Annotated in this window: 51 protein-coding genes, 2 tRNA genes, 3 pseudogenes and 1 riboswitch (1 of these 57 running past the window's edge); of the genes and pseudogenes, 34 read left to right on the top strand and 22 right to left on the bottom strand. The window is 71.7% G+C overall.

The features are described 5' to 3' along the window. Positions 1–493 carry the final stretch of a ComEC/Rec2 family competence protein gene (locus tag Q2K20_RS10815; RefSeq protein ID WP_269529108.1) on the top strand. It extends 953 nt beyond the left edge of the window, so only the last 493 of its 1446 coding nucleotides appear in the window; the start codon falls outside the window, past its left edge; its stop codon occupies positions 491–493. Here Q2K20_RS10815 and Q2K20_RS10810 read toward each other — a convergent pair. Further along, positions 480–2135, bottom strand: a complete 1656-nt coding sequence (locus Q2K20_RS10810; protein ID WP_159148809.1) for a RecQ family ATP-dependent DNA helicase — start codon at positions 2133–2135, stop codon at positions 480–482. The two genes, Q2K20_RS10815 and Q2K20_RS10810, sit on opposite strands and share 14 nt — an antisense overlap. A 145-nt stretch (positions 2136–2280) precedes the next feature. Between Q2K20_RS10810 and Q2K20_RS10805 the strand changes: the two genes are divergently transcribed. From Q2K20_RS10805 to Q2K20_RS10795, 3 genes are read left to right on the top strand one after another with little or no spacing between them, the layout of a single operon-like run. After that, positions 2281–2814: a (2Fe-2S)-binding protein gene (locus tag Q2K20_RS10805; protein ID WP_069389686.1), complete on the top strand. Its 534-nt coding sequence runs from the start codon at positions 2281–2283 to the stop codon at positions 2812–2814. Next, positions 2811–3839 (top strand): FAD binding domain-containing protein, encoded by a 1029-nt coding sequence (locus tag Q2K20_RS10800; RefSeq protein WP_069389687.1) that lies wholly within the window; start codon positions 2811–2813, stop codon positions 3837–3839. Before Q2K20_RS10805 ends, Q2K20_RS10800 begins: the two co-directional genes overlap by 4 nt. Beyond that, positions 3836–5938, top strand: coding sequence for a xanthine dehydrogenase family protein molybdopterin-binding subunit (locus Q2K20_RS10795; RefSeq protein ID WP_069389688.1), 2103 nt, complete (start codon positions 3836–3838; stop codon positions 5936–5938). The genes Q2K20_RS10800 and Q2K20_RS10795 overlap by 4 nt, the downstream gene beginning before the upstream one ends. Here Q2K20_RS10795 and Q2K20_RS10790 read toward each other — a convergent pair. After that, positions 5932–6489, bottom strand: a complete 558-nt coding sequence (locus tag Q2K20_RS10790) for an NTP transferase domain-containing protein (RefSeq protein WP_069389689.1) — start codon at positions 6487–6489, stop codon at positions 5932–5934. The genes Q2K20_RS10795 and Q2K20_RS10790 overlap by 7 nt on opposite strands. After that, positions 6486–7574, bottom strand: coding sequence for an XdhC family protein (locus Q2K20_RS10785; RefSeq protein WP_253695805.1), 1089 nt, complete (start codon positions 7572–7574; stop codon positions 6486–6488). The genes Q2K20_RS10790 and Q2K20_RS10785 overlap by 4 nt, the downstream gene beginning before the upstream one ends. A 133-nt stretch (positions 7575–7707) precedes the next feature. On the opposite strand from Q2K20_RS10785, the gene Q2K20_RS10780 reads away from it, so the two are divergent. After that, the gene (locus tag Q2K20_RS10780; RefSeq protein ID WP_069389690.1) at positions 7708–8637 is read left to right on the top strand and encodes an SDR family NAD(P)-dependent oxidoreductase; all 930 of its coding nucleotides are present in this window, start codon (positions 7708–7710) and stop codon (positions 8635–8637) included. An 18-nt stretch (positions 8638–8655) separates the two neighbouring features. On the opposite strand, the gene Q2K20_RS10775 is transcribed toward Q2K20_RS10780, so the two are convergent. Next, positions 8656–9579, bottom strand: a complete 924-nt coding sequence (locus Q2K20_RS10775) for an SDR family oxidoreductase (RefSeq protein ID WP_119192821.1) — start codon at positions 9577–9579, stop codon at positions 8656–8658. 226 nt (positions 9580–9805) lie between these two features. Here Q2K20_RS10775 and holA point away from each other — a divergent pair, with 226 nt between their 5' ends. Continuing rightward, positions 9806–10783: a DNA polymerase III subunit delta gene (gene holA, locus Q2K20_RS10770; protein ID WP_119192822.1), complete on the top strand. Its 978-nt coding sequence runs from the start codon at positions 9806–9808 to the stop codon at positions 10781–10783. A gap of 203 nt (positions 10784–10986) precedes the next feature. On the opposite strand, the gene rpsT is transcribed toward holA, so the two are convergent. The 3 genes from rpsT to Q2K20_RS10755 form a co-directional block, all read right to left on the bottom strand. Next, positions 10987–11247, bottom strand: coding sequence for a 30S ribosomal protein S20 (rpsT, locus tag Q2K20_RS10765; protein ID WP_067719663.1), 261 nt, complete (start codon positions 11245–11247; stop codon positions 10987–10989). Between the two features lie 199 nt (positions 11248–11446). After that, complete coding sequence (locus Q2K20_RS10760) at positions 11447–11995, bottom strand: type II toxin-antitoxin system PemK/MazF family toxin (RefSeq protein WP_069389692.1); 549 nt, start codon at positions 11993–11995, stop codon at positions 11447–11449. Between the two features lie 19 nt (positions 11996–12014). Next, positions 12015–12332, bottom strand: a complete 318-nt coding sequence (locus Q2K20_RS10755; RefSeq protein WP_253695806.1) for a hypothetical protein — start codon at positions 12330–12332, stop codon at positions 12015–12017. Positions 12333–12386: 54 nt separating this feature from the next. On the opposite strand from Q2K20_RS10755, the gene Q2K20_RS10750 reads away from it, so the two are divergent. Both Q2K20_RS10750 and lepA read left to right on the top strand, forming a co-directional pair. After that, positions 12387–12752, top strand: coding sequence for an EthD domain-containing protein (locus Q2K20_RS10750; protein ID WP_253695807.1), 366 nt, complete (start codon positions 12387–12389; stop codon positions 12750–12752). Between the two features lie 57 nt (positions 12753–12809). After that, complete coding sequence (lepA, locus tag Q2K20_RS10745) at positions 12810–14669, top strand: translation elongation factor 4 (RefSeq protein ID WP_069389693.1); 1860 nt, start codon at positions 12810–12812, stop codon at positions 14667–14669. Between the two features lie 22 nt (positions 14670–14691). Here lepA and Q2K20_RS10740 read toward each other — a convergent pair whose 3' ends face one another. Beyond that, positions 14692–15204, bottom strand: a complete 513-nt coding sequence (locus tag Q2K20_RS10740; RefSeq protein WP_069389694.1) for a CGNR zinc finger domain-containing protein — start codon at positions 15202–15204, stop codon at positions 14692–14694. Between the two features lie 26 nt (positions 15205–15230). Between Q2K20_RS10740 and Q2K20_RS10735 the strand changes: the two genes are divergently transcribed. From Q2K20_RS10735 to Q2K20_RS10670, 14 genes and pseudogenes are all read left to right on the top strand, one after another. Beyond that, complete coding sequence (locus tag Q2K20_RS10735) at positions 15231–16052, top strand: TSUP family transporter (protein WP_119192836.1); 822 nt, start codon at positions 15231–15233, stop codon at positions 16050–16052. Positions 16053–16111: 59 nt separating this feature from the next. Next, positions 16112–18220, top strand: a complete 2109-nt coding sequence (locus Q2K20_RS10730; protein ID WP_269503206.1) for a M3 family metallopeptidase — start codon at positions 16112–16114, stop codon at positions 18218–18220. 9 nt (positions 18221–18229) lie between these two features. Continuing rightward, complete coding sequence (locus Q2K20_RS10725) at positions 18230–18439, top strand: hypothetical protein (RefSeq protein ID WP_119192825.1); 210 nt, start codon at positions 18230–18232, stop codon at positions 18437–18439. 168 nt (positions 18440–18607) lie between these two features. Then, a pseudogene (locus Q2K20_RS10720) lies at positions 18608–19996 on the top strand (WS/DGAT/MGAT family O-acyltransferase); the annotation flags it as partial. A gap of 809 nt (positions 19997–20805) precedes the next feature. Beyond that, positions 20806–21993: a radical SAM family heme chaperone HemW gene (gene hemW, locus Q2K20_RS10715; RefSeq protein WP_240341501.1), complete on the top strand. Its 1188-nt coding sequence runs from the start codon at positions 20806–20808 to the stop codon at positions 21991–21993. Positions 21994–22050: 57 nt separating this feature from the next. Then, the gene (hrcA, locus tag Q2K20_RS10710; protein ID WP_132061978.1) at positions 22051–23091 is read left to right on the top strand and encodes a heat-inducible transcriptional repressor HrcA; all 1041 of its coding nucleotides are present in this window, start codon (positions 22051–22053) and stop codon (positions 23089–23091) included. 53 nt (positions 23092–23144) lie between these two features. Beyond that, positions 23145–24308, top strand: coding sequence for a molecular chaperone DnaJ (dnaJ, locus tag Q2K20_RS10705; protein WP_119192828.1), 1164 nt, complete (start codon positions 23145–23147; stop codon positions 24306–24308). A gap of 7 nt (positions 24309–24315) precedes the next feature. Further along, positions 24316–25101, top strand: a complete 786-nt coding sequence (locus Q2K20_RS10700) for a 16S rRNA (uracil(1498)-N(3))-methyltransferase (protein WP_269503212.1) — start codon at positions 24316–24318, stop codon at positions 25099–25101. After that, positions 25098–26252 (top strand): PhoH family protein, encoded by a 1155-nt coding sequence (locus Q2K20_RS10695; protein WP_269503214.1) that lies wholly within the window; start codon positions 25098–25100, stop codon positions 26250–26252. Before Q2K20_RS10700 ends, Q2K20_RS10695 begins: the two co-directional genes overlap by 4 nt. After that, a complete protein-coding gene (ybeY, locus tag Q2K20_RS10690; protein WP_007626431.1) occupies positions 26249–26731 on the top strand; it encodes an rRNA maturation RNase YbeY in 483 nt (160 codons plus the stop codon). Before Q2K20_RS10695 ends, ybeY begins: the two co-directional genes overlap by 4 nt. A 3-nt stretch (positions 26732–26734) precedes the next feature. Continuing rightward, positions 26735–28054: a hemolysin family protein gene (locus Q2K20_RS10685; protein ID WP_269503219.1), complete on the top strand. Its 1320-nt coding sequence runs from the start codon at positions 26735–26737 to the stop codon at positions 28052–28054. Next, positions 28051–28959, top strand: a complete 909-nt coding sequence (gene era / locus Q2K20_RS10680; RefSeq protein ID WP_317176791.1) for a GTPase Era — start codon at positions 28051–28053, stop codon at positions 28957–28959. The genes Q2K20_RS10685 and era overlap by 4 nt, the downstream gene beginning before the upstream one ends. 109 nt (positions 28960–29068) lie before the next feature. Then, positions 29069–29866 (top strand): DNA repair protein RecO, encoded by a 798-nt coding sequence (gene recO / locus Q2K20_RS10675; RefSeq protein ID WP_096905746.1) that lies wholly within the window; start codon positions 29069–29071, stop codon positions 29864–29866. After that, on the top strand, positions 29841–30653 hold the full coding sequence (locus Q2K20_RS10670; protein WP_119192831.1) for an isoprenyl transferase: 813 nt from the start codon (positions 29841–29843) through the stop codon (positions 30651–30653). The genes recO and Q2K20_RS10670 overlap by 26 nt, the downstream gene beginning before the upstream one ends. 15 nt (positions 30654–30668) lie before the next feature. On the opposite strand, the gene Q2K20_RS10665 is transcribed toward Q2K20_RS10670, so the two are convergent. Then, complete coding sequence (locus tag Q2K20_RS10665; RefSeq protein WP_119192832.1) at positions 30669–31103, bottom strand: Fur family transcriptional regulator; 435 nt, start codon at positions 31101–31103, stop codon at positions 30669–30671. A gap of 4 nt (positions 31104–31107) precedes the next feature. Continuing rightward, positions 31108–31476 carry an ArsR/SmtB family transcription factor gene (locus tag Q2K20_RS10660; protein ID WP_067719606.1) on the bottom strand — a complete coding sequence of 123 codons (369 nt, stop codon included), beginning with the start codon at positions 31474–31476 and terminating at the stop codon, positions 31108–31110. A gap of 187 nt (positions 31477–31663) precedes the next feature. Between Q2K20_RS10660 and Q2K20_RS10655 the strand changes: the two genes are divergently transcribed. From Q2K20_RS10655 to Q2K20_RS10645, 3 genes are all read left to right on the top strand, one after another. Then, on the top strand, positions 31664–33058 hold the full coding sequence (locus Q2K20_RS10655; protein ID WP_317176790.1) for a glycine--tRNA ligase: 1395 nt from the start codon (positions 31664–31666) through the stop codon (positions 33056–33058). A gap of 58 nt (positions 33059–33116) precedes the next feature. After that, positions 33117–33734, top strand: coding sequence for a YdcF family protein (locus Q2K20_RS10650; RefSeq protein WP_269503250.1), 618 nt, complete (start codon positions 33117–33119; stop codon positions 33732–33734). A 77-nt stretch (positions 33735–33811) separates the two neighbouring features. After that, on the top strand, positions 33812–35074 hold the full coding sequence (locus tag Q2K20_RS10645; protein WP_159148235.1) for a deoxyguanosinetriphosphate triphosphohydrolase: 1263 nt from the start codon (positions 33812–33814) through the stop codon (positions 35072–35074). A 21-nt stretch (positions 35075–35095) separates the two neighbouring features. Here the strand turns inward: Q2K20_RS10645 and Q2K20_RS10640 are convergent, their stop codons facing one another. Next, a complete protein-coding gene (locus Q2K20_RS10640; RefSeq protein WP_269503230.1) occupies positions 35096–36436 on the bottom strand; it encodes a serine hydrolase domain-containing protein in 1341 nt (446 codons plus the stop codon). A 4-nt stretch (positions 36437–36440) separates the two neighbouring features. Next, the gene (locus Q2K20_RS10635; RefSeq protein ID WP_269503232.1) at positions 36441–38549 is read right to left on the bottom strand and encodes a TPM domain-containing protein; all 2109 of its coding nucleotides are present in this window, start codon (positions 38547–38549) and stop codon (positions 36441–36443) included. Positions 38550–38617: 68 nt separating this feature from the next. Between Q2K20_RS10635 and dnaG the strand changes: the two genes are divergently transcribed. Continuing rightward, positions 38618–40648, top strand: coding sequence for a DNA primase (gene dnaG / locus Q2K20_RS10630; RefSeq protein WP_269503234.1), 2031 nt, complete (start codon positions 38618–38620; stop codon positions 40646–40648). A gap of 81 nt (positions 40649–40729) precedes the next feature. Beyond that, positions 40730–40802 (top strand) — tRNA-Asn (locus Q2K20_RS10625). 56 nt (positions 40803–40858) lie between these two features. Here Q2K20_RS10625 and Q2K20_RS18205 read toward each other — a convergent pair. Next, positions 40859–40954, bottom strand: a pseudogene (locus Q2K20_RS18205) (deaminase); the annotation flags it as partial. Positions 40955–41000: 46 nt separating this feature from the next. Between Q2K20_RS18205 and Q2K20_RS10620 the strand changes: the two are divergent. Beyond that, entirely contained in the window at positions 41001–41219 is a 219-nt protein-coding gene (locus Q2K20_RS10620; protein WP_235027812.1) for a molybdenum cofactor biosynthesis protein MoaE, read from the top strand. A gap of 5 nt (positions 41220–41224) precedes the next feature. On the opposite strand, the gene Q2K20_RS10615 is transcribed toward Q2K20_RS10620, so the two are convergent. The 3 genes and pseudogenes from Q2K20_RS10615 to Q2K20_RS10605 all read right to left on the bottom strand — a co-directional run bounded on the left by Q2K20_RS10615 (position 41225) and on the right by Q2K20_RS10605 (position 43612). Beyond that, positions 41225–42763 carry an HNH endonuclease signature motif containing protein gene (locus Q2K20_RS10615; RefSeq protein WP_301162347.1) on the bottom strand — a complete coding sequence of 513 codons (1539 nt, stop codon included), beginning with the start codon at positions 42761–42763 and terminating at the stop codon, positions 41225–41227. Between the two features lie 97 nt (positions 42764–42860). Beyond that, a pseudogene (locus Q2K20_RS10610) lies at positions 42861–43118 on the bottom strand (dihydrofolate reductase family protein); the annotation flags it as partial. Between the two features lie 71 nt (positions 43119–43189). Further along, positions 43190–43612 carry a nuclear transport factor 2 family protein gene (locus tag Q2K20_RS10605; protein WP_163377204.1) on the bottom strand — a complete coding sequence of 141 codons (423 nt, stop codon included), beginning with the start codon at positions 43610–43612 and terminating at the stop codon, positions 43190–43192. Between the two features lie 59 nt (positions 43613–43671). Here Q2K20_RS10605 and Q2K20_RS10600 point away from each other — a divergent pair, with 59 nt between their 5' ends. The 4 genes from Q2K20_RS10600 (at position 43672) to Q2K20_RS10585 (ending at position 47601) form a co-directional block, all read left to right on the top strand. Continuing rightward, on the top strand, positions 43672–45060 hold the full coding sequence (locus Q2K20_RS10600; protein ID WP_163377203.1) for a carboxylesterase/lipase family protein: 1389 nt from the start codon (positions 43672–43674) through the stop codon (positions 45058–45060). A gap of 52 nt (positions 45061–45112) precedes the next feature. Beyond that, positions 45113–45189, top strand: a tRNA-Ile gene (locus Q2K20_RS10595). A 109-nt stretch (positions 45190–45298) separates the two neighbouring features. After that, positions 45299–46864 carry a cobyric acid synthase gene (locus Q2K20_RS10590; RefSeq protein WP_269505567.1) on the top strand — a complete coding sequence of 522 codons (1566 nt, stop codon included), beginning with the start codon at positions 45299–45301 and terminating at the stop codon, positions 46862–46864. Then, the gene (locus Q2K20_RS10585; RefSeq protein WP_163377201.1) at positions 46861–47601 is read left to right on the top strand and encodes a cobalt-precorrin-6A reductase; all 741 of its coding nucleotides are present in this window, start codon (positions 46861–46863) and stop codon (positions 47599–47601) included. The genes Q2K20_RS10590 and Q2K20_RS10585 overlap by 4 nt, the downstream gene beginning before the upstream one ends. A gap of 26 nt (positions 47602–47627) precedes the next feature. On the opposite strand, the gene Q2K20_RS10580 is transcribed toward Q2K20_RS10585, so the two are convergent. From Q2K20_RS10580 to Q2K20_RS10565, 4 genes are all read right to left on the bottom strand, one after another. Continuing rightward, positions 47628–47999, bottom strand: coding sequence for a nuclear transport factor 2 family protein (locus tag Q2K20_RS10580; protein WP_163377200.1), 372 nt, complete (start codon positions 47997–47999; stop codon positions 47628–47630). A 101-nt stretch (positions 48000–48100) separates the two neighbouring features. Beyond that, complete coding sequence (locus Q2K20_RS10575; RefSeq protein ID WP_269505563.1) at positions 48101–49588, bottom strand: cobyrinate a,c-diamide synthase; 1488 nt, start codon at positions 49586–49588, stop codon at positions 48101–48103. Then, positions 49582–50196 (bottom strand): cob(I)yrinic acid a,c-diamide adenosyltransferase, encoded by a 615-nt coding sequence (gene cobO, locus Q2K20_RS10570; RefSeq protein WP_268091908.1) that lies wholly within the window; start codon positions 50194–50196, stop codon positions 49582–49584. The genes Q2K20_RS10575 and cobO overlap by 7 nt, the downstream gene beginning before the upstream one ends. Then, entirely contained in the window at positions 50196–52475 is a 2280-nt protein-coding gene (locus tag Q2K20_RS10565; protein ID WP_269505559.1) for a magnesium chelatase subunit D family protein, read from the bottom strand. Before Q2K20_RS10565 ends, cobO begins: the two co-directional genes overlap by 1 nt. Before the next feature lie 21 nt (positions 52476–52496). Beyond that, positions 52497–52684: riboswitch (cobalamin riboswitch) on the bottom strand. A gap of 75 nt (positions 52685–52759) precedes the next feature. On the opposite strand from Q2K20_RS10565, the gene cbiT reads away from it, so the two are divergent. Next, the gene (gene cbiT, locus Q2K20_RS10560) at positions 52760–54004 is read left to right on the top strand and encodes a precorrin-6Y C5,15-methyltransferase (decarboxylating) subunit CbiT (RefSeq protein WP_269505557.1); all 1245 of its coding nucleotides are present in this window, start codon (positions 52760–52762) and stop codon (positions 54002–54004) included. Then, entirely contained in the window at positions 54001–54759 is a 759-nt protein-coding gene (locus Q2K20_RS10555) for a cobalt-precorrin-4/precorrin-4 C(11)-methyltransferase (RefSeq protein WP_269505555.1), read from the top strand. Before cbiT ends, Q2K20_RS10555 begins: the two co-directional genes overlap by 4 nt. A 356-nt stretch (positions 54760–55115) precedes the next feature. Here Q2K20_RS10555 and Q2K20_RS10550 read toward each other — a convergent pair whose 3' ends face one another. Both Q2K20_RS10550 and Q2K20_RS10545 read right to left on the bottom strand, forming a co-directional pair. Next, positions 55116–55715: a cadmium resistance transporter gene (locus Q2K20_RS10550; protein ID WP_120283016.1), complete on the bottom strand. Its 600-nt coding sequence runs from the start codon at positions 55713–55715 to the stop codon at positions 55116–55118. Beyond that, the coding region (locus Q2K20_RS10545; protein WP_317176789.1) for an ArsR/SmtB family transcription factor at positions 55712–56020 on the bottom strand (309 nt) is incomplete at its 5' end. The genes Q2K20_RS10545 and Q2K20_RS10550, both read right to left, overlap by 4 nt.

The raw sequence follows: 56020 nt of genomic DNA, 5'->3' as shown, positions 1-56020 counted from the left end.
GGCCATCGGTCTGGCGGCACTCGGCGCCCACCGCACCGGCCGCCCGCTGGCCGCGCTGGCGGCGGTGGTGCTCGTCGTCGCCCTGCTCGATCCCGCCACGGCCACCGGCACCGGCTTCGTCCTGTCCGTCACCGCGACCGCCGCCCTGGTCCTGGCGGCGAGGCCGGTGGCCCAGCGGATCCGTCGACCGTGGATGCCCGGGCCGGCCGCCGACATCCTGGCGGTGTGCGTCGTCGCCCACCTGGCGACGTTGCCGGTGCTCGTGGCCTCGGGCCTGGGTCAGGGGCCGTGGGCCCTGCCCGCGAACATCGCCGTCGCCCCGGCCGTCCCGCTGGTCACCGTGCTCGGCACCGCGGCGGCCGCGCTCGGCCCGGTGTGGGAGAGCGGTGCGGTCCTGCTGGCCGCGGCCTGCGCCCCCGCATTGTGGTGGCTCGAGACCGTCGCCGGCATCGCTGCCGGGCTGCCGGGCTCGCCACCCGTCATGCCCGGGTGAGCAGTTCCTGGTCGCGCACCAGGTCGAGTGACAGCGTCCGATAGCCCTGTTCCTCGAAGAACACGGTGAGCCGGTCGTCGTCGACGCTCATGACGATCCCCGAGCCCCACTCACGGTGCACGACCGCGGACTGCAGGGGGAAATCCGCCGCGTCGTGGGTGAGGTCGACCGCGGTGCCGGCGTCGCAGGTGTCGCAGTTCCCGCACGGGTCCGCGAGCTCCTCACCGAAATACCCCAGCAGGAACTGGCGACGGCACCCGTCGGTCTCGGCGTATCCGCGCATCATCTCGATCCGCGAGCGATCGATCCGCTCGAACGTCTCCGACGTCTCCTCGGCCCGCCGGACCGCCTCCTTGGGCCGCACGTCCTCCACGAGTCGCAGGCCCTCCCGCCCGGACTCGACGACCGCCGCCGCCTCGAGGAGATTGACCGCCCCCGTGACGCGCTTTCCGCCGAAGTCCAGCGACTTCCTCAACCGGGTCAGCCGCACCGGGCCGTCGGCCCGGCGGAGGTGCTTGATGACCGCCCGGATGACCTCCTCGTCGGCGCTGTGCGACGAGAAGAAACTCCGCAGGCCGAGGTCCTCGCTGCGGTAGTGGAGTTCGATCGTCGCCGGCTCGCGGTCGCGGCCGGCCCGTCCCGCCTCCTGGTAGTACGTGTCGAGTGAGTCGGGGATGTCGGCGTGCAGGACGAACCGCACGTCCTCCTTGTCGATCCCCATCCCGAACGCACTCGTCGCCACCACCACGTCGAGGTCACCATCGAGGAAGGCGCCCAGCGTCTCCTCGCGGTCGGCCGACTTCTGGCCGGCGTGGTAGGCACGCACCCTCATCGGCCGATCCGAGTCGGCCGCTCGTGCGGCGATCCGCTCGGCGTACTCCTCGGTGGACCGGCGGGTGGCGGTGTAGACCAGTCCGGGGCCGCCGAGTTCGACGGCCCGCTCCACGACCGCGTCCTGTTTGCCGTCGTCCTCGACGTGCCGTCTCACCGCGAAGTGCAGTTCCGACCGGTCGAATCCTCCGGCCAGCACCAGGGCGTCGGACATGGCGAGCCTGTCGACGATCTCCTCGCGGACCGGGGTCGAGGCGGTGGCGGTGAGCGCGATGACGGTCGGCGACCCCATCCGGTGGCGGGCGGCGTCCAACCGCAGGTAGTCGGGGCGGAAGTCGTGGCCCCAGGCGGAGACGCAGTGCGCCTCGTCGACCACGAGGAAGCTCGGCTCGGCGGCACGGAGCCGGTCGAGCACCTCTCGTTTGGCCAGTTGCTCAGGGGTGAGGAACACGAAGTGGACGCGCCCCGCGACGACCTCGTCCCAGGCCTCCGCCTGCTGTCGCACGCCCATCGAGGAGTTGATCGCCAGCGACCGGGTGGGCGCGGAATCCGCGAGCGAGTTCAGACCCTCGCACTGGTCGCTCTGCAACGCGATGAGCGGTGAGACCACCACACACGGGCCGTCCGCCATGATCCCGGCGAGCTGGTAGATCGCCGATTTGCCGTAGCCGGTGGGCAGCACCGCCAGCACGTCGCGGCCTCCCACCGCCGCCTCGATCGCCTCGGCCTGCATCGGGCGCAGGTCGTCCCAGCCGAACACGCGGCGCGCCACCTCGTGGGGATCGGTGGCCTCGGCCTGGGTCGTCGTCACGAGTGCGTCCTCTCTATCCGCGGTCGGGCTGCCCGCGGTGGGATGGTCCCGGACCGTCGAGCGTATGCGCACTGGGCGGTGTGCTCCCACCGCACGCGCCCCCGACCGGTCGCGGGGCACCTGCCGCCGCGCCTACAGTCGGAATATGGAGATGGACATCACTCTCAGGGTTGATGGCGAGCAGCATGTCGTCACCGTGGACACACGCACGACCCTCCTCGACGCTCTGCGCGACCGGCTCGGTAACTACTCGGCCAAGAAGGGCTGCGACCACGGACAGTGTGGGTCCTGCACCGTGTTGGTTGACGACCGCAGGGTCACCTCGTGCCTGTCGCTGGCGGTGGCGCAGGAGGGGAAGGACGTGGTCACCGCGGCGGGCCTGTCCGAGAACGGCCTCCATCCGCTCCAACAGGCGTTCATCGACACCGACGCGTTCCAGTGCGGCTACTGCACACCCGGTCAGGTGTGCAGCGCCGTCGGGATGATCGACGAGGCCCGGGCCGGCGCGCCGAGCCTCGTCACCGAGGATCCGGGTGCGGAGATCGCCCTGACCGACGAGGAGATCCGGGAACGGATGAGCGGCAACCTGTGCAGATGCGCCGCCTACCCCAACATCGTCGCCGCCATCCGACAGGTCGTCGATTCCGCGGGCGACGAGGCGGAAGGGGCCGAGCGATGAGACCGTTCCGGTACGAACGTCCCACGGACACCGACTCGGCCGTCGCCTTCCTGCAGGAGCACGCCGGTGCCAGACCACTGGCGGGCGGTACCAATCTCATCGATCTGATGAAGCTGGGAGTGGCCACCCCGGACGTCGTCGTGGACGTGTCCCGGCTCCCGCTGGACTCCGTCGACCGGTCGGGCGACGGCGGCGTGCGGATCGGCACCAACGTACGCAACGCCGACCTGGCGGCCCACCCTCTCATCCGGGCCGACTACCCGGTGCTGAGCCGCGCACTGCTGTCCGCCGCGTCACCGCAACTGCGCAACCTCGCCACGACGGGGGGCAATCTGCTCCAACGGACCCGCTGTGTGTACTTCCAGGACGTCACCACCCCGTGCAACAAGCGCGAGCCCGGAACCGGCTGCTCCGCCATAGGTGGTTACACGCGCTATCACGCGGTCTTCGGCCACTCTTCCGACTGCATCGCCACCCATCCCTCCGACATGGCGGTCGCCCTGGCGGTACTCGACGCGACTGTGATCGTCGTGGGTCCCGGCGGGGAACGTCGGATCCCGGTCACACGGTTCCACCGTCTCCCGGGTGACCAACCCCAGCGGGACACTGTCCTGGAGAGTGACGAGCTGGTGGTGGCGGTCGAGTTGCCCCCTCCCGTGCGCGGCGCCGTCGCCACCTACCGCAAGGTCCGTGACCGGGCGTCCTTCGCATTCGCGATCGTCTCCGTGGCCGCGCATCTGAGCGTCGACGACGGAGTCGTCACCGACGCCCGGATCGCCTGCGGTGGAGTCGCCCACGCGCCGTGGCGCGCCACCCGGGCCGAGGAGACGCTCACGGGTCGGGCCGCCACCGCCGCGTCGTTCGCCGAGGCGGCCGACGCCGAGCTGGCCGCGGCCGAGCCCGTCGACGGCACCGAGTTCAAGGTGCCGTTGCTGCGGCGGACGATGATCGCCGTCTTGCGCGACCTGACGGCCGGGTCTACGAGCGGTCGCGCCGGTGCGGCCGGACAGGAGGATGCTCGATGAGCGCCATGGGCACGTCCGTCCCCCGTCTCGACGGCCCCGCCAAGGTGACCGGGACGGCACCGTACGCCTTCGAGCACACCGGGCCGGGCGAGACGGTGCATCTTCATCCGATCACCGCCACCGTCGCGCGGGGCACCGTCACCGCGATGGACACCGCGGCGGCCGAGGCCGAGCCGGGGGTTCTCGCCGTGCTCACCCCGTGGAACGCGCCGCGGCTGGCCGACACCTCGGAGCGCGAGTACGCCATCTGTCAGGACGCGGAGGTGCTCTATCGCGGTCAGCCGATCGGACTGGTGTTGGCCGAGACCGCCGAGGTGGCGCGGTGGGCCCAGTCGCTGGTGCGGGTGGCGTACGACCAGGCGCCCCACGACGTCGCCTTTCGCCCCGACCATGCCGACGCCTACGAGCCCGAGGTCGTCAACGGCGGCTACGGGCCCACGTCCGCGACCGGTGAGATGGGCCCCGCCCTCGCACAGGCGGGCGTCGACGGCCACGTCGTGGACCAGAGCTACTCCACTCCCGAGGAACACAACAATCCCATGGAGCCGCACGCCGTCTCCGCCCACTGGGACCCCGACGAGCCCCTGCTGACGATGTATGACTCCACCCAGTCCCCGCACGGCGTGGCCACGACGCTGGCACCGGTGTTGGGCCTGGAGGCCGGGCAGATCCGGGTCATCGCGCCACACGTCGGCGGCGGCTTCGGCTCCAAGGGCGCACCGCACGCCCACGACGTGCTGGCCGCCCTGGGCGCGATGCACCTGCCGCGCAGGCTGATCAAGTACGCGGTCACCCGGCAGCAGATGTTCGTCTTCGTCGGGTACCGCCCGCGGACGGTGTCCCGGATCCGGCTGGCCGCCGACGCTGACGGGCACCTGACCGCGATCGGCCACGAGGCCTGGTCGCAGAGTTCGCGGGTCAAGGAGTTCGTGGAGCAGTCCGCGGTCCCGTCCCGGTCGATGTACGCCGCGCCCAACCGCAGGACGACTCACCGTGCCGTGCCTCTGGATGTGCCCGCGCCGTACTGGATGCGTGCGCCGGGGGAGGCCCCGGGAGCGTTCGCGGCGGAGGTCGCGATGGACGAGCTGGCCGAGACGTGCGGGCTCGACCCCATCGACCTACGGGTGCGCAACGACCCGGAGACCGACCCGGAGTCGGGCAAACCCTGGACGTCGCGGCGCCTGGTCGACTGCCTGCGCGAGGGTGCGCAGCGATTCGGGTGGTCCCGGCGCCCGACCACTCCGGCCTCCCGTCGGGACGGCTGCTGGCTGGTCGGCTACGGCGTGGCGGGTGCGGCGTACCCGCACATGGTGCAACCCGGGTCGCGCGCTACGATCCGTGCCGAGGGCGACGGCCGATACCGCGTCCGGGCGGGGGCCGTGGACATCGGCACCGGCACGTGGACCGCGCTCACCGCGGTCGCCGCCGACGCGCTCGGCCGACCCGCCGAGTCGATCACCCTGGAGATCGGCGACTCGGCCCTGCCCTACGCCACGGTCGCCGGCGGTTCGTCCGGCATCTCATCCTGGGGTTCGGCCATCTTCGCCGCGGCCGGACGGTTCCGGACCAGGTACGGCGACGATCCGCCCCGCGGCGCGGAGACCACCGCCGCGGCCGGCGACTATCCCGAGCTCGAGCGCTACCGTGCGATCTCCTTCGGCGCCCACTTCGTCGAGGTCCGCGTGGACGCCGACACCGGGGAGATCCGGGTGCCCCGGATGTTGGGCGTGTTCTCCATCGGCCGGGTCGTCAATCCCCGCACCGTGCGGTCGCAGTTCATCGGCGGCATGACGTTCGGGCTGTCCATGGCGCTGCACGAACAGAGCGTGCGGGACACCCGGTTCGGCCACGTCGTCACGCAGAACCTCGCGGACTACCACGTCCCGACCCACGCCGACGCCACGGATATCGACGCGGTGTGGCTGGACGAGGTCGACGAGCACGCGACCCCGATGGGCACGCGCGGTGCGGGCGAGATCGGCAACGTCGGCAGCGCGGCGGCCGTCGTCAACGCCGTCTACAACGCGACCGGTGCCCGCATCCGCGACCTACCGGTCCACGCCGACGCGCTCCTGGAACACCTGCCCGTCGATCAGTGACCGCCGGTCGGACCGCCGTCGTCCCCGAGATCGGCGGGATGGTCGATGTCGCGCGGGGACCCCGTGCCGTCGCACGGCACTTCCCGCACCTCGTGCGAGTGCTCCCGTAGATGGTGGCGAGCTCCGGCGTCACCGACCGCCGAGGCGATGATCGCGGCATGGTGCGATGCGCCGAGGAGGACGGGGTGTGCACGGACCCCGCCGTAGGTCGCGACCGCCAGTGGCGCATCGGCGGCCATGACCCGGCGGACCGATTCCGCGCCCAGCCACGGCATGTCGACGGGGACGACCACCGCGTCCTCGGCCCCGACGGCCGTGAGCCCGGCGCGCAGCGAGGACCCCATCCCCGTCTGCCAGAGCGGATTGTGCACCACCTCGGCGCCGGGCACGTCCAGCTCGACCGCGCCACTGACCACCACGACCCGCTCACATCCGCCCGCGTGGAGCAGCGCCACGGCGTGGTCGACCAGCCGTGCTCCGCGGAAGTCGACCACGGCCTTGGGCCGGCCGAACCGGCGACCCGCGCCCGCGGCCAGCACCAGGCCGGTCATCGGTGGATGGCCACGTCGAGGCCCGTGAGCGGCGCGCCGGTGCCGCCGCGGCGATGGGCGACCAGTTCGGCGGCGACGGACACGGCGGTCTCCTCCGCTGTGCGCGCACCGAGGTCCAGTCCGAGGGGGGAACGCAGGCGGGCGAGTTCGGAGTCGGTGAGTCCCTCCGCTCTGAGCAGATCGAGTCGTTCGGCGTGGACGCGGCGGCTACCCATCGCGCCGACGTACCCCGCCGGACTGCGCAGGGCCGACCGCAGGAGCGGTATGTCGAACTTGTGGTCGTGGGTGAGCACGCAGATCGCGGTGGATTCGGCGACCGTCACGGAGTCCAGGTAGTCGTGCGGCCAGCAGGTGATCACCTCGTGTGCCTCCGGGAAGCGCTCTCGTCGGTTGAGGGCGGGGCGGGCGTCGCAGACCACCACCCGGTAGCCGAGCAGGGCGCCGGCCCGGCTGAGCGCCTCGCCGAACGCGCTCGCGCCGAAGATGAGAAGGGAGGGGGGAGCGAAGGAGTGCACCAGCACGCGGGTGGCCGGCTCGTCGACGCCCGTGGGGCCGGGGATGTCGACCGTCACCGCACCGGGGCGACCGACGTGTTCGGCCGCGACGCGGGTCGCGTGACGGTCCAGGTGCGTGTCACCGAGGGAACCCTCGGTGCCGTCGGTTGCCACCACCAGGTGGGCGCCGGGGCATCGGCCTGTCACGGTGGTCGCGAGGACCGCCGACCGACCTCCGCGCAGCGTCTGGCGCACCCGTTCCAGCGCATCGTGACCGGCGTCGTCGAGCGGGTGGACGAGGACCTCCGAGGTCCCGCCGCAGGTCGGCCCTTCGGCGAACGCGGTGAGCTCATCCCCGCCGAAACGGGCGAGCACGGGGGTGCCGTCGGCGATCACCTGCTCGCACAGGGAGAACACCGTCCCGTCCACGCAGCCACCCGAGACGCCGCCGACGACCTCGCCGTCGGCGGCGACCGCCATCGCCGCACCCGGCGGAAGGGGCGCCGACCCCCCGGTGTGCACGACCCTGGCCAACGCGCCGGGCACGTTCTCCAGGCGCCAGCGGCGTACGGCGTCGAGCAGCAAATCCACCTCCCCAGTATCCCGGCGACCACAGGCCGCCGCATCCGTTCGTCGGCGCTGCCTGACCGGATGCGTGGTCGGCGACCGCGGTGGACCATGGGCGTCACAGTCGGACCCTGGAAGACCACCCGGAGGAGGAATCATGGGCAAGCGGGAAGACCTGGCGGGACGTACGGTCGTCGTCACGGGTGCCTCGAGCGGATTCGGCCGCGGCACGGCACTGGCACTCGGTGAGCGGGGTGCCCACGTCGTCGTCGCCGCCCGGAGGGCCGCACCGCTGGAGGAGGTCGTCACGCAGATCACCGGGGCCGGCGGCAGCGCGGTGGCAGTGCCGACCGACGTCAGCGACGCGGACGCCGTCGAGCAGCTCGCCGCGGCGGCGGAGGAGCGTTTCGGTCACATCGACGTGTGGGTCAACAACGCTGCGGTCGGCGTCATGGGTCTGTTCTGGGAGGTGCCCGTCGCCGACCACGCGCGGCTCGTCGACGTGGACCTCAAGGGGATGATGTTCGGTGCCCATGCGGCGCTGCGCCGCTTCGCCGCTCGAGGGGAGGGCGTGTTGGTCAACGTCGGCTCGGTCGCCGGCGAGGTGCCGTTGGCGTACCAGGCCAGCTACGCCGCGGCGAAGGCGGGCATCAGCAGCCTGGGACGTTCACTCAACGAGGAGCTGCGGTTGGCCGGGTTGGGCGAACAGGTCACGGTGTCCACGATCCTGCCGTGGGCCGCCGACACGCCCTGGTGGGATCACGTCGGAAACTACACCGGACACGCGCCCAGGCTGTCGGCGATGGACGATCCCGACATCGTGGTGGAGGCGATCATCGACGCGTGCACCGATCCGCAGCAGGAGCGGCCGGTCGGCCCCAAGGCCCGCACCGCGAGGTCCTCGCACAGGCTGTTCCGCGAGCTGGGCGAGCGGTTCTCCGGGAAGCTCTCGGAGTCCGAGATCAGCAAGGGCACGCCCGTGCCGGACACCGCCGGCGCCCTCCACGAGCCGGTCGCGGAGGGCACCGCGGTCCACGGTGACACCCGGGAGCGGATGGTCATGGAGGACGCCGAGCGGCGGTCCTGAGGCCGACAGGTCCGGGGGTCACGGCGTGGGCATGCCTCCGGTCACCGCGAGCGTCTCGCCGATCACGTAGCTCGACTCGGGCGAGGCCAGGAACACGTAGGCGGGCGCCAACTCGGTGGGCTGCCCGGCACGGCCGAGCGGGGTGGAGTGCCCGAACTCGGGCAGCTCGTCCTTGGGCTGCCCGTCCGACACCTGTAGAGGTGTCCAGATGGGGCCGGGTGCCACGGCGTTCACCCGGATCCCCTTGGGGGCGAGCTGCTGGGCCAGCCCCTTGGTGAAGTTGTTGATCGCGGCCTTGGTGGACGCGTAGTCCAGCAGGTTCGGCGGCGCCATGTAGGCGACCACGGAGGTCGTGTTGATGATCGTGGACCCGGGCTCCAGATGGCGCAACGCGGCCCTGGTCACCCGGAACATCCCCACGATGTTGACCTCGAAGGTGTCGGTGAGCTGCTCGTCGGGCAGGTCCTCGAGCGCGGGTGCGACCACCTGCTTGCCGGCGTTGTTGACGAGGATGTCGAGGCCTCCGAGCCGCTCGACGGCGGTGTCGGCGAGGCTCTCGCAGAACGCGCGGTCGGTGAGGTCGCCGGGGATGAGCGCCGCGGTGCGGCCCTCGCGTTCGACGATCTCGGCGACGGCACGGGCGTCGGGTTCCTCGTCGGGCAGGTGGTGGATGGCCACGTCGGCGCCCTCGCGGGCGAAGGCGATCGCCACCGCGGCCCCGATGCCCGAGTCGCCGCCGGTGATCAGCGCCCTGCGGCCGGTGAGCCGGCCGGTGCCGCGGTAGGAGTGCTCGCCGAGGTCCGCCTTGGGTTCGAGCCGTGCGTCGAGTCCCGGCTCGTCCTGGTGCTGGACCGGCGGTTCGATGGAGGGGTAGCGGGTCGCCGGATTTTGGAACGTCAGCTGGTCGGTCGTCTCTGTGTCGGCGTCCTGGTTCTCGCTCATGTCGTTCCCTTCGATGCTCGGACACCGCGCATGGTGGCGCTTCGCGTCGGCGTCGCTCGGTCGGATTGGCTCGTGGCCCTGAAAATACGTGCGGGAGCGGGCGGGGTCGACCGGTCGGGTGCGGTGGTGGTGCGGGCCTGTCGGCGCGGCGTGGCACGATGACTGGGATAGACAACGACGACGACAACGACAACGACAACGACGACAACGACGACGAGGAGCGCAGATGGCATCGGGGTCCGCACCGGCTGTGTTGCACCTGGTGTTGGGCGAGGACGAGTTCCTCACCGAACGCGCCACCACGGGCGTCGTCTCGACGGTGCGTGCGGCGACCCCGGCCGGGCAGGACCCGCCGGTGGTCTCGAGGCTCGGTGGGCCCGAGGTCACCGCCCCGCAGCTGTTCGAACTGCTCTCGCCGTCCTTGTTCGGCGAGGCCCGCATCGTGGTGATCACCGGCGCGGCGGAGCTGGGCAAAGACGCCCAGTCCGCGGTGTTCGGCGCGGCCCGTGATCTACCCCCCGAGACGGTTCTGGTCGTCCAGCACACCGGCGGCGGCCGCGCCAAGGCCCTGGTGGCGGACCTGCGCAAGGCGGGGGCCGAGGAACACGCGGCCGGCAAGCTCACCCGGCACATGGACGTGGTCGGCTTCGTCCGGTCCGAGTTCCGGACACTCGACGTGAGGGTCGCGCCCGAGGCCTGCGAGGCCCTGGTCGAGGCGGTGGGCACGGACCTGCGGCAGTTGGCGTCGGCGTGCGGTCAGCTCGTGGCCGACACCGGCGGCAAGGTCGACGTCGAGGCGGTGCGGCGCTACCACTCGGGGGTCGTGGGGGTCAGTGGGTTCACCGTGGCCGAGCGCGCGGTCACGGGGGACGTGGCCGGCGCGATCGAGGCACTCGAGTGGGCCATGCACACCGGCGTCCCGCACGTCGTGCTCGCGGATGCCCTGGCCGACGCGGTGAACTCCATCGCCCTGGTCGGTACCCAGCGGGGCGTGCCGTCGGCCGACCTGGCCCGGCAGGGCCTGCCGCCGTGGAAGGTCAAGAAGGTCACCGCCCAGACCCGGTACTGGTCCATCGAGACCCTGGGCAGCGCGCTGCAGGTCGTCGCCACCCTCAACGGCGAGGTCAAGGGCGGGGCGGAGGACACGTCCTACGCCCTCGAGCGCGCCGTCCGCGCGGTCGGAACGCTCGCGTCCGCCGGCTGACCGGGCCCGCAAAACGGGGACGTGAGTGGACCCGCATTGGGGACACGCCGTCCACTCACACGCCGGCCCCACACACGACAGCCACTCATACGACGAGGGCCCACCTCACGCACGTGGTGCGGGGTGGGCCCTCGGAGCCTCGTCACGTCACTCGGGCAGACGTGGGGCTGGGTTCCTCCCGGTCAGGGGAGGGACCGAGGTGCTCAGAGGCTGTTGACAGCCTTGGTGAGCGCCGACTTCTTGTTGGCGGCCTGGTTCGGGTGGATGACACCCTTGCTGGCGGCCTTGTCGAGCTGACGGGAGGTGGCGACGAGCAGGGCGCCGGCCTTCTCCTTGTCACCGGCCGCGGTGGCCTCACGCAGGCTGCGGATGGCGGTACGCAGGCCCGACTTGGTCGACTGGTTACGGAGGCGGTTGCGCTCGTTGGTGAGGTTCCGCTTGATCTGGGACTTGATGTTGGCCACTCGTCACACCTTTTTGTCGTGTGTCGACGGCTCCACGAGGGGATCCCGCCGATCGGATGTCTTGTCGTCTCGTCCGCGCGGACACGTGCACAACGTGCTCCGGTGGACACCGACGACCCACTTTACCAGCGGGGGTGTCACCGGCCAAAACGTGCGACGACGCCTCCGTCGATCCCCGGCCCCGGAGGGGTCGGCCGTCTCAGCGCCAGCCGTAGTCGGCGCGGAGCCGATCGGCGACCGCCTCGAACCTCGGCCGCGGGCAGATCGCGCCCTCGCGGCGGATGCCCTGTTCGGGAACGTCCAGCACGCGGTCGAGGCGCACCCAGCTCGGTCGGCCCTCGGGGTCCCAGGGGCCCGATCCGAGCCCGAGCCACCCCTCGTCGTCGTCCCTGGAGTGCTGCGACGAGAGCTGGAGGCCGAGCAGACGGTCCCCGTCGCGCCCCACCACCAGGACCGGGCGGTCCTTGCCGCGGCCGTCGTTCTCCTCGAACTCGACCCAGGTCCAGACGATCTCGCCGGGGTCGGCGTGGCCGTCGAGGTCGGGCGCGTAGGCGATCCGGCGGGCCCGGCTCGAGGTGGGGGCGGTGCCGGTGGTGGCGGGCCGTCCCCCGCCGCCGACCTCCGGGGACAGGGCGGGGGAGACCCCACGGTCGTCCAGCCGCCTGCGTACCTCGCGCGCGACGGTCGGTCCGTACCTGCGACCCACGCGGACCGCCGTTCGACCCACCCGGGCCCAGTCGATAGCCATGAGCGTCAGCGTAACCGTCCTATGATCTCGACATGGACATGCTGTTGGCAGTGGTGTGGGCGGACGACGACGCCCCGGTGGATCCTGCGGACGCGGCGGGCCTGCGGGCACGGATCGCGGACGCCGTCGAGGGGTCGCTGTCCGCCCTCGGGGTGGAGGAGTACCTGCTCAACGTGCGCGACGAGGCGGTCGCGGGCGCGATGATCGACGTCCGGGTCACGCCGCGGCCGGTGCTGGCGGCGCTGCGCGCCCGCGTGCCGGTCGCCTCGGCTTCCGCGTGCGCCGACCTGCTGGAGGCACTGCGTGACCTGGGGCCGGTGTCGGCCTGGTCGGTCACCGCCTCCGAGCCGCTGCCCGCGCCCGGACCGGGCCGGACGGCCGGTGCGAGGGGATGGCCAACCTGGCGTTCCTGCGGCGGCCCGAGCGCATCGGCCGGGAGGAGTGGCTGCGCACGTGGCTCGAGGAGCACACGCAGGTCGCCATCGACACCCAGTCCACCACCGCCTACACCCAGCACGTGGTGGTCCGTGCGCTGACCGCCGACGCTCCGGTGATCGACGGGATCGTGGAGGAGGTCTTCCCCGTCGAGGCCGCGACGGACCTGGGGGTGTTCTTCGACGCCCGCGGCGACGACGCGCGCATGGCGGCCAACATCGAGGCCATGACCGCCTCGACCGGACGGTTCCTCGACGACGGCACGGTGGACGCCGTCCCTACGGGGCGGTACGTGATGGGAGTTCCCGGCGCGGGCGTGTGACAATGGGGTGATCGCCCGGTCGGACCGCACCCAGCCACGCCCGGGCCCGCCCGAGGAGTGATCGAGATTCCCAACTTCGCAGAGACGACGTTCACCGATCCCGCCAGGATCAGGAACTTCTGCATCATCGCCCACATCGACCACGGCAAGTCGACGCTCGCCGACCGCATGCTGCAACTCACCGGCGTGGTCGAGGAGCGGCTCATGCGCGCCCAGTACCTCGACCGGATGGACATCGAGCGCGAGCGCGGCATCACCATCAAGGCGCAGAACGTCCGCCTGCCGTGGGTGCCGCGTTCCGGCCCCCACCAGGGCGAGGAGATCGTCCTGCACATGATCGACACCCCGGGCCACGTGGACTTCACCTACGAGGTCTCCCGCGCGCTCGAGGCGTGCGAAGGTGCGATCCTGCTGGTCGACGCCGCGCAGGGCATCGAGGCCCAGACGCTGGCCAACCTCTACCTGGCCATGGAGAACGACCTCGAGATCATCCCGGTGCTCAACAAGATCGACCTGCCGGCGGCGGACCCGGACCGGTTCGCCGAGGAGATCTCCCACATCGTCGGGTGCGAGCCGGACGACGTGCTGCGGGTCTCCGGCAAGACGGGCATGGGCGTCGAGGCGCTGCTGGACAAGGTGTGCGAGAAGGTCCCCGCGCCCGTGGGCGATCCGGACGCCCCGGCCCGCGCGATGATCTTCGACTCGGTGTACGACACCTACCGCGGTGTGGTCACCTACGTCCGGGTGTTCGACGGCTCGCTCAACCCGCGCGAGAAGGTCAGGATGATGTCCACGGGCAGCACCCACGAGGCGCTCGAGGTCGGCATCATCTCGCCGGAGCCCAAAGCGACGAAGGGGCTCGGGCCCGGCGAGGTCGGTTATCTCATCACCGGCGTCAAGGACGTCCGCCAGTCCAAGGTCGGCGACACCATCACCACCGCCCGCGGCGGGGCGGAGGAGCCGCTCGCGGGGTACGCCGAGCCCAACCCGATGGTCTTCTCCGGGCTGTACCCGATTGACGGCTCCGACTACCCGGTCCTGCGCGACGCCCTGGACAAACTCCAGCTCAACGACGCCTCGCTGGACTACGAGCCGGAGACCTCGGTCGCGCTCGGGTTCGGCTTCCGCTGCGGCTTCCTCGGACTGTTGCACATGGAGATCACCCGGGACCGGCTGGAGCGCGAGTTCAACCTCGACCTCATCTCCACCGCCCCGAACGTGGTGTACCGCGTGGTCGCGGAGGACGGCAGCGAGCACCAGGTCACCAACCCGTCGTACTGGCCCGAGGGCAAGCATCGCGAGATCTTCGAGCCGATCGTCAAGTGCACGATCATCGTGCCCAGCGAGTACGTGGGCACGGTCATGGAGCTGTGCCAGTCCAAGCGCGGCGAGATGAAGGGCATGGACTACCTGTCCGAGACCCGCGTCGAGCTCCGGTACGTCATGCCGATGGGCGAGATCATCTTCGACTTCTTCGACTCGCTCAAGTCCCGCACCAAGGGTTACGCGTCGATGGACTACGAGGAGGCCGGCGAGCAGGTCTCCGATCTGGTCAAGGTCGACATCCTGCTGCAGGGCGAGGCCGTGGACGCGTTCAGCGCGATCGTGCACCGCGACTACGCCCAGGCCTACGGCAACAAGATGACGGGCAAGCTCAAGGAGCTCATCCCGCGTCAGCAGTACGAGGTGCCGATCCAGGCGGCGATCGGCGCGAAGATCATCTCCCGCGAGAACATCCGCGCGATCCGCAAGGACGTGCTCTCCAAGTGCTACGGCGGCGATATCAGCCGTAAGCGCAAGCTGCTGGAGAAGCAGAAGGAGGGCAAGAAGCGGATGAAGTCCATCGGGCGGGTGGACGTGCCGCAGGAGGCCTTCGTCGCGGCACTGTCGGCGGATTCGAGCGCGGACAAGAAGTAGGTCCCCGCACCGTGCGCGTGACTCACGCCCGCGCGCGGTGTCGGCGGACGGCGCACCGGTTGGTGCACCGCGTCGAGCAGTAGGTCTTGCGTCCGTTGCGGGTGGTGTCGGCGAAGACGGCGTCGCAGTCGTCGGCGGCGCACCGCGCGAGCCGGTCGATGCCTCGCGAGGTCAGGTGGAGTGCGGTGCCCACTGCGAACATGGCGGTGAGCAGGCGGGCGAAGGAGACGTCGTCGGCGCGGTAGTGCACGTGCCAGTGGCCGTCGTGGTCGGTCAGGCGCGGCGGTGCCGAGTGCTCGGCCAGGAGGGCGTTGAGGGCGTCGGCGCGCCCGTGCGGCGCGGTGGTGTCGACGACGACGAGCCACGCGTCCAGAAAGGCGTCGACCTCGTCCAGGTCCGCGTCCGAGGCGCTCCGGTCGATGGTCACCCCCGCCTCGCGACAGCGGTCCACCAGTTCGCGGGTCGTGCGGGGGCGGCGATTGGCCAGGTCGGCGGCCAGCGTGACCGGATCGGCCCCGTAAGGGTTGATATACACAAACCAATTACAGCACAGTGATCGCCATGCCCTCATCGTTCGCGGCCGTCGCCGCGTCCCCCGCACTCGGTGTGTCCGTCTGGGTGCTCGCCGCGCTCGTCCTGGCGGCGTTCGTCGCCGGGTGGGTGGACTCGGTGGTCGGCGGGGGAGGGCTCATCCAGCTGCCGGCGCTCGTCATCGCGCTGCCGGCGGAGGCCTCGACGCCGGAGATCCTCGGCACCAACAAGCTGTCCTCGGTCGCCGGCACCCTGGTCGCGACCCTGACCTATCTCCGGAAGATCCGCGTGCCGGTGGCGATGGTGTTCCCCCTGGTGGTGGCGGCCTTCGCGGGGTCCGCGGCCGGGTCCTCGGTGGCCCGGTTCATCCCCAAGGAGCTCCTCACGCCGATCGTCCTGGTGGCCGTCGTGGCGGTGGGCGCCTACACCTACTTCACGCCGACCATGGGGCGGGTCCACGAGGAACGGCACACCGGCTGGTCGCGGACGTGGCGCTCGGCGCTGATCGGTGGGGTGATCGGGTTCTACGACGGGGTGCTCGGCCCGGGGACGGGGTCGTTCTTCGTCATCGCGATCGTCGCGTTCCTGGGGTTCGGGTTCCTCCAGGGCACCGTGGCGGCCAAGCTCGCCAATCTCACCACGAACATCGCCTCGATCCTGGTGTTCGGCCTCCACGGTGAACTGCTGTGGATCATCGGCGGGTGCATGGCGCTGGCCAACCTGGCCGGCGGGTTCCTCGGGGCGCGGATGGCGATGCGGCACGGCAACGAGTTCATCCGCACCGTGTTCCTCGTGGTCATCAGCATCCTGGCGGTGAGACTGGCCTGGGAAACCGCCACGCAGTGGCTGTGACCCCGGGGCCCGCCGCGGCGTGCTCCGACGTGACCGCCGGCGGACGTAGACTCCCGCACATGACCCTTCCGAGCCCCGAGGCCTCCCGTCATCCGCTGCTCGACGAGTCGCCGTTGCCGTACGGCCTGCCGGACTTCGCCGCCATCCGGGAGGAGGATCTGGAGCCGGCCATCCGGACCGCGATCGACGACCACGCGGCCGAGGTCGCCGCGATCGTCGCCAACCCGGAGTCGGCGACCGTGGACAACACCGTGGTCGCCCTCGAGCGCTCGGGCCTGGCCCTGGACCGGGTGCTGGCGGTGTTCTACGGCCTGCTCGGCCCGGACGCCACCAAGGCCCGCCTCGACGTGGACCGGGTCGTCTCGCCGCTGCTGGCCGCGCACCATTCCGCGGTGATGACCAACCCGGTTCTGTTCGGCCGGGTGGACGCGGTGCTCTCCGCTCTGGAGGCGGGGGAGTTGGAGGTCGACGACGAGACGGAGCGGCTCGTGCGCCGCCACCACCGCGACCTGCTGCGCGCGGGCGCCGCCCTCGACGACGCCGGCCGGGCCCGACTCACCGCCATCGACACCAGGCTGGCCGAGTTGACCACCGAGTTCGGCGAGAACCTGCTGGCCTCGACCGCCGAGCTGGCCGTGCCGGTCACCGACGAGGCCGAACTCGCGGGCCTGTCGGACTCCATGCGGTCCACGCTCGCCGCGGTCGCCGCCGAGTCGGGGCGTGAGGGGTGGCTGATCCCACTGGGGCTTCCCACCGTGCAGCCGATCAGCGCCCTGCTGGACGACGCCGGTCTGCGCCACCGCGTCATGGAGGCCTCACTCGGTCGGGGCGCGACGCCGGGCCACGACAACACCCCGGTCGTGCTGGAGATCGTCCGCCTACGCGCCGAGCGGGCGCGGCTGCTCGGGCTGGGATGCCACGCGGAGCATGTCCTCGCGGTGGAGACCGCCGGATCGCCCGAGGCGGCTCGCGGGCTGCTGCTCGACGTGGTCGACGCGGCCGTGACCAACGCCCGCAACGAGGCCAAGGACCTGCTCGGCGGCGACGACCGTGAACTGAACCCGGCCGACTGGGCCTGGGCGTCCGAGCGGCTGCGGGCCGAGCGGTTCCGGGTCGACGACGCGACCGTCCGTCCCTACTTCGAGCTCGAGCGCGTGCTGCGTGACGGGGTGATGCACGCGGCATCCGAGCTGTACGGGCTGCGCTTCGCCGAGCGGAACGACCTGCGCGGTTTCCTCCCCGACGTCCGGGTCATCGAGGTGTTCGACGACGAGCGGACCGAGCCCGACGCCGGCGTGGGGCTCCTGCTGTTGGACTACTACGCCCGCCCGACCAAGCGCGGTGGGGCGTGGATGAGCTCGTTCCGCGACCAGTCCCGGCTCCTGGATTCGCGGCCCGTCGTCGTCAACGTCATGAACCTGGCCCGTCCCGCGGCGGGGCAGCCCACGCTGCTCACGATGGACGAGGTCACCACGATGTTCCATGAGTTCGGGCACGCCCTGCACGGGCTGCTGTCGGACGTGGAGTACCCGGTGTTCTCCGGCACCTCCGTGCCCCGGGACTTCGTCGAGTTCCCCTCCCAGGTCAACGAGATGTGGGCGCGTCGACCGGAGATGCTCGCGCACTATGCCCGGCACGTGGAGACGGGGGCGCCGATCGCCGAGGACCTCGTCGAGCGGATGCGGGAGGCCGAGCGCTTCGGTGAGGGGCAGGCGACCGTGGAGTACCTCGGGGCGGCACTGCTCGACCTGGCCTGGCACTCCCTGTCGCCGGAGGAGGCCGACGCCGTCACCGACGTCGACGAGTTCGAGGCCCGCGTCCTCGCCGAGGCAGGTCTCGACGTCCCCGGCATCGAGCCGCGTTACCGGTCCCGGTACTTCCAGCACATCTTCGCGGGCGGGTACTCCGCCGCGTACTACTCCTACTTCTGGGCCGAGGTGCTCGACGCCGACGCCACCGAGTGGTTCGTCGAGAGCGGGGGCCTGACGCGGTCCTCGGGCGAGCGGATGCGGCGCGAGGTGCTGTCCCGGGGCGGGGCCATCGACTTCCTCGACGCCTACCGCCGCATGCGGGGGTCGGAGCCGAGCACCGCCGCGCTGCTGCGTCGGCGCGGGCTCGACTCCTCGGTGGTGGGAGGCCACGGGGTCGCCACCGCCGGGCGGTCGTAGGATCGGGACGTGACGGCGTTCCTGGAGTTCTGGGACAGAGTCGAGCTCTGGCTCGCCACCCTGCCGTTCCCGTTGCAGGTGATGATCCTGCTCGTGATGGGGCTCCCGCTGTTCTTCCTCGTCGCGGTGGCGGTCGAGAAGGGCGCGGATGTCCTCGTCCACCGGTTCCGGGCGCTCGTCGCCCCGAGGACCGTCGAGACCCGGAAGGAGGTCCGTTGATGCCCCGGTCGCGTGTGACACTCGCCCTGGTCCTGCTGATCGCGCTCGTCGTGATCGCGTGGCTCCTCGTCGAGGTGCTCTGACCCCCGTTCCACGGCGACATTTCCGCGATCGCCGCGGAATTCCAACCACCGCCACGCGGCGCCGTCCGGCCGTACACTCCTCGACATGCAGCGCTTGAGTGGGCTCGATGCCAGCTTCCTCTACTTCGAGACCAGGTCCCAGCTCCTGCACGTGTGCGGGCTGATCGTCCTGGACGTCTCCGGAATGGAGGACGGGTACTCCTTCGAGGCCCTGCGGACCGAGCTCCGACGTCGGATCACCGCCATGCCACCGTTCCGGCGCAAGTTGCACGACTCGCTGCTCAACGTGGACCATCCGGTGTGGGTCGAGGCCGAGGACTTCGACATCGACCACCACCTCCACCGCGTCGGTATACCGGAGCCCGGCGGGGACCACGAGCTCGCCGAACTGTGCGCCCACCTGGGCAGTCAGCCGATCGACCGGTCGATGCCGCTGTGGCAGATGTATGTCATCGAGGGACTGCCGGACGGCCGGGTGGCGGTCTTCGCCAAGATGCACCACTCGACCGTCGACGGCGTCACCGGCGCCAACATGCTCTCGCAGCTGTGCACCCTCTCCGCGGACGAGCCGGAGCTCGACGAGGAGCTGGTCGAGGAGACCGCCGGTGGGTCCGGCGCCCTGGAACTCGCCGTCGGGGGCGCTCTGTCGCGCCTGGCCACGCCGTGGCGACTCGCCTCCCTGTTGCCGGGGACGGTCGGGGTGCTCCCGTCCTGGATCAACCGCGCCCGCAAGGGACTGGCGATGCCCGCGCCGTTCACCGCCCCGCGCACCCCGTTCAACCGCACGATCACCGGACACCGGTCGATCTCCTACGCGAGTGTGGACCTGGCGGACATCAAGCGGGTCAAGAACGCGTTCGGCACCACGGTCAACGACGTGGTGCTCGCCGTCTGTTCGACCGCTCTGCGCAAGTACCTCGACGACCGCGACGCACTGCCGCGCAAGCCGCTCATCGCCATGGTCCCCATGTCGGTGCACGCCGCGGAGTCGCGCCCCGGCACCAATCGTGTCTCGGGCATGTTCATGTCCCTGGCCACCGACATCGACGACCCGGTCGGTCGGCTCGAGGCGATCCGCGACGCCAACACCGTCGCCAAGGACCACACCGACGCGCTGGACGCCAACCTGCTCACCGACTGGGCGCAGTTCGCGGCGCCCTCGGTGTTCGGTTCCGCGGTCCGCATGTATTCGCGACTCCGGCTGTCCGAGCGCCACCCCGTGGTGCACAACCTCGTCATCTCGAACGTGCCCGGCCCCAACTTCCCGCTGTACTTCCTCGGCGCGAAGATCGAGAAGATGCTGCCCCTGGGCCCGGTCTTCCACGGCGCGGGCCTCAACTGCACCGTGATGTCGCTGGACGGCAGTCTGCACTTCGGGTTCATCGGGTGTCGTGACCTCGTCCCGGATCCCTGGCCGTTGGCGAACGCGGTCGAGGACGCCCTGGCGGAGTTCGTGGTCGCGGCGGAGGAGCGGGAGAAGAGCGGCACCCCCACCGCCGCGCGCAAATCGGCGGGCGAGTTGGCGCAGGAGCGCAAGGAGCAGCGCAGTGCTGCCCGCCAGGCGTCCAAGGAGTCCGCGAAATCGGGGTCCAAGGCCACGGCGGTGACCGGACGCGATCGCGCTTCGACCCGGGCGGCCACGCAGGACGAGTCCGGCGCGGACGCGGCCTCGCGGCCCGCCGCCGGAGAGGCGGGTGCCACGACGGCGCCGGCCAAGAAGGCGCCCGCGAAGAAGGCGCCTGCGAAGAAGGCTCCGGCCAAGAAGGCGCCCGCGAAGCAAGCGCCCGCGGAGAAGGTCTCGGCGGAAAAGGCTCCCGCGAAGAAGGCGCCCGCGAAAAAGGCGCCCGCGAAAAAGGCACCGGCGACGAAGGCTCCGGCAAAAAAGACCTCGGCAAGAAAGGCCCCGGCCACGACGAGTTCGCAGCAGAAGCGCGCGGCGAAGCCGACCGGGTCCAAGCCCGCAGCCTCCACACCGGCCGCGACCACACCGGCCGCGACCACGCAGACCGCGCCCACGCAGACCGCGCCCACGCAGACCGCGGCCGGGCCCGACCGTCGGACCACCGCGCCGGAGGCTCCCGCGGGACCGGGTACCCCCGACGATGCCGCCCAGGCACCGACCTACAGCGCGCCCGCGGCTACAGTCCTTGGCGACGACGAGATCTCGGCGACGCCGACCCCGCCGATCGAGACCCTGCCCGCCCCGGACCCGACTGGAGATGAGACCTCATCGGACACCCAGACCGGTCAGGTGTGACCGCCGCGCCCCACGACCCCGCCACACTGGCGAGCGCGCCCCCGCCCCGCGATCCGCGGGCGCCATTCGGCATCTACCTCCACGTGCCGTTCTGCTCCACCCGGTGCGGATACTGCGATTTCAACACCTACACCGCCGGCGAACTCGGCTCGGCGACCTCCCCGGTCGACTGGGAACGGGCCGCGGCGATCGAGATCGACCGGGCCGCGCAGGCCCTGGCCGCGGCGGGCACGCCCCCTCAGGTCGACACGGTCTTCATCGGCGGCGGCACCCCGTCGCTGGTCGGCGCGGACGTCCTCGTGGGCCTGCTCGAGCGCATCGACTCGGCGTTCGGGCTGGCGCCCGGCGCGGAGATCACCACCGAGAGCAACCCGGAGTCCACCTCGCCGGAGTTCTTCGCCCGACTGCGCGAGGGCGGATTCACCCGCATCTCGCTGGGCATGCAGTCGACGGCCGCCCACGTCCTGCGCGTCCTCGACCGGACCCACACCCCCGGACGCCCGCAGGAGGCGGTGGCCGAGGCCCTGCGGGCCGGGTTCGAGCACGTCAACCTCGACGTCATCTACGGCACCCCGGGCGAGACGGACGACGACCTGGCGCGGACACTCGACGCGGTCGTCGACGCCGGGGTCGACCACGTCTCCGCCTACTCGCTGATCGTGGAGGACGGCACCGCGCTGGCCCGCCGCATCCGCCGCGGTGAGATGTCGGGCACGGTCGACGACGTCCTCGCCGACCGTTACGAGCAGGTGGCCGAGCGTCTCGCCCGTGCCGGGTTCCACTGGTACGAGGTCTCCAACTTCGCCACCGACTCCTCGGGATACTGCCGCCACAACATGGGCTACTGGCGCGGCGGCGACTGGTGGGGCATCGGGCCGGGCGCGCACTCGCACGTCGCCGGGGCCCGGTGGTGGAACGTCAAGCATCCCGCCCGCTACGCCGCCGAGTGCGACGCGGGCCGGCTGCCCGTGGACGGCGGGGAACTCCTCACCGACACCGACCGCCACATCGAGCGCATCATGACCGGGCTCCGCCTGGCCGAGGGGCTCGACGACGGCGCCTTCACCGCCGACGAGCGGATCCGCGCCGACACCCAGGTGGCGGCCGGACTGCTCCGGCGACGGTCGGCCGGCGATCCCGCGGGTCCCGGTTACGCGCTCACCGAGGCGGGCCGGTTGTTGGCAGACGGGGTCGTGCGCGACGTCCTCGTCTGAGCCGTCGGCCCGGGAAGTGGCATAGAATCGCCACGACGAGGACAGGGAGGAGCGAGTATGTCGAGTACGGCCGATCGTAGGACCGACGTCTTACGGGCGATCGTCTCCGACTACATCGCCTCCCACGAACCGGTCGGGTCCAAGGCCCTCGTCGATCGGCACTCGCTGGGCGTGTCCAGCGCCACCATCCGCAACGACATGGCCGTGCTCGAGGCCGAGGGGTTCATCGTCCAACCCCACACCAGTTCCGGTCGGGTCCCCACGGAGAAAGGCTACCGGCACTTCGTCGACTCCATCGAGGAGATCACCCCGCTGTCGCGCGCGGAACGCCGGGCGATCCAGGCCTTCCTCGAGGGCGCCGTCGACCTGGACGACGTCCTCCGGCGGGCCGCACGGCTGCTGTCCCAGCTCACCCGTCAGGTCGCCGTCGTCCAGTACCCGGTCCTCGGTCGCTCCACGGTGCGCCACCTCGAGGTGGTGAGCCTGAGCCCCACCCGCCTGCTGCTGGTCCTCATCACCGACACCGGCCGCGTCGATCAACGGACGGTGGAGCTGGCCGCGCCGTTGACCGACGAGCTCCTCGGGGAACTGCGGACCCTGCTGTCCGAGGCCGTCGCCGACAAACGCCTGCCCGACGCCTCCGAGGCCCTGACCTCCACGGGCGACCGGGCCCGTCCCGAGATCCGCGACGCGGTCGAGCGCTGCGTCGCGGTCTTGGTCGGCACGCTCGTCGAACACCCCGACGACCGGATCGTCCTGGGCGGCACGGCCAACCTCACCCGCAGCGCCGCCGACTTCGACGGCTCCCTGCGCTCGGTCCTCGAGGCGCTCGAGGAACAGGTCGTGATCCTTCGCCTGCTCACCGCGGCCCACTCGGTGGGCCGGGGAGGGCCGGGGGGTGTCACCGTCCAGATCGGGGCGGAGACCCAGGCCGCCGAGATCCGCGGCGCCTCCGTGGTGTCCTCCCAGTACGGGGCGGAGGGCCAGACATTCGGTGGGATGGGGGTGCTCGGGCCCACACGGATGGACTACCCGGGAACAATCGCCTCGGTCGCCGCTGTTGCCCACTACGTGGGCGAGCTCATCACCGGGCGCTGACGTCCGTACGCTCCTTCCCGGAGCCAGATCTTCCTCTCGACGAAAGGCCACACGTGTCACGCGACTACTACGGGACCCTCGGGGTCGATAGGGGCGCCTCGGAATCCGAGATCAAGCGCGCCTACCGCAAGCTCGCCCGGGAGCTCCACCCCGACGTCAACCCGTCGGACGAGGCGCGTGAGAAGTTCAGTGAGATCACCGCGATCTACGAGGTGCTCACCGACCCCGAGAAGCGCCGGGTCGTCGACATGGGCGGCGACCCGCTGGACTCCTCGCCCGGCGCCGGTTACGGCGGCGGCGGCTTCGGTGGTGGCTTCGGCAGCGGCGGCCTCGGTGACGTGTTCGAGGCCTTCTTCGGCGGCGGCGGGGGAGGCGGCGGCGGCCGCGGTCCGCGCAGCCGCGTGCAGCCCGGCTCGGACGCCCTCATCCGCGTGACCCTGGGCCTGGACGAGTGCGCCACCGGAGTCACCAAGGAGATCCAGGTCGACACCGCCGTGCTGTGCGAGAAGTGCCACGGCAAGGGGTCGGCCACGGACACGCCGCCGGCCACGTGTGGAATGTGTCAGGGCCAGGGCGAGATCCAGTCCGTCCAGCGGTCGCTGCTCGGCAACATCATGACCAGCCGCCCGTGCCCCACCTGCGCGGGCACCGGCGAGATCATCACCGACCCGTGCGGTGAGTGCACCGGCCAGGGCCGCGTCCGCAAGCGCCGCACCGTCTCGGCCAAGATCCCCGCCGGCGTCGGCGGCGGCATGCGCATCCGCCTGTCCGGGCAGGGTGAGGTCGGTCCCGGTGGCGGTCCCGCCGGCGACCTATACATCGAGGTCAACGAGCGCAACCACCCGGTGTTCGTCCGCGACGGCGAGGACTTGCACTGCACCGTCCGCGTGCCCGTCGTCGACGCCATGCTGGGCGGCGAGGTCGAACTCGAGACCGTCGTGGGCGAGCCCCTGACGATCGACATCCCGTCCGGTACCCAACCCGGTCACACCGTCACGCTGACCGGCCGTGGGATGCCCCGCGTGCGCGGCGGCGGCGCCGGCGACCTCACGGTCCACATGGAGGTCGTGGTCCCGGAGAAGCTGGACCGCAAGCGCCGCGACCTGGTCGAGCAGCTGCGCCGCCTCGACGGCGACTCGGCCGAGGTCGTCAACGAGGACACCGCCCGCCGCGGTGGCCTGTTCTCCCGCCTGCGCGACGCCGTCGCGGGGCACTGAGGCGCCCGTGACCCCGTCGTTGTTCCGGGCCGGGACGGTCCCCGGTGTCGGCGAGACACTGGTGCTCGACGGGCCGGAGGGCCGGCACGCCGGATCCGCGCTCCGCGTCCGGGTGGGGGAGGCCGTCCGGGTCGGTGACGGTCGGGGAGTGGTGGCGGACTGTGTGGTGATGACGACGAGTTCCGGCAGGGTCGAGGCGGAGGTCGTCACCCGGGTCGACGTCCCACGCCCCACCCCGGAGGTCACCGTCGTGCAGGCCCTGCCCAAATCCGAGCGGTCCGAGCTGGCTGTCGAGCTGGCCACCGAGGCCGGAGCCGACCGGATCGTGCCGTGGCAGGCCGACCGCTGCGTGAGCCGCTGGACCGGCCCCAAGGTCGACAAGGGCCGCACCAAGTGGACCAACGCCGCCCGCGCCGCAGCCAAGCAGTCGCGGCGGGCGTGGGAGCCCGAGATCGGCGACCTCGTCGACTCGACCGCCCTCGCCGCCCTGGTCGCCTCCGAGGTCGACGCGGGCGCCCGCGCACTCGTCCTGCACGAGGACGGCGCCGCCGGTTTCGCCGACGCGGTCACCGCGGGCCCGCCGGCGACGCGGATCCTCGTCGTCGTCGGCCCCGAGGGCGGGGTCTCCGACGCCGAACTCGACGCACTGACCGCGGCAGGCGCCCGGCCCGTCGTCCTGGGCCCGGAGGTGCTCCGCACCTCCACCGCCGCCACCGTGGCGCTGGCCGCACTCGGCGTTCTCACACCGAGATGGTCGCCCGCGGGGTCTACACTCGATCCAACCTCACCATGACACGGGAAGTGATCCACGTAAGCACCGCAGGAAACGACAGAGCCACCGGGAACGACAGCGCCACCGGAAACGACAGCGCCACCGGGAACGACCGGGATCCCGCCACGGCCACCGACACCGGTGGCGTCCGACGCGACACCGGCGACTCCTCCGCCCGCACGGCCGTCCAACTGGACCCGGACCTGGCGATGGCGGTGCTCGGCACCGCCGACGCCAACCTCCGCGCCCTCGAGGACCTGCTCGACGCGGACCTGCACGTGCGGGGTGGCACCATGACCATCTCGGGCGATCCGCCCCACGTGGACCGTGCCTCCCGGGTCGTGTCCGACCTGCTGCGGCAGGCCCGCAGGGGAGTGGAGATCACCCCCGCCTCGGTGCGCCGCTCGGTGGAGATCCTCGCCGACTCGGGGCCGCTCACGCCCGAGGAGGTGCTCGGCACCGACGTCCTGTCGCGCCGCGGCGGCATGATCCGGCCCAAGACCCTCGGCCAGAAGCGGTACGTCGACGCCATCGACGACCACACGATCGTGTTCGGACTGGGCCCCGCCGGCACCGGCAAGACCTACCTCGCCATGGCCAAGGCCGTCGCCGCGCTCCGCGCCAAGGAGGTCAGCCGCATCATCCTCACCCGGCCCGCGGTCGAGGCCGGCGAACGCCTGGGCTACCTGCCCGGCACCCTGCACGAGAAGATCGACCCGTACCTGCGGCCGCTGTACGACTCGCTGCACGACATGATGGACCCCGAGGCCATCCCGAAGCTCATGGCGGCCGGGGTGATCGAGGTGGCGCCGCTGGCGTACATGCGCGGGCGGACCCTCAACGACTCGTTCATCATCCTCGACGAGGCGCAGAACACCACGCCCGAGCAGATGAAGATGTTTCTCACCAGGCTCGGCTTCGGCTCGAAGATCGTCGTGACCGGGGACATCACGCAGATCGACCTTCCCGGCGGGCAACGCTCGGGACTGAAGGTCGTCCGCGACATCCTCACCGGGGTCGACGACATCCACTTCTCCGAACTGACCTCCCGCGACGTCATCCGTCACGCGCTGGTCGGGCGGATCGTCGACGCCTACGCCAAGCACGAAGCGCGCCTCGAACGAGGCGAGCGCCCCACCATCCACAAGAACAGGGAGCAGCGCCGCCGATGAGCATCGAGGTCGCCAACGAGTCGGGCGTGGAGGTCGACGAGGCAGAACTCATCGACGTGGCCGCGTTCGTGATCGCCCGGATGGACGTCCACCCGGCCGCCGAACTGTCGATCACCCTCGTCGACAAGGACACGATGGCCGATCTCCACGTGACGTGGATGAACCTGCCCGGCCCCACCGACGTCATGAGCTTCCCCATGGACGAGCTCACGCCCGGAGGCCGACCCGACCTGCCCGAACCCGGACCGGCCATGCTCGGCGACATCGTCCTGTGCCCGGCGTTCGCCGCGGACCAGGCCGCCAGCTCCGGCCATCCCCTCGCGCACGAGCTCGCGCTGCTCACCGTCCACGGGTGCCTGCACCTGCTGGGGTACGACCACGCGGAGCCCGCCGAGGAACGGGAGATGTTCGGCCTCCAGAACGAACTGCTGGGCGAGTGGTACGACCACCGCGACGAGTCCCCGAGAGTGGACGCCTGAGACGTGGACACCACCATCCTCACGGCCGTCGCGGCCGTGGTGCTCATCCCCGTCGCCGGACTGTTCGCCGCCCTCGACGCCGCCCTGAGCACGGTCTCGGTGGCCCGCGTCGAGGAGATGGACAAGGAGAACCGTCACGGCGCGACGCGGTTGTCGAAGATGCTCGCCACCCGGCCGCGGTACATCAACGTCACCGTCCTGCTCCACATGCTGAGCCTGGTGGCCGCGGCGGTGTTGTTCACCGTCGTGTTCAACGACCTCATCGACTCCACGGGCTGGGCGCTGGCCGTCGCCGTCGTGGTGACCACCGTCGCCGCCTACATCGTGGCCGGGGTCGGACCCCGCACCCTCGGCCGACAACACGCCTACTCCCTCGCCCTGGGCGCCGCGACCCCGCTGACCGTGACCGGGTTCGTCCTGGGCCCCGTCGCCACCCTGCTCGTCGGCCTGGGCAACGCCGTCACCCCCGGCGGCGGTTTCCGCAACGGACCGTTCGCCTCCGAGATCGAGCTGCTCGAGATCGTCGACATGGCCCGCGAGCGCGGGGTCGTGGCCGACGACGAGTCCCGCATGATCCAGTCGGTGTTCGAACTCGGCGACACCACCGCGCGCGAGGTGATGACCCCGCGCACCGAGATGGTGTGGATCGAGTCCGACAAGACGGTCGGCCAGGCCGCGCGACTCACCGTGAAGTCCGGGTACTCGCGTATCCCGGTGGTCGACGGGGACAACTCCGACGACGTGGTGGGCGTCGTCTACCTGCGCGACATCGTCGCCCGTCTCGACGACCCGGACGGGCGCGCCGCCCCGGTGGCCGACGTGATGCGCCCCGCGGTGTTCGTGCCCGACGCCAAGCGGATCGACGACCTGCTGAGCGAGATGCAGCGGGACCACAACCACCTGGCGATCCTCGTCGACGAGTACGGCGGGACCGCCGGGCTGGTCTCCATCGAGGACATCCTCGAGGAGATCGTCGGGGAGATCGTCGACGAGTACGACACCACCGAGGTGCCGCCCGTCGAGGACCTCGGCGACGGGCGCTACCGCCTGTCCGCCCGGCTCGGACTGGACGAGGTGGCCGAGCTGTTCGACGTCGAGTTCGCCGACGAGGTGACCGAGGAGGTCGAGACCCTGGGCGGGCTCCTCGCCCTGGAGCTCGGGCGCGTCCCGCTTCCCGGCGCGCACGTCGTGTCCACCGGACTCGACCTGCACGCCGAGGGCGGCCACGACCGGCGCGGACGGGTCAAGGTGGTCACCGTGGTGGCCACGCCCGTCGAGACGAACGAGCACGACACCCAGGATCACGACGAGGAGAACAGATGAGCACCCCCGAGGGCTACCGGAGCGGGTTCGTCAGCTTCGTGGGCCGGCCCAACACCGGCAAGTCCACGCTGACCAACGCGCTCGTGGGGGAGAAGATCGCCATCACCTCCTCGCGGCCCCAGACCACCCGGCACGCGATCCGCGGGATCGTGCACCGGCCGGACGCCCAGATCATCCTGGTCGACACCCCCGGACTGCACCGCCCCCGCACCCTGCTCGGCGAGCGGCTCAACGCGCTGGTCGAGGACACCTACTCCGACGTCGACCTCATCGGCCTGTGCATCCCCGCCGGGGAGCGCATCGGCCCCGGGGACCGCTGGATCCTCGAGCAGGTCCGCACGCTGTGCCCCACCACGCCGGTGCTCGGGCTGGTGACCAAGATCGACACCGTCTCCAAGAAGAAGGTCATGGAGCAGCTCGTGGCCGTATCGAAGTTCCTCGGACCGGACTCGGAGGTCGTCCCGGTGTCGGCCGCGTCCGGCGAGCAGGTCGACGTGGTGGCCGACGTCATCGCCACCCTGCTGCCCGAGGGGCCCCAGTTCTACCCCGACGACATCATCACCGAGGAGTCCGACGAGAGCCGCATGGCCGAGCTCATCCGCGAGGCGGCCCTCGAGGGCGTCCGCGACGAGCTGCCCCACTCGATCGCCGTGTCGATCGAGGAGATCCTGCCGCACGAGGGCCGCGACGACATGGTGGACGTCCACGCCACCGTCTACGTGGAACGGCAGAGCCAGAAGTCGATCGTCCTGGGCAAGGGCGGTTCGCGGATGCGCGAGGTCGGCACTACCGCCCGCGCCGGCATCGAGAAGCTGCTCGGCACCAAGGTCTACCTCGACCTGCACGTCAAGGTCCTCAAGGAGTGGCAGCGCGACCCCAAGATGCTGGGACGCCTGGGCTTCTAGCCTCTCCACGGCTCTTGGCCCGTGGGACACTGGACACCTGAGCGCGCCCGCACCCGCGCACGCACCCGCGTGCGCGCCCGCCCGGACATCGCCCCGGAAGGAGGCCCGGATGCATCCCTTCACCGACACGGGCCTCGTCGTGCGCACCTACGACCTCGGTGAGGCCGACCGGATCGTCACCCTGCTGACCGAGCGGCACGGGCTCGTCCGCGCCGTCGCCCGGGCCGTGCGCCGCACCCGGTCCCGGATGGGCGCGAGCCTCGAGCCGTTCGCGGTGGTGGAGGTGCAGATCGCTCCGGGCCGCGGTCGCAGTGGGCTCGGGACCGTCCGCCAGGCCAGCAGCCGTGAGTCCCTGGCTCGTCCGCTGGTGGCGGACTACCCGGCGTACACCTCCGGGTGCGTGGTCCTGGAGACCGCCGAGCGCCTCGCGGGCGAGGAGGGGGCGCCCACCCCGCGGCTGCTCGGCCTCGCCGTGAACGCCCTGCGCTCCCTGGCCGAGCACCGCCGCGAGCCCGGACTGGTCGCCGACGCGTTCCTCCTGCGTGCCATGTCCGCCTCCGGCTGGGAGCCCGTCCTGGACTGCTGCGTGCGCTGCGGCGTGGTGGGCCCGCACCGGGCCTTCCACGTCGCGTCCGGCGGGACCGTGTGCGTGCACTGCCGCCCGCAGGGATGCGCGATGCTCTCACCCGGTGTCGCCGAGCACCTGTCCGCGCTGCTGGCGGGGGAGTGGGACGCCGTCGGGGTGTCCTCGCCCGCCGTCGTGCGCCAGGCCTCCGGCATCGCCGCCGCACACCTGCAGTGGCATCTCGAACGAGACCTGCGCAGCCTGCCCCTGGTCGACCGCGGCACGGTCGGCCCCGTCGAGCCAGTAGAGGAGTCCCGTGCCCGGACTACCCAGATTTCGTAAGCGTCCCGCCCCGCGGTCGACCACGGTCCGGCCACCCACCCCGCACGCGTCGGGTGCCCGCCCGCCGGCCATCCCGGCCGAGTTCGTGCCGCGCCACGTCGCGCTGGTCATGGACGGCAACGGCCGCTGGGCGCAGGAGCGCGGTCTGCCCCGCACCGAGGGGCACAAGCGCGGCGAGGCCGTGCTCATGGACGTCGTGCAGGGCTGCATCGAGATGGGTATCCCGTACCTGTCCGCCTACGCCTTCTCGACCGAGAACTGGAAGCGCAGTCCCGAGGAGGTCCGATTCCTCATGGGCTTCAACCGGGACGTCCTGCGCCGCCGCCGGGACGAGATGCACTCGCTGGGGGTGCGGGTCCGGTGGGCGGGGCAGCGACCCCGGCTGTGGCGGTCGGTGATCTCGGAACTCGAGGAGGCCGAGGAGCTCACCCGCGACAACACGGTCATGACCCTGGCCATGTGCGTGAACTACGGGGGTCGCGCCGAGATCGTCGACGCCGCCCGCGACTTCGCCCGCCGCGTGGCCGCCGGCGAACTCTCGCCCGACGACCTCACGGAGGACAACTTCTCCCAGTTCCTCGACGAGCCGGACATGCCGGACGTGGACCTGTTCCTGCGGCCGTCCGGAGAGCTGCGCACGTCCAACTTCATGCTGTGGCAGGCCGCCTACGCCGAGTTCGTCTTCCAGGACACGCTGTTCCCGGACTTCGACCGCCGCGACCTGTGGGCGGCGTGCCTGGAGTACGCCGAGCGCGACCGGCGCTTCGGCGGCGTCACCAGCCCCTGACTCGCGGGCGCCCGGTCAGTCAGCCAGGCCAGCCCCGCCCGCCTGGCCCGCCGCGCACTCCGCGCACAGGCCGAACAGTTCGACGGTGTGGCTGACGTCGGTGAACCCGTGTGCCCGGCCCGCGCGATGGGCCCACACCTCGACCCCCGGCTCCTCGACCTCCACGGTGAACCCGCAGACGCGGCACACCAGGTGATGGTGGTGCGAGTCGGAGCACTTCCGGAAGATCAGTTCCCCGGAGTCGGTCCGCAGCACGTCGACGGCCTCCGCGTCGGCCATCGACTGCAGGGTCCGGTACACGGTGGTCAGCCCGATCGTGTCGCCGCGCTCGCGGAGTTCGGCGTGCAGGTCCTGGGCGGAACGGAAGCCCTTGGACTCGTCGAGCAGAGCGGAGATCGCGCTGCGTTGGCGAGTCGACCGCACGCCGATCGGCTTGTCCGGTGTCGTCATGGATCTACTGCTCCCCGGCGTGCCCGACGGCCGCCTCGACGATGTCGAGCAGATGCTCGTCCAATAGTTCGTAGCGCATTTCCCGACCCTGCCGGTGGGAGGAGACCACGCCGGAGGACTTGAGGATGCGCAGGTGCTGACTGACCAGCGGCTGGGTGACGCCAAGTGCGTCGACCAACTCGTGCACGCACCGGGGACCGTCCCGGAGCTGCAGCACGATCGCGATACGCAGCGGGGCGGACAGGGCCCGGAGCAGTTCTCCTGCCGCGGACACCACCCGCTCGGGCGGCAGGGGGACCGGGGAGGCCCGGTGGTCGGCGTCGTGGACGTCCGTGACCGGGTCGGATCCGGTCGATCGGGGTCCGCTGTGCATCGTCTCCACCTTCCGGGCTCGCTCCCGGGCTCGGTCGCCGCCGGCGTCGTATCGGGTAGGGGACCCCAGTATCCCAGACCCGGGGGGCCGACCGGATACCCTGGTGAAAGTGCCCGGGCGCCGGCCCGCGCCGAGGTGGTCCACCCGACGCCTCCGCCAACCGACTCACCAAGGGAGAACCCCCGACGTGGCAGCCTCAGCTTCCGTCATCGACACCGTCGTCAACCTCTGCAAGCGCCGAGGACTGGTGTACCAATGTGGCGAGATCTACGGCGGTACGCGCTCGGCGTGGGACTACGGCCCCCTGGGTGTGGAGCTCAAGGACAACATCAAGAAGCAGTGGTGGCGCACCTTCGTCACCGGCCGGGACGACGTGGTGGGCCTGGACTCGTCGATCATCCTGCCCCGCCAGGTGTGGCAGGCCTCCGGCCACGTCGAGACGTTCACCGACCCCCTGGTCGAGTGCAGGTCCTGCCACACCCGGCTGCGTCAGGACCATCTCCAGGAGGCGTACGCCGCCAAGAAGAAGCTGGATCACCCGTCCGAGGCCCCGATGTCGGAGATCGCCTGCCCCAACTGCGGGAACAAGGGCCAGTGGACCGAGCCCCAGCTGTTCTCGGGCCTGATGAAGACCTTCCTCGGCCCCGTGGACAACGAGACCGGCCTGCACTACCTGCGTCCGGAGACCGCGCAGGGCATCTTCATCAACTACAAGAACGTCATGACCACCGCGCGTCGCAAGCCGCCGTTCGGTATCGGCCAGATCGGCAAGTCGTTCCGCAACGAGATCACCCCCGGCAACTTCATCTTCCGCACCCGCGAGTTCGAGCAGATGGAGATCGAGTACTTCGTCAAGCCCGAGGAGGCGGACGAGCACTTCACGACGTGGGTCGAGGACTGCTGGGACTGGTTCGTGGACCTGGGGATCGACCCGCAGAACCTGCGTCGCTTCGACGTCCCGGAGGACGAGCGCGCCCACTACTCGGCGGGCACGATCGACTTCGAGTACAAGTTCGGGTTCACCGGCAACGAGTGGGGCGAACTCATGGGTATCGCCAACCGCACGGACTACGACCTCACGCAGCACCAGACCCACTCCGGGGAGGACCTGCAGTACTTCGACCAGGCCTCGGGTGAGAAGTACATCCCCTACGTCATCGAGCCGAGCTTCGGCCTGACCCGCTCGCTCATGGCGTTCCTCGTGGACGCCTACACGGAGGACGAGGCGCCCAACGCCAAGGGCGGAGTGGACACCCGGACGGTGCTCAAGCTCGACCGCCGGCTCGCGCCGGTCAAGGCCGCGGTGCTGCCGCTGTCGCGCAACGCGGACCTGTCGCCCAAGGCCCGTGATCTGGCGGCCCAGCTGCGCAAGAACTGGAACGTCGACTTCGACGACGCCCAGGCCATCGGTCGCCGCTACCGCCGCCACGACGAGATCGGCACCCCGTTCTGCATCACGGTCGACTTCGACACCCTGGAGGACCAGGCCGTGACCATCCGTGAGCGAGACACCATGGCGCAGGAGCGCGTGGCGATCGACCAGGTCGAGGGGTACCTCGCCCAGCGCCTGATCGGGTGCTGACGGACTCCCCTGGCACACTGGTCGGGTGAGAAGAACAACCCGGTCCCCGCTCCGTGCGGTGTCCAGGGCCATCGGCTGGCTCCTGGCCATCGCACTGCTGTTGTGCCTGGTCATACCCGGATTCATCTCGTTCCGGGTGTGGTCCGTGGCGCGTGTCGACGATCGATCTCCGGCCGACGCGATCGTGGTGCTGGGCGCGGCGCAGTACAACGGCATCCCCACCCCCGTGTTCCAGGCCCGGCTGGAGCACGCGGCTCTGCTCTTCGAGGAGGGGGTCGCGCCCCAGGTCATCACGGTCGGTGGTAGCCAGCCGGGTGACCTGTACACGGAGGCCGGGTCGGGGCGGGCCTATCTGACCCGCCTCGGCGTGCCCCCGGAGGTGATCCTGGCGGTGGAGACCGGGACCAACACCGAGGGCAGTCTGGACGCCGTGGCGCAGACCGTGCGCGACCAGGGCGGGCAGTCGGTGGTGCTGGTCAGCGACCCCACGCACTCGTATCGCTCGCGCATGATGGCGCGGGACGCGGGGCTGGACGCGTGGACCTCGCCGACCCGCCACGGGCCGGCGGTGTGGACCCGGGAGAACCAGATCATGGGCATCATCCGGGAGACGGGCGCGGTGCTCTGGTACCAGTACCACCGGCTCGCCGGGAGCAGTGTGGACTTCCCGGACTGAACCGCCGGGGCGGGTCGCGCGAGCGGATGCGGCCTGCCGCAGGGATGACGGGGCGGTGACGCCCGGAGGAGAAGTGGATGACGGGATACGCGTACGACGCCGCGGACGCCGAGCGCCGGGTCGACGAGGGTTCCGGCCGCGCCCGCGGGAAGGCGAGTGAACGCAGCCCGTTCGACCGGGACCGCGCCCGCGTCCTGCACTCGGCCGCATTGCGCCGGCTCGCCGACAAGACCCAGGTGGTCGGCCCCGGGGACGGCGACACCCCGCGGACCCGCCTCACCCATTCGCTCGAGGTCGCCCAGATCTCCCGCAGTATCGCGGCCGGGCTGGGGTGCGACCCGGACCTGGCGGACCTGGCGGGCCTGAGCCACGACATCGGGCACCCGCCCTACGGCCACAACGGCGAGCGGGCGCTGGACGAGGTCGCGCGCGGGTTCGGCGGTTACGAGGGCAACGCCCAGACCGTCCGGATCCTGTCGCGGCTCGAGCCCAAGGTCGTCGACGCCTCCGGACGTGGGGTGGGGTTGAACCTCACCCGCGCCGCGCTGGACGCCGCCACCAAGTACCCGTGGCTGCCGCGGGAGGGGACGCGGAAGTTCGGCGCCTACACCGATGACGCGGACACCCTCGCGTGGATCCGGCAAGGCGCTCCCGGGGACACCCGGTGCCTCGAGGCCCAGATCATGGACTTCTCCGACGACGTCGCCTATTCGGTCCACGATGTCGAGGACGCGATCGTCGCCGGCCGGCTGGACCTGCGCTCGCTGTCCGACCGGTCGGAGGTCGCCGCGCTCGCGGAACTGGGCGCGGAGGAGTTCCGCGGTCCGGACGCCGATCAGCTGGAGCAGGCCGCCGGGCGTCTCGGTGCGCTCGAGGTGGTCCGCGCCGTGCAGCCGTTCTCCGAGAGCTTCACCGGGTTCGTGGCGCTCAAGGCCTTGACCAGTGAGCTGGTCGGGCGGTTCGTCATGCCCGCCATCCACGCCACCCGCGAGGTGCACGGGGCCAGGCCGCACGGCCGCTACAGTGCGGATCTCGAGGTGCCGGTGGAGGTCGAGGCCGAGGTGGTGATGCTCAAGACGATGGCGGTGCGCTACGTCATGAGCGACCCCGGCCACCGCTTGAGGCAGGACCGCCAGCGGGACCGGATCCACCGGGTGGCGGAGTTCCTCGCCCAGTCCGCGCCCGCGGGCCTCGACCCGGTCCTGCGCCCGCTGTGGGATTCGGCCCCGGACGACGCCGCGCGGATGCGGGTGATCGTCGACCAGATCGCCCTGTACACCGAGAGCCGGCTCGAACGGGTCGACCGGGCGAGCGCCGGCATCCAGGCCGCCTGGGGCTGAGCCGCCCGCGCCCGGCCCCCGTCAGCCGACCGCGCGCACGACGTCGCCGACCAGCCGGTCCACGCCCACCTCGTCGAGTGTCGAGCCGGGGGAGAAGCCGGTGCGGACCACCACGAGGTCGGCGGAGGGGACCACCACGACGTACTGCCCGTCGTGCCCGGAGGCCCAGAACGCGTCGGTCGGCATGCCCGTGAACCGGAGCGGGGTCCCGTCACCGGCCGTGTTGAGCCACCACTGGGCGCCGTACGGTTCGGGCTCGCCGCCCGCCGGGACCCCGGTCGTCGCGTAGTCCATCCATCCCGCGGGCAGCAGCCGCTGTCCGTCCACCTCGCCGTCGTCGAGCACGAACTGACCGAACCGCGCCCAGTCGCGCGGGCTCGCCCACAGGTACGAACTACACACCGACCCGCCCGAGGCGTCGGCCTCGAGGACTGCGCTGCGCATCCCGAGCGGGCGGAAGAGCAGTTCCTCGGCCATCTCCGGCCCCAGCCCGGTGCGTTCGTGCAGCAGGTCGCAGACGATGTTGCTCGTGCCGGACGAGTACTGGCGGAACTCGCCGGGGGCGTGGGCGGCCGGTTGGGAGGCGGCGAAGGCGGCCATGTCGGGTTCGAGGAACAGCATCCGGGTGATGGGTGTGCCGAGGTCGTACTCCTCGTCCCAGTCGAGGCCGGAGGTCATACGCAGCAGGTGGTCCAGCGAGATCTGCGACCGTCCGTCGGTCCACTCGGGGCGCAGGCCGGTGGTGGCGGGGTCGAGGTCGGCGTCGGGGAACTCGACCTGCGCGCGCCCGACGAGAGTGGAGGCCACGCTCTTGGCCATGGACCAGCCGAGCTGGCGGGTGTCGGGGCCGAAACCGTCGGCGTACCGCTCGCCAAGGATCTCGCCGCGATGGACGACGACGAGGCCCCGCGTCCCCTCCTGCGCCGCGGCCTCATCCAGTGCCGACGAGACCTCGTCCGGGGCGTCGGTCGCCTCTGCCAGGCGGATGCCCTCCGGGCCATCCCCGCGCAGCGGCGGGGGCGGCTCACTGAACTGCGATCCCGCCGCGCGGTCACCGAGGGCACAGCCGTGCTCGGAGACGTGGGCGGTCTGCCGGAAGCCCACCCCCAGCACCGAGGCGGTCGCGGTCCCGGCGTCCTCGTCGACCGACGTCCGCATGACGGGGACCAGCGGATTGGGCGGGAGGTCGGTGTCGTGGTCCTCTCGGCCCACGAGGTAGTGCAGGGCGCAGGCGTTGTGGGCGGCGTACCCGGTGCCGGTCAGCAGCATCGGCCGGTACCAGACGCCCACCGCGACCACGGCCGCGACGACGAGCGCGACCACCGCGACCACCGCGATGAGAGCCTTCCGACGACGTGTCATGGGGTCAGAACCGCCCGCCCGCGCCGCCGCCGCCGAAGCCACCGCCGCCGCCTCCGAAGCCACCGCCGAATCCGCCACCGAGGCCGCCGCCGCCGAAGCCGCGGGCGGAACCGAAGCCGCCACCGCCGCCGCGGAGCATCCCCTGGATGAGCGCGCCGGCGACCATGCCGCCGACCATCGCGCCGGTGCTGGACCCGCGCCGTCCGCCGCGTCCGTACGGGCCGCCCCGGCCGCCGTACCCGCCGTAGCCGCCGGAGTACTGGGGCCGGGAGGCGTCGCTCTGCGCGAGACGGAGCGCCTCGCGGGCGAGGTTGAGTGCGCGCTCGGCGGCGGGGAACGCGGCTGGGCCGACCGTGCCCTCGGCGGTCGCCAGCGAGCTCTTCGCGGCCGCGAGGCGCGTGCGGGCGGCCTGGCCGATCACGTACGAGCGGCTGCCGATGAAGTCGTCGGCCTCGCGGACCGCTCCGGCGGCGCGGGTGATCGCGGCCCGGCGGGCGGCCCGGGCGCGGTTGGCGGCCTCGGCCTCGTGCCCGGCGGCGGCCAGGGCCTCGTCGAGGTCGCGGTCCACGTCGATGAGGTGGGAGAAGGTTCCCAGCGGATCGGTCTGACCGTCGCGGCGGGCCGCGTCGACCGCCCCGCGCGCCGCGGCGGCCACCTGCGTGAGGGTCCGGCTGGAGGTGTCACTGACGTCGGTCGACGCCAGCAGCCGCGAGGCCATGGTCAGTTCCTCCTCGACCTCCTCGATCAGCGGGTCGAGGTCGCGGCGCGCGGTCGCGATGTCATCGGCGGCGTGTTCGACACCGTTGACCAGCTTCTCGGCCCGGGACAGCTCGCCTTCGGCGGAGGTGATGGCGTCCACGGCCTCGCCCTGTTCGCCCACCGGCCGGGCCAGTGCCGCGCGGGCGCGTACGGTCTCGCCCTCCGCGGCGTCGAGCAGTTCCCCGGCCAGCGAGAGGTTGTCGGAGATGGAGGAGAGCACGGCCGACGGGAACCGCTCGCGCAGGTCCGCCATGGTCTTCTCGGCCTCGGGGAGCCGGGCGCGCAGGGAGACCGCGCGGCGGGTGAGCGTGTCGACGGAGGCCGCGCCGTTGATGAGCAGGTCGCGCATCTCGGCGAAGGCCGTGGCCTGTCCCTCGAGGCCGCGTTCGGCGCGTTCGGCGCGGGCGGCCACCTCCAGCAGCATGGCCTTGCGCTGGTCGGGCGTCTCGGGGATGTCGTCATCGAGCCGCTGGACGAGTGCGTGCGCGGCGGCGACCTCGGCCCGTGCCGAGTCGAGCGCGGAGCGGAACGGCCGGGTACGCAGCTCGCCGAACTCGCCTGCGGCGGTATCGAGGGCGTCCGTGGAGGCGTCCACCGACTGGTCGGCATCGGCCAGCCCGGAGCGGGCGCGCGCGTCGAGGACCTCCACCGGCAGGGCGGACATCCGGGCGGTGTCGTCGCCGGGGATGTCGCGGGCGTCCTCGGCCTGCCTGGCCGTCCGCGTGGCGCGGCGCCGGCGGGCGAACAGGACCACGGCCGCGACGAGGGCGATGATCACCACGATGATGGCCAGGATGGCGAACGGCGAGATCTCCGAGCCGGAGCCCTGGCGTTCGAGCCCGTCGGCCGCGCCGGTGACGGCTCCGGCCCAGTCGTCGGTGGCAAGGCGCGGTTCGATGTCGCGGTCGGCGATTTCTTGCGCGGTCAGCTGATCGGCAGTGGGCGAGGCCTCGGGGTCGTCGAACTCGAACCAGTACCTGCCCTCGTCCACGGCCACTACGAGCAGCGCGTCGGACGCGCCCAGGTCGGACAGTTCCCGGGTCTGCTGCGTCCACTGCTCGACCGGGATGCCGTCGAGGGTGTCGACGAACGTCACCCACAGCTGGATCTGGTCGGACGAGCGCAGTTCGGCCAGTCGGCTCTCCACCTCGCTGGTGTCACCGCCGAGGACCCCCGCGGAGTCGGTGAGCTGCTGCTGCAGGTTCGACGGGGGCTCGGCCGAGGCGCCGGGGGCGGCCCACACCAGCGCGCAGGCCAGGAACGCGACCACCGTCGCGAGCGCTGTCACCGGGGCCTGGCTGAACCGGGAACGGGGTCGCCGGGCGGCGGCGGGCAGGAGTTGGGCGGCGATCATGGTCCCAGCGTATCGGCCCCGAACAGGGGGCACGCCGGTCCTCACCGGAGGCGGCTACTCTGGGCGTCATGGCAGGGCGGATTCCGGAGCAGGACATCGCCGCGATCCGCGAACGCACCCGTATCGAGGAGATCGTCGGCGAGTACGTCGCGCTCAAACCAGGTGGCGCGGACTCGCTCAAGGGGCTGTCCCCGTTCAAGGACGAGAAGACCCCCTCGTTCCACGTGCGTCCGCAGCACGGCTACTTCCACTGCTTCTCCACGGGTGAGGGTGGCGACGTCTTCGCGTTCCTCATGAAGATGGAGCACATCAGCTTCGTGGAGGCGGTGGAGCAGCTGGCCGACCGGCTGGGCTACCGCATCTCCTACGAGGGTGGCGGGCAGGTCATCCAGCGCGATCGCGGCACGCGGTCCCGGCTGGCGCAGGCGAACGCGGCCGCGCAGAAGTTCTACGCCGAGCGCCTGGCGCAGGACCCGGAGGCGGAGACGGCGCGCACCTTCCTCACCGACCGCGGGTTCGACATGGCCCAGGCCCAGCACTTCGGCTGTGGGTACGCGCCCGCCGGCTGGGACACCATGAGCAAGCACCTCATGCGCCAGGGGTTCGAGCCCAAGGAGCTGGAGGCGGCCGGGCTGTCCAAGACGAGTTCGCGTGGCACCCTCATCGACCGTTTCCACCGCCGGTTGCTGTGGCCCATCCGCAACCTCGGGGGCGAGGTGATCGGGTTCGGCGCGCGCAAGCTGTTCGAGGACGACACCCTGGGCAAGTACATGAACACGCCCGAGACGATGCTCTACAAGAAGTCCCAGGTGTTGTTCGGTCTGGACCTGTCCAAGCGGGAGATCGCCTCGCAGCGTCGCGCGGTCGTGGTCGAGGGCTACACCGACGTCATGGCCATGCACGCGGCCGGCGTCACGACCGCGGTCGCCGCGTGTGGCACCGCGTTCGGCGAGGACCACCTGTCGACGCTGCGGCGCCTGATGTTGGACGACAACTACTTCCGCGGCGAGATCATCTACACGTTCGACGGCGACGAAGCCGGCAAGAAGGCCGCGCTCCGGGCGTTCTCGGGGGACCAGCAGTTCTCCGGCCGGACGTTCGTGGCGGTGGCCCCGCCGGGGACGGATCCGTGCGACCTGCGTCAGAACAAGGGCGACGCGGCGGTGCGGGATCTCGTGTCCGCGCGGGTGCCGATGTTCGAGTTCGCGATCCGCTCGATGCTGGAGGACTACGACCTCGACCACGCCGAGGGGCGCGTGGAGGCCCTGCGGCGCACGGTGCCGGTGGTGGCCGACATCCGCGATTCGACGCTGCGTGACGAGTACGCCCGCCAGCTCGCCGGCTGGGTCGGTTGGGACGACCCGGCGACGGTGGTGCGCCGCGTCCGCGAGGAGGCGCGCAAGAAGGGTCGCGCGCGGTCGGCCGGGTCGGGTCCCGGGTTGCGCAAGCGCGCCCCCGGTGGACCGGGCGGGGGAGCACGACCGGGGTGGGACGCCGCCGAGCGTGGGGGCGGCGCGGGTCGTGGACGTGGGGGATACGACGACGACGAGGTCGGCGGCCGCGAAGCTCCGCAGACGCCGGAGGTGCCGTCAGGCGTGCCCATCCCCGCCGCGGCGGACCCGGTGCTGTGGCCGCAGCGGGAGGCCGTGAAGGCGGCCCTGCAGTACCCGGGCCTGGCGGGTCCACTCTTCGACTCGCTGCCGGAGGAGTGCTACACCCACCCGGCCTACGCCACGATCGCGCAGGCACTGTCGACGGCCGGGGGGTGCGCGGCCGGCAAGAGCGGCGCGAACTGGGTCTCGGAGGTCTCCGAGGGGCTGGGCGACGACGGGCTGCGCCGACTGGTCGGGAGCCTCGCGGTGGAGACGCTGCGCGTATCCGAAGAGGCCTTGCCCCGCTACATCTCCGGCGTGCTGGCGCGGCTGCAGGAGGTGTGGGTCTCGGGCCAGATCGCGGACCTCAAGTCCAAGGTGCAGAGGATGAGCCCCGCGGAGGATCCCGAGGGCTACTCGGCGTTGTTCGGTGATCTGGTGGCTCTGGAGGAGTACCGGCGCGGCCTGTTGAACCAGGCGGTCGGCGCGACTCCGGACATCGCCTGACCAGCCGATTTGGTTCGTCGGCCTGCGGCGCACTAAGGTGAGTTCTCGGTATCCGGCATCACCGCCGGTCGCCAGCAGTGATCCCCCATAGCTCAATTGGCAGAGCATTCGACTGTTAATCGAAGGGTTATTGGTTCGAGTCCAATTGGGGGAGCCCAGCAACCAGGTCAGAGGCTTCCGAGCCCTGACCTGGTCTGCATTTCAGGGTGGTCAGCCGGGTGGGGCGTGCAGGGTGGGCCGGTAGATCAGCTCCTGGATCCGGCCGTCGAGGGTGCGGCTCTCGAGCAGTTCGAGGTCATACTCCGCTCACCCCACGGCCCGGGACACTCTCGCCCGGCTCTGCGCCGAGGTCGTGGGGGAGCACTCGGCGCGGGTGGCGGCGGTCCACCGCGTGGGCGTGCTGCCGGTGGGCGAGGTCGCGGTGGTGGTGGTCGCTGTGGCTCCGCATCGGGCCGAGGCGTTCGCGGCGTGTTCGGAGCTCATCGAGCGTCTCAAGCACGGGGTGCCCATCTGGAAGCGGCAGCGCTTCACCGACGGCGTCTCCGAATGGGTGGGCGTCGGCGACTGCTGAGTTGGTCAGGCCGGTCGTCTCCAGGGTCTGCGCGGGTTCTGACCCGGCGGATTGATGAGTGTGCCGTCGTCGGCGACGATGCGGTCGGCGTAGGCGTTCCACTCGCGTTCCCAGATGGCGTCACGGGCACGGGCCAAGGGGCCCTTGGGTCTGGTGCGGTGTTCGTGTCCGGTGTCGGTGATGATGACGAGTTCACCCAACGGCCCGGACCGGTAGGCGTTGGTCCCGAACGTCTTCTCCCGGTGGTGTTTGCGGCACAGGCAGACGAGGTTCCACTCGGTGGTCGGCCCGCCGAGCTCGGGGTCCTTCGTGTTGAACGCGATCACATGGTCCACGTCGCAGGCCTCGGCGGGAACCGAGCATCCCGGGTGGCGGCAGGTGCCGTCGCGCATGCGGATTCGCTCGGCCATCGCCGGGGTGATCACGTAGCGCAGGGCGTGCTCGGGGGAGTCGAGCACGCCGGGGGCGGGGTCGATGAGCTCGAACCGCACGCTCGCGTCGTCGCCCTCGAGCAGTTCCGTGCAGAGCCATTCGACGCTGCTGTAGGTGCCGTGGACGAACTCGACGCGGTTGGGCAGGCCCCGGGCCGCGGAGGCGATCACGCTGATGCGGATCGGCTGACCGGCCCGCGCGGCGTTGCCCAGCGTGGGCCGGGGGAGGTCCGCCCCGAGCCTGACGTCGCCGAGCTCGATGCCGTCGTGCTCGGACGCAGGGGCAGCGGCAGGGTCGGTCGCGCAAGGGCTGGTCGCGGACGGGTCACCAGCAGGCGGATAGACGGCGAGCGCGGCGAGGGCGTCGGCGCGGAGCTGATCCAGGGAACCGTCCAGTCCGTCCGCCGAGGCGGCTGACGCATCGGTCTCGATGCGACGACGGAGGAGTTCGGCATCGGCGGCGGTGAGCTTGGCCCACATCGTGGCCATGCCGTTCCGGTCGCCGCGGAATCGGACCGAGCGGGTGGCGGCCGCCGCGGCGGCGGCGTCCTGCGCGGCAGCCGGGTCGTGTCGCTCCACGGCGTCATCGATCGCCGAGTCCACTGCGTTGCGGGTCGGCCGGTCGCCACCGTCGAGATCGTCCGTGAAGCGCGCGACCACCTCGTCCTCCACGGCCGACACGATCGCGTCCGGCACCTCCGCCAGGCGACATGCGATATCGACCGCCAACTGCTCGGGCAGCAGCCCGCGGTCGACCGTGGATCGCAGACGGGGCAGCCGCCGGTGGATCTGCGTCCCGGCCGTCACCAACCGCGCGGCGTGCCAGCACGTGAGCTGGCACGCCGCCACGAGGTGATCGCGGGCCCGGGCCTCCGGATCCAGCCGGGCGTACGCGGGTCGGCGTGAACCGGCGCCGGCCTCGTCGGCCTGCTCCGCCTGTGCCTGGGCGGACCGGGCGAACTGGTCGACCAGGACATGCGCCGCCTCCAGCCGTGTGGCCCCGGCGCGGTTCTGCGCCAGCGTCGCGGCACGAGCCGCCTCGCTGACGGCCTCCATGTCGACCATGCCGAGGGACTCGGGTACGGCAAACAGTGCACTCGTCGTCGTCACCATTCCACCCCTCCGCCACCGACATCGAACTTATATTCGATACTACCCGCGCGGAACGACTAGCACAAGGGTTCGATCACTCACCCCAACCTGGAACCCACCCACTGCGCCAGGGAAACACTGTCGCCTGCACCCGATCGACCAGACCGGCGGCCATCAGCGCCCGGTTCATCGACAAGCTGCCGTGCGAGCGCAACGACACGTCGGATTGCTGCTTCAAGCGAGTGACCACCTCGACGGCGTCTCCGCTGACGATGGCCGCGTCCGGCCAGTCGAGGGGACCATCCAGCGTCGTTGACACCACCGTGGTCAGCAGCGTGGTCATCTGGGTGACCCAGGGGTCGAACACGCCGGAGTAGTCAGTAGCCGCCCCAATCACCGTTGTCGTTGTACGACCCGAAGCCGTCTCCCATGGGAGGCGTCCGGAGGTCAGCCGGGTTGGAGTGTCCGGAAATCGCCTCGGTCGAAGCTGATGTGGAACCTCCTCGAGTCGATCCGCCAGCCCTCCGGCGTCCGGGTCCACAGGTCCGAGTACTCGCCGAAGCACTCGTAGGACAGATCGGACTGGTCCCCGGCACCGAGGTGGAGGACACGCGCGTACGTGAGGCTTCGTGCCCGGTCCTCGTCTCCGTGGAAGGCGAGCTGGACCCGATGGTTGCCCAACAGGTGCTGGGACGGTCCGCAGCCCCCGAGGTGCTCCCTGACCCTCTCGATGATCGCCTGCCGACCGGTCGCGCCGTACCCGGTGGCGGACTCGGTGAACAGCTCGCCCAGCCCGTCCCAGTCACGTGAGTCCAACGCTGCGGCCACGTCGGCCAGACGCTCGATGATCAGGTCCCTGTCACTCGTCATCTCCCCTTGGTAGCAGGGATCGCCGGGGGATCTCAGCTGTCGTCGCTAATCTGGCCGCCATGACCGACGTCGAGATCGCGCTGTCCACCGGCCGCGTGAAGGGCACCGATCTGGGGGACGTGCTCCGCTTCTACGGGATCCCCTACGCCGAGGACCCCGTCGGCGACCTCCGGTTCGCCGCCCCGGTCCGCCGCGAACCGTGGCCCGGCGTCCGGGACGCGACCAGGCCCGCCGCCACCGCGCAACGACTGCGCTTCGATCCCGATCCGGCGATCCCCGAGCCGATCGTCGCCGGCACGGACATCCTGCACGTCGACGTGTGGGCTCCCGCCCAGGGCACGGGCCACCCGGTGCTGGTGTGGATCCACGGCGGCGGGTGGGAGTCCGGGTCGTCGCACCAGCCCTGGTTCGACGGGACCGCCTTCGCGCGCGCCGGGATCGTCGTGGTCTCGGTGGGCTACCGCCTGGGCGTCGAGGGGTTCACCGCGTTCCCCGACGCCCCGGACAACCGCGGGGTGCGGGATTGGATCATGGCCCTGGAGTGGGTCCGCGACGAGATCGCGGCGTTCGGCGGTGACCCCGGGCGGGTCACGGTGTCGGGTCAGTCGGCGGGCGGCGGGGCGGTGCTCTGCCTGCTCGCCTCGCCGTTGGCGGCCGGCCTGTTCCACCGGGGGATCGCCTCGTCGCCCGCGGTGCTGCGATCGCCCGCCGCTCAGGCCCCCAAGGGCACGGCCGCCGCGGAACTGGCCGCCGGCGGCCGGGGCGCCGTCGACGAGTTCCACCGGCGCCTGCGCAAGGACAATCCCTTCCTCATGCCGTTCCGGCCGACGGTCGGCGACGACACCGTCCCGGTCCCGCCCCTGGAGGGCATCGGGAGCGGTCCCGGGCTCGACCTGCCACTGCTCATCGGCTCCACGGCCATGGAGTTCGAGGGGGTCGTCCGGGCCCTGCCCGGGGCCGCGTTGGTGCCGGGTGCCGCGATGATCCTGCGGTCCCAGGAGCTGCCCACCACCGGACTGCGCGCGCTGGCCAGACAATCGGCGGGCAAGTCGCTGCGACGGGCGGTGGGGGCGGTGGTCGACGCCGCGACCATCCACTCGACCGTCGTGCGTGCGGCCGAGACCCGGGTGGCCGCCGGCGCGCCCACCTGGGTGTACGACTTCCGCTGGTCCGAGGGTCGCGGCGCCGTGCACTGCGCGGACCTGCCGTTCTTCTGGTCGGTTCCGGAAGCCGCGAACGTGCGGGCCTACCTCGGAGCGGATGCGCCGCCGGGGCTCGTCGACGCGATGCACCGGTCGTGGGTCGACTTCGTCCGCTCCGGGGACCCGGGGTCCCCGCCCTATGCGCCCCCCGGGAGGCGCGTGCAGGTGTGGGATGACCCTCCCGCTGTCGTCGAGGACGGACTGGCCGACGTCCGCGCGGTCTGGTGGCCCGCCGGAGGCTCCTGACGCCTTGCTACGATTGCGCCGCGCGTGCCGGTGACGTTCCCGGCGCGTGCGGGGGGCTATAGCTCAGTTGGTTAGAGCCGCGGACTCATAATCCGCTGGTCGCGGGTTCGAGCCCCGCTGGCCCCACCATCGCTCGACTCATCACCACAGCTGGCCCCACCACCACGCCGCGACCCCACCTCGGACGCGGGTCGGCCCGGTCGGGCGGGTCAGGAGCGCCCGACTAGGATCGATCTCCATGGTCGCCTCCCTGCTCGTCGCCGGTACGACCTCCGATTCCGGAAAAAGCGTCGTGACCACCGCACTGTGCCGGGCGTTCGCTCGCCGCGGCATCAACGTGGCCCCGTTCAAGGCCCAGAACATGTCCAACAACTCGATGGTGGTCGCCGCCCCTCGCCGCACAGGTCCGCACAGCACAGGCCCGGACGGCACCGCCGAGATCGGGCGCGCGCAATGGATCCAGGCCCTCGCAGCGGGCGTGGCCCCGGAGCCCGCGATGAACCCGGTGCTCCTCAAGCCCGGCGGGGACCGGCGCAGCCACGTAGTGGTGATGGGACAGCCGGCCGGGTCGGTGTCCTCCCGCGACTTCGTCGACGGACGGGCCCACCTGGCCGACGCCGCGTTCGCCGCCTACTCCGACCTGGCCTCCCGTCACGAGCTCATCATCTGCGAGGGGGCCGGCAGTCCCACCGAGATCAACCTGCGCTCCAGCGACTACGTCAACATGGGCCTGGCCCGGCACGCGGACATGCCCGTCGTCGTGGTGGGGGACATCGACCGCGGCGGCGTCTTCGCCGCCCTCTACGGCACGGTCGCATTGCTCGAGCCCGCCGATCAGCGGCTGGTCGCCGGGTTCGTCATCAACAAGTTCCGCGGCGACCCGACGCTGCTGGCCCCCGGGCTGCGGCAGATCGAGGACCTCACCGGCCGGCCGGTCCACGGGGTGCTGCCCTGGAATCCCGACCTCTGGCTGGACTCGGAGGACGCCCTCGCGGTGGGTCCCCGCGCCGCCGACGCCGCCGCCACCCTGCGGGTGGCCGTGATCCGTCTGCCGCGCATCAGCAACTTCACCGACGTCGACGCCCTCGGCCTGGAGGCGGACGTCGATCTGGAGTACGTCACGGAGCCCCGCGACCTCGCGGGGGCGGACCTAGTCGTCGTCCCCGGGACCCGCGCCACCCTCGACGACCTCGCCTGGCTCCGCGCCCGGGGCCTCGACCGGGCGCTCACCTCCCACGTCGAGCGCGGCGGCGCGGTGCTGGGGATTTGTGGCGGCTTCCAGATGCTCGGCGGGGAGATCTCCGACCCGGACGGCATCGAGGGCGAGCCCGGCGCGCGGGTGACCGGCCTCGGACTGCTTCCCACCACCACTCGCTTCGGCGCCGAGAAGGTGCTGCGGCTGCCGACCGGACGCGCGCTGGGTCAGGACGTGGGCGGGTACGAGATCCACCACGGCCGGGTGAGCGTCGGCGGCGGGGGCGAGCGGGTCGACGACGACGAAGAGTTCCCCGGCGGAGCCCGGCGCGGCCGAGTGTTCGGCACCATGTGGCACGGAACCCTCGAATCGGACGGCTTCCGGTCGGCGCTGCTGGCCGAGGTCGTCGGCGGCTGTGGGGGTGATGGCTCCGGCGGCGCGGGTCGTATGCGCCCGGCGTCATCGGTGAGTTTCGCGCGGGCCCGCGAGGCGCGGCTCGACCTGCTGGCCGATCTCGCCGAGGAGCACCTCGACCTGGACGCGCTGCTCGAGCTGGCCCGCTCGGGCGCTCCGGAACTGCCGCTGCTGCCGCCGGGGGCGGACCGATGAGCGTGCTGATCCTGGGCGGCACCGCCGAGGCCCGCGACCTCGCCGTCCTGCTGCAGGAGCGCGGCCTGCGGTTCTCCTCGTCTCTGGCGGGCCGGGTCGCGCGGCCGCGGTTGCCGGTGGGGGAGGTGCGCGTCGGCGGGTTCGGCGGCATCGACGGGCTCCGGCGGCACCTCACGGAGGCCGGCGTGACCGCGGTCGTGGACGCCACCCACCCCTTCGCCGCCGGCATCTCGGCCAATGCCGCCGCCGCCTGCGCCGCCGCGGAGGTGCCGCTGCTGCGGCTCGAGCGGCCGGGCTGGGCCGCCGCCGCGGGGGCCGATCGCTGGCACTGGGTGGACGACCACGACGAGGCCGCCGCTACTGCGTCCCGCGTGGGCCGGCGGCCGTTCCTCACCATCGGCCGGCAGTCGCTGGACAGGTTCGTCGGCCCGCTCGCCGAGCACCACGCGCTCGTCAGGGTGGTGGACCCGCCGGAGGTGGAGCTGCCCGCGTCGTGGCGACTGCTGCTGAACCGCGGCCCCTACTCGGTGGCGGGTGAGCGTGAGCTCTTCGCCGACCACGGCGTGGACGTGCTGGTCACCAAGGACTCGGGCGGCGGTCACACGTGGTCGAAGATGGCGGTGGCCGACGAGCTCGACGTGCCGGTCGTGGTGGTGCGACGGCCCGGACCCGCACCGGGCGTGCCCGTGGTGGACAGTGCAGCAGCCGCCGCGGAGTGGGCCGGCGCCGCTGACTGACCAGGCCGGCGCCCCGAGGACCGCGGTTAGAGCAACTTGATGTGGATCTCCCGGATCCGGTCGTCGTCCACCGTGTAGCGGCCGCGCAAAGTCAACGTCATGGTCTGCCCCTCGTCCAGCGACATCCCCATGAAGTCCTTCACGTCGGCGCGTGCGGTGAGCGTGTTGATCACCGTGACTATGGCCGTGTCGCCGTCGACCTCGATCTCCTCGGGGGTCATGCGGTCGACAAACGTACTGGTCATCGCGCGGTAGGTGTCGAGGTAGGCGGAGATCCCGTGCTGGGTGCCGGCGGCGGAGTGCAGGACGACGTCCTCGTGCAACACCGCGGCCAGGTGGTGGGGGTCCTCGCTGTTGTAGGCCTCGTAGTAGGCGGTGATGACGTCGCGCACGGTCATGAGGTCTCCTCGGTGGTCGTTCCGACCCGGGCGGTCAGCGAACCGGATGCCGGGTCTACGCCTATTCGGCCAGAACGCGCCCGCGACCGCAAGGGGCCCGGTTAGCCGAGTCGGGCGGGCCGACGCGCGGTGGCGAAGCGCCGCGCGTGCGCTGCGAACCGGGCCGCCATCGCCGGATGCCCCGCCCAGTGCGTGTGTAGGTAGGACGCGTGGACCGACCCGCTGACGAACCCCTCTGGTCCGGCGCTGCTGGTCCAGGCGGGAGCCGCGCCCGGTTCGTCCGCGCGCGAGCCCGCCGCGCCGGCGGGCGGGTTCACGGCCGTGCGGTGGAACTCGTGGCCGGTGACCTCGGTGCCGGCGGTCGCCAGGACACTGTCGGCACCTGCGGTCGAGCGGCGATAGGCCAGGGTGAGCCGCGGGGCCATGGCCGCGTCGGCGTCAACAGCACCGACCATGGGGACACCGTCGAGGGTGCGACAGAGATAGAGCAGGCCCGCGCACTCGGCGACCGTTGGCGTCCCGGCCATCGTCGCCGCCCGCAGTGCGCGAAGCATCTGCTCGTTGGCGGCGAGGTCCGCGGCGTGGACCTCGGGGAACCCGCCACCGAGGTAGATTCCCGCGGCGGTGTCGGGCAGTGCCTCGTCGGCCAGCGGGTCGAACGGCACCACCGAGCAGCCGGCTGCCTCGAGCAGTTCGACCGTCTCGGCGTAGCGGAAGGTGAAGGCTCGGCCACCGGCCACGGCGATGAGCGGGCGGACCTCGTCGTCGTCGACCCCAGGCACCCCTCCATCCCCCGGGGCGCCACGGCAGGCGCCCCCATGACCAGCGCCGACGCCCCCCAGCGCCGCGCGCGCCGACCACGCCTCGCCCGCCAGCGGCGGCGCCTCACGCGCGATGCGCATGACGGCCTCGAGGTCGATCGACGCCGCCACCTTCCCGGCCAGGTGATCGAGCGAGCGCGCGGCCTCGGGGCGTTCGGCGGCGGGGACCAGGCCGAGATGGCGGGAGGGGGCGGTGACGTCGTCGTCGCGCTGGAGGACACCCAGCACCGGGATGCCGAGCGGGGCCAGCGCGCGGCGGACCTCGTCGGAGTGGCGGACGGAGCCGGCCTTGTTGAGCACCACCCCGGCGATGTGCACGGCCGGGTCGTAGGAGGCCATCCCCAGCACCACCGCGGCGATGCTGCGGGAGGCGTGGGAGATGTCCACGACCAGCACGACGGGGGCCCCGGTGAGCGCGGCGACGTGGGCGGTGGAGGCGAACCCGTCGCCGCCGATGTGCCCGTCGTACAGGCCCATCACGCCCTCGATCACCGCGACGTCGGCGGGCCGCCCGGCGCCGGCGCCGGCGCCGTGCAGCAGCAGCGGCACGATTCGCTCCTCGCCCACCAGGTGCGGGTCCAGATTGCGGCCCGCCCGCCCGGTGGCCAGGGCGTGGTAGCCGGGGTCGATGTAGTCGGGCCCCACCTTGTGCCCCGAGACCTCCAGCCCGGTGCGGCGCAGCGCGGCCATGAGGCCGGTCGCGACGGTGGTCTTGCCGTGCCCGGACGCCGGCGCGGCCACGACGATCCGCGGGAGGTCGGTCACCATTCGATGCCCCGCTGACCCTTCTGCCCGGCGTCCATCGGGTGTTTGACCTTGGTCATCTCGGTAACCAGGTCGGCGACCTCGAGCAGCCGGGGGTCGGCGTCGCGGCCGGTGATCACCACGTGCTGCCGGCCGGGGCGGCTGGCGAGGGTGGCGACCACGTCGTCGACGTCCACCCAGCCCCATTTCATGGGATAGGTGAACTCGTCGAGCAGGTAGAGGTCGTGCCGCTCGTCGGCGAGGCGCCGCTTGATCTCGGCCCATCCTTCGGCGGCGTCGGCGGCGTGGTCGTCCTCGGTGCCGTCCTTGCGCGACCACGACCAGCCCGAGCCCATCTTGTGCCACTCGACGGGCCCGCCCTCGCCGGTCTCGGCGTGCAGGCGGGCGAGGCGTTCCATGACGGTCTGCTCGCCGATGCGCCACTTGGCGGATTTGACGAACTGGAACACACCGATGTCCCAGCCCTGGTTCCAGGCGCGCATCGCCAGGCCGAACGCGGCGGTGGACTTCCCCTTGCCGGGCCCGGTGTGGACCATGACCAGCGGCCGGTTGCGGCGTTGGCGGGTGCTGAGCCCGTCGTCGGGCACGATCTCCGGCTGTCCCTGGGGCATCAGGCCACCTCACCTTCGGTGCGCGGATGGCCGGGTCGTGTGTGGCCGGGTCGCGTGCGGTCGTCCGGGGTCGGGCCGCGGTCGGCGGAACCGGGGCGCGCGGTGCGGGCGCGGACGGTATCGGTGAGTCCCTCGGCGGTGACCTCGCCCAGTGGCACGTGCTCAGCGCCCAGGTGCCCGGCGAGCTCGGAGGCCAGGCCCATCCGGAAGCGGCCGGTCTCGCAGTCCACCACCACCGAGGCCACGCCGAGGGAGGCCAGCCCGGTCGCCGCGGTGCGGGACCTGGCGAGGGCGTCCGGGCCGTGGGTGGCGCGGCCGTCGGTGACGACGACGAGGAGGGCCCGCCGCCGCGGATCGCGGACGCCCTCGATGCGCAGGACTTCGGCGGCGGTGATCAGTCCCTCGGCCAGTGGGGTCCGGCCGCCCGCCGGGAGTTCCGCGAGGCGGGTGGCCGCGATGTCGACCGACGACGTGGGCGGCAGGGCCACGTGGGCCGCGGCCCCGCGGAAGGTCACCAGTCCCACCTTGTCGCGGCGTCGGTAGGCGTCCAGCAGTAGGGAGAGGATCGCGGTCTTGACCTGCTCCATCCGGGTGCGGGCGGCCATGGAGCCGGAGGCGTCCACGCAGAACAGCACGAGGTTGGACTCGCGGCCCTCGCGGACGGACGAGCGCAGGTCCTCGGCGGCCAGCCGGAGTCGGCCACCGTTTGGGCCGGCTCCGCGACCGCGGGCGGATTGCTGCGGCGCGGCGGACCGGATCGTGGCGGGCAGGTGCAGGTCGGAGCCGGTGAACGCGCGCGCGCCGATGCGGCGGCCGCTGGTGGTGAGGGCCCTCGACCGGCGGCCGGCCGCGCCCTGGCCGGTACCGGCGACGGCGAGCAGGCGGGTGCGGTACGGCGCCGCGGCCGCGGTGACCGTGCCTGGCTCGGGCGGGGTGGGCCCGGGAGCGTCGGACCGCGAGGCGTCGGCGGGGGTGTCCTCCGCGGCGTGTCCGCCGGGCTGCTCGTCGGCTCGGCCGTCGGCGTCGTCGTCCGATCGCCCGCCCGCCTGGGCGGGGCCCGCGGTGCTGGAGGCGTTGCCGGCGCCGGGGCCGTCCTCGTTCTGCTCGGTCTGCTCGGGCGAGTGCTCGTGCCCGGCGTGCTCGGCCGAGGCCCGCGCCGGGGCGGACTCTGCATCCGAGGTGTCTGCCGACGCGGACTCGTCTGCGGACTCCGACTGTTCGGCGTCGTCGGCCGGCGCGGTCTCGTCCCGGGGGTCGGGATCGGGCTCGTCGTCGTCGCCCAGGAGCCGTTCCAACAGGTCCTCGTCGAGGCCCGGCGCATCGAACGGGGCACGACGGCGGCGGTGGGGCAGCGCCATGCGCGCGGCGACGCGGATGTCCTCGCGGGTGATCCGGGTCCGGCCCTGCCATGCGGCGTGGGCGGCGGCGGTGCGGGCGGTGACGATGTCGGCGCGCATGCCGTCCACGTCGAAGCCCGCACAGACCCGGGCGATGGTGGACAGCGCCCAGGGGGTCAGTCTCACCCGGTCGAGTACGCGCCGCGCGGCGGCGATCCGTTCGCGCACGGCGGCCTCGTCGGCGGCGTGGTCGGCGACGAATCCCGCCGGGTCGGCCTCGAACGCGATCCGGCGGCGCACCACCTCGGCGCGCAGTTCCGGGTCGCGAGGTGCGGCCACCTGCACGGTGAGGCCGAAGCGGTCCAGCAGCTGGGGCCGGAGCTCGCCCTCCTCGGGGTTCATGGTGCCGATCAGCACGAAGCGCGCGGCGTGCTCCACCGAGATGCCGTCCCGCTCGACGGTCACCCGACCCATGGCGGCGGCGTCGAGCAGCAGGTCCACCACGTGGTCGTGGAGCAGGTTGACCTCGTCCACGTAGAGCAGTCCGCGGTGTGCGCGGGCGAGTAGGCCCGGTTGGAACACGGTCACCCCGTCGGTGAGCGCACTCTCCAGGTGTAGTGATCCGGTGATGCGGTCCTCGGACACCCCGATGGGCAGCTCGACCAGGCGGACCGGCCGCCGCTCGGTGGGCGCGTCGTGCGGGATACGCCCGTCCGGGGTCTCGGAGCCGCGGTCGTCGGGTGCGGAGGAGAAGCGGTCGCCGGTGACGACCTCGACCTCCGGCAGGATCCCGGCGAGGGCGCGGACCATCGTGGACTTGGCCGTGCCCTTCTCACCGCGGATCAGCACGCCGCCGACCGCCGGGGACACCGCGGTCAGGGTCAGGGCCAGCGCCATGTCGTCGGAACCGACGACAGCGCTGAAGGGGTAGTGCAGTGGCATGGGGGCTCCCGCTCTCGTCTGCCAGGCTGGTCAGCGCGAGGCCGGTCTCCGGACTTCCCGGCTCATCTCGGACGTGCGCGCGGGGCGCGATCGCCTGAGAGGCCGGGTTACCGTAGCGGGCCCTGTGCCGGATTCTCACCGGCTTCCCTGATTCTCCCCTCCGCTCCGCCTGTGGCGGGTCGTGGGGCACCTCGTGCTGTGGGGTCTGTTCGGTTGTGTGGTCCCGAGGCTAGCCCAACGGCCTGTCCCGGGGCGCCTCAGGTGTCGCGGTAGGGTTCCGCGTCATGAATGCACGGGTGGTGGTCGTCGGCATCGGCGGCGACGGGTGGGCGGGGCTCGACGAGGCCCGCCGTCGCGCCGTCCTGGCCGCCGATGTGGTGCTCGGGGGCGAGCGTCATCTGGCGATGATTCCGGGCGACGTGACGGCCGATCGGGTGCCGTGGCCGCGGCCGCTGCGGGACGGGTTGCCGGAGCTCCTCGAGCGGTTCCGCGTGCGCTCGATCGTGGCCCTGGCCTCGGGCGATCCGCTGGTCGCGGGGATCGGCACGACCCTGATCGATGTGCTGGGCGCGGATGCGGTGGAGGTGCTCCCGGCGGTGTCCTCGGTCGCTCTGGCCCGCGCCAGGATGCGGTGGCCGGCCGAGTCCGTGGCTGTGCTGCGCGACCACCACTCGCTCGGTCGCGAGCTGGCGCCTGGGCGACGTCTGCTAATGCTCTCAGCGGACCGGCACACGCCGGGAGAGGTCGCCGCGACGCTGCGGGGCGCCGGCTTCGGGGGGAGCGAGATGACCGTGCTCGCCGATCTCGGGGGCCCGGCCGAGGCCCGGTTTTTCCGCGCGGCGCGCGACTGGGCTGTTGATCGCGAAGCCCCCGCCCTGCACGTGTTGGCCATCGAGTGCGTGGCCGATTCCTCCGCCCGCCCACTCGGGCTGGCGCCGGGATTGCCCGACGACGCTTTCGAGAACGACGGCCAGCTCACTCGCCGCGACCTGCGGGCCTCGGCCCTGTCCCGCCTCGCGCCGTCGGCCGGTGAGCTGCTGTGGGATGTGGGCGCCGGCGCCGGGTCGGTGGGCATCGAGTGGATGCGCGCGCACCCGTCGTGTCGGGCTATCGCCATCGAGGCCGATCCCGGGCGGGCGGCGCGTGTTGCGCGCAACGCCGCGCGGCTCGGGGTGCCGTCGTTGGAGGTCGTCAACGGCCGCGCCCCGCAGGTTCTGGACGGTCTGCCCCGCCCCGACGCGGTGTTCATCGGCGGGGGCGGCACTGCCTCTGGCCTGCTCCAACAGTGCTGGGACGCGCTGGTCCCGGGTGGCCGACTGGTGGCCCACGCGGTGACGCTGGAGACCGAGCGCGTGGTGGTCGACACCCGCGCCGTATTCGGCGGGGAGCTGACCAGGATCCAGGTCGAGCACGCGGACTCGATCGGCCGGTTCACTGGCTGGGCCCCGGCCCGTGCGGTGGTGCAGTGGGCGGCCGTGAAGCCCTTCGTCGCTGCGGCTGATACTTCGGAGACAGGGGAGAGCTCGTGACCGTTCACTTCGTGGGAGCCGGCCCCGGCGCCGCCGATCTGCTGACGCTGCGCGCGGCTGCGGCGCTTGCCGCCGCCGACGTGTGCCTGTACGCGGGGACGTATCTCGACGATGGCGTTCTCGCGCACTGCCGCCCCGAGGCCCGGCTGGTGGACACCCAGCATCTGGACCTGGACGGGATCATCGGCGAGATCGTCGCCGCTCACGCCGAGGGGCTCGAGGTGGTCCGGCTGTGTTCGGGTGACCCGTCGCTGTACTCGGCGCTCGCCGAGCAGACTCGCCGGCTCGACGCGGCCGGCGTGCCGTGGGACGTGGTCCCTGGTGTTCCCGCCTACGCGGCGGCAGCCGCCGAGCTGGGGGTGGAGCTCACGGTTCCCGAGGTGGTGCAGTCGGTGGTGCTCACCCGCGTCCAGGCTCGGTCGACGGCGATGCCGTCGACTGAGTCGTTGGAGAACTTCGCCGCCACGGGCGCCACGCTGGTGCTGCACCTGGCGATCACTCGGATCCGCGAGCTCGCCGAGCGGCTGGTGCCCACACACGGTGCCGACTGCCCGGTGGCGGTGGTGGCCAACGCGAGCCGCCCGCACCGCGTGGAGCTGCGCGGCACTCTTGCTGACATCGCGGCAGCGGTGGAGACGGCTGGCCTGCGCCAGGCGGCGGTTATCCTGGTCGGCCGGGCGCTGGAGCGGCCGGGCGAGGCGGAATCGTGGTTGTACGCGTCGAGCCCGGAGCGAGAGTCGAAGCGGCGGGGCTGAACGGATAGGCCGAAGGCAGCGGGCAACAGACAGTGTCCTCCGGCCGCCAGGAAGCCCGAACCGACGCAACGGTATCGGCGAAGGGCCGCGTGGCTCGCTAGGAACGCCAGCTGCGAGACCCGCGAGGATCGGAGAGGCTCAGCTGCGCTCGCCAGCATCGAGGCGTAGTCACGTCCCCTGTGGGGTACACCCGTGCGGGACAACATGCCGCCGACCATCGCTTGTGGACTTGATCGCTTTGTGGCGGTCTTCTGTGGTTACTTCTTGGCGGCGACGTACCAATCGGGCGTTCTGGCCGGAAGAATTAGAGCGAGTCGGCGGCTCACGGGTGCGTGGTGGGGTTTGCGTCGGTTCTGTCAGAGTCCGAATGCTCCGCCGCTGATCAGGATGAAGGCGCCCAGGCCGATCAGGACAGTCGGGAACAGGATATGTTCCCAGCGCTCTAGTGCTTCGGCGATCGGTCGGCGGGTGGCGACGAACTTGGCCAGGCCCACCAGTCCCGCCACCAGCACCAGGAACACGATGCAGTAGGCAACTACGGCTCCCGTGCCCACGTTGAGAAAGACGGGGACGTAGACGCCGATGTTGTCGCCGCCGTTGGCGAACGTTACGCCGGCCACGGTCCACACGGCGACGTTCTTGCCCTCGATCTTTGCGTCGTCGTCGTCATCATCGTCCCCGCGCCAGGCCTGCCACGCGGCCCGCAGTCCCAAGCCAAGTGGGATCAGCCCGAAGTAAGGGATGGCCCCCGGGGGCAGGAAGGCTCCCGCGCCCAGGGAGACGAGCACAGCGACGCCGAGGATGCCGACGAAGCCAAGATACTGGCCGGCCAGAATGCGTGCGGTGGTTCCGCGTTGGCCTGCTCCGCGGGCGAAAAACAGCGACAGGACGATGATGTCGTCGATATTGGTGGCAATGAACAGGCCGATCGCCTGCAGGGCCGAGGACAGGATCACGCCTGCACCTCCGTGGCGTGACAACCCGGCACTGAGCAGTCGGGCTCCAAGCAGGGGGCGTTTTCGTTGACCGCGAGGGTGACCTCGACCAAGGAGGATAGCGACCGCGCCAAGTGCGGGTCTGCGATCTCGTACCGGGTCTGGCGGCCTTCGGGCACTGCGACAACGATCCCGCAGTCGCGCAGGCATGCCAGATGGTTCGACACGTTCGACCGTGTCAGCTCCAAATCGCGGGCCAGCTCCGCCGGGTAGGCCGGCTGCTGCAGCAAGGTCAGCAGTATCCGGGACCGCGTCGGGTCGGCCAT

Source organism: Dietzia sp. IN118, assembly GCF_032905965.1.
Taxonomy (GTDB): Bacteria; Actinomycetota; Actinomycetes; order Mycobacteriales; family Mycobacteriaceae; genus Dietzia; species Dietzia kunjamensis.
Note: the sequence above shows the minus strand (reverse complement) of the source record. Positions and strands in the feature narration are given on the sequence as shown.

What these genes read in the sequence shown, in the direction of transcription:
- Q2K20_RS10805 (WP_069389686.1), top strand. Translation starts at nt 2,281, where the DNA reads ATGGAGATGGACATCACTCTCAGGGTTGATGGCGAGCAGCATGTCGTC.
- Q2K20_RS10800 (WP_069389687.1), top strand. Translation starts at nt 2,811, where the DNA reads ATGAGACCGTTCCGGTACGAACGTCCCACGGACACCGACTCGGCCGTC.
- Q2K20_RS10795 (WP_069389688.1), top strand. Translation starts at nt 3,836, where the DNA reads ATGAGCGCCATGGGCACGTCCGTCCCCCGTCTCGACGGCCCCGCCAAG.
- Q2K20_RS10790 (WP_069389689.1), bottom strand. Translation starts at nt 6,489, where the DNA reads ATGACCGGCCTGGTGCTGGCCGCGGGCGCGGGTCGCCGGTTCGGCCGG.
- Q2K20_RS10780 (WP_069389690.1), top strand. Translation starts at nt 7,708, where the DNA reads ATGGGCAAGCGGGAAGACCTGGCGGGACGTACGGTCGTCGTCACGGGT.
- Q2K20_RS10775 (WP_119192821.1), bottom strand. Translation starts at nt 9,579, where the DNA reads ATGAGCGAGAACCAGGACGCCGACACAGAGACGACCGACCAGCTGACG.
- holA (WP_119192822.1), top strand. Translation starts at nt 9,806, where the DNA reads ATGGCATCGGGGTCCGCACCGGCTGTGTTGCACCTGGTGTTGGGCGAG.
- Q2K20_RS10760 (WP_069389692.1), bottom strand. Translation starts at nt 11,995, where the DNA reads ATGGCTATCGACTGGGCCCGGGTGGGTCGAACGGCGGTCCGCGTGGGT.
- Q2K20_RS10750 (WP_253695807.1), top strand. Translation starts at nt 12,387, where the DNA reads ATGGCCAACCTGGCGTTCCTGCGGCGGCCCGAGCGCATCGGCCGGGAG.
- Q2K20_RS10735 (WP_119192836.1), top strand. Translation starts at nt 15,231, where the DNA reads ATGCCCTCATCGTTCGCGGCCGTCGCCGCGTCCCCCGCACTCGGTGTG.
- Q2K20_RS10730 (WP_269503206.1), top strand. Translation starts at nt 16,112, where the DNA reads ATGACCCTTCCGAGCCCCGAGGCCTCCCGTCATCCGCTGCTCGACGAG.
- hrcA (WP_132061978.1), top strand. Translation starts at nt 22,051, where the DNA reads ATGTCGAGTACGGCCGATCGTAGGACCGACGTCTTACGGGCGATCGTC.
- Q2K20_RS10695 (WP_269503214.1), top strand. Translation starts at nt 25,098, where the DNA reads ATGACACGGGAAGTGATCCACGTAAGCACCGCAGGAAACGACAGAGCC.
- ybeY (WP_007626431.1), top strand. Translation starts at nt 26,249, where the DNA reads ATGAGCATCGAGGTCGCCAACGAGTCGGGCGTGGAGGTCGACGAGGCA.
- era (WP_317176791.1), top strand. Translation starts at nt 28,051, where the DNA reads ATGAGCACCCCCGAGGGCTACCGGAGCGGGTTCGTCAGCTTCGTGGGC.
- recO (WP_096905746.1), top strand. Translation starts at nt 29,069, where the DNA reads ATGCATCCCTTCACCGACACGGGCCTCGTCGTGCGCACCTACGACCTC.
- Q2K20_RS10665 (WP_119192832.1), bottom strand. Translation starts at nt 31,103, where the DNA reads ATGACGACACCGGACAAGCCGATCGGCGTGCGGTCGACTCGCCAACGC.
- Q2K20_RS10660 (WP_067719606.1), bottom strand. Translation starts at nt 31,476, where the DNA reads ATGCACAGCGGACCCCGATCGACCGGATCCGACCCGGTCACGGACGTC.
- Q2K20_RS10645 (WP_159148235.1), top strand. Translation starts at nt 33,812, where the DNA reads ATGACGGGATACGCGTACGACGCCGCGGACGCCGAGCGCCGGGTCGAC.
- Q2K20_RS10640 (WP_269503230.1), bottom strand. Translation starts at nt 36,436, where the DNA reads ATGACACGTCGTCGGAAGGCTCTCATCGCGGTGGTCGCGGTGGTCGCG.
- Q2K20_RS10635 (WP_269503232.1), bottom strand. Translation starts at nt 38,549, where the DNA reads ATGATCGCCGCCCAACTCCTGCCCGCCGCCGCCCGGCGACCCCGTTCC.
- dnaG (WP_269503234.1), top strand. Translation starts at nt 38,618, where the DNA reads ATGGCAGGGCGGATTCCGGAGCAGGACATCGCCGCGATCCGCGAACGC.
- Q2K20_RS10615 (WP_301162347.1), bottom strand. Translation starts at nt 42,763, where the DNA reads ATGGTGACGACGACGAGTGCACTGTTTGCCGTACCCGAGTCCCTCGGC.
- Q2K20_RS10605 (WP_163377204.1), bottom strand. Translation starts at nt 43,612, where the DNA reads ATGACGAGTGACAGGGACCTGATCATCGAGCGTCTGGCCGACGTGGCC.
- Q2K20_RS10600 (WP_163377203.1), top strand. Translation starts at nt 43,672, where the DNA reads ATGACCGACGTCGAGATCGCGCTGTCCACCGGCCGCGTGAAGGGCACC.
- Q2K20_RS10590 (WP_269505567.1), top strand. Translation starts at nt 45,299, where the DNA reads ATGGTCGCCTCCCTGCTCGTCGCCGGTACGACCTCCGATTCCGGAAAA.
- Q2K20_RS10585 (WP_163377201.1), top strand. Translation starts at nt 46,861, where the DNA reads ATGAGCGTGCTGATCCTGGGCGGCACCGCCGAGGCCCGCGACCTCGCC.
- Q2K20_RS10580 (WP_163377200.1), bottom strand. Translation starts at nt 47,999, where the DNA reads ATGACCGTGCGCGACGTCATCACCGCCTACTACGAGGCCTACAACAGC.
- Q2K20_RS10575 (WP_269505563.1), bottom strand. Translation starts at nt 49,588, where the DNA reads ATGGTGACCGACCTCCCGCGGATCGTCGTGGCCGCGCCGGCGTCCGGG.
- cobO (WP_268091908.1), bottom strand. Translation starts at nt 50,196, where the DNA reads ATGCCCCAGGGACAGCCGGAGATCGTGCCCGACGACGGGCTCAGCACC.
- Q2K20_RS10565 (WP_269505559.1), bottom strand. Translation starts at nt 52,475, where the DNA reads ATGCCACTGCACTACCCCTTCAGCGCTGTCGTCGGTTCCGACGACATG.
- cbiT (WP_269505557.1), top strand. Translation starts at nt 52,760, where the DNA reads ATGAATGCACGGGTGGTGGTCGTCGGCATCGGCGGCGACGGGTGGGCG.